Below are 57,671 nucleotides of genomic sequence, written 5' to 3'. Positions count from 1 at the left end.
CGCCGAACACCCCGAAGGCCATGACCGCGGCCAAGGTGCCGAACAGAACGACGAGCACCAGGTGACCGACGACCCCCGGCGTCCGCGAGATCACCACCAACCGATCGTCTGTCACTTCGAATTCCTATCGAGTCGCTGGCAGCTCTAGAGAGAACCTGAGATTCGCTGGCCGCCCTGCTGGTCGAAGATCGGCGCCTCGGCGGCCGCGTCTTCCCGTTCGGCTGAGGTCTGCGGGGCTCCGGTCGCACTGTACGGACCCATGACCCCGGCAGAAGACGGTGCTTTCCTGCTCGGTGGTTCCTCATCCTCACCGAGCACGTCTCCGGTCGTCTCGTCGATCTTCTTCCCGATGAACTTCCGTTTTTCTTTTGTCAAGTTCGACTGGAATTCCTCGCCGTAGCGGTCCTGGAGCCTGCCGGTCAGGTTTTCCTTCGCCTGAGACAGGTTTTCGGTGAGACTCTTGTCCTTGGCCGTGTTCTCCAAGCCGAAGATGTGCTTACGCGACTCGGGCAAGTCCTTCCTCGCCTCAGCGACCTTCGATGCGAAAGTAGTGGTCTCCCCAGCGCCGTCGACCGCGTTCTTCCCGCCACCGGTGAACTTCTTCAGCGCCTTCGGCGTCAAGGCATCCTTGATCTTGTCGAAACCGTCGGTGAGACGTTTGAAGAGGCCCTTCGCCTTGTCGAAGGCCTTGGTAAGCTTCTTGATCCAGTCAAGGCACCGGCGGGCGTAGCTGATGGCCTTCGGGGTTCCTTCCGCGGCGATACCGGCAGGCATCGCCGGCCCGGGATAACGCATCGCGATACTCACGAGCTTCCCGAGGCACTCCGAAATCAAGTCCCGGACGATGGTCCGTACGACCGCGAGGATCATCTTGCAGACACTGACCAAGGTCCCGATGGAGTTCGCGCCCGAGGCTATGCCCGCGTACAGGTCGGCGCGATTCTTCGCGAAGGCTCGGTAGGCATCCGCAGCTTCACCGGTCCAATTCGCACTGTCGCGCTCCGTGGCCTTATTGAGGTCTTCACTGACTGATTCGAGTTCTTTCCCGATGTTCTCCCAAGTCCCGATCATGTTGTCCAGCGCGACCTGATCACCGACTAGCCAGTCCAGTGGTTCACGGAGAAACGGGACGTGCTCGATGATCCAACCGAAGGCCGACGCCGCCAGCGTCCCGAGCGGATCGGCTACGAGATCGGCCAGGCCACTCACGCCGTTGACCAAGTTCGCCAAACCTTCCGCCCAGTCGCCACTCGCGATCTTGGCGCCGGTGTCCCAAAAGTCTTGGAGGATTCCCGCACCTTCGAGCGAGCTCTCATCCTCAGCGGCGTCGGTCTTGATCAAAGGATTGGGGCCCTGTGCCGCGACGGGGGTTTCTGCCATCGGTCAGTCCTCCACCTTGAAGAGGCTCTTGAACTCGTCCTCCTGCATTTGTTTCCTCTGTTGCCAGGTGTGCACACGATCGGCATGGTCCGCCGAGGCTTCGACAGCGGACTCGATCGCGCTCCTCGCCAGGCTCTGGACGGTGGCGCAGATCGCGGCAAGGGGAATTCCGACCAAGCCGAACGCTTCATCACCCATTGCCGCGTCTGCCGCGGACCCGGTTAGCGCGACTCGCTGCCCCAAGTAATCGATTGTGTTGCGATGCGCGGCGAGCTCCGCAGGATCGACCCTGAAGCCCTGATCCCCTTGTGGCTGCCCCATTGTTCCCCTCCCTCAAGTACCCGCTCAGCGCAGGAAGTCGCCGCCGGTGAAGTAGTCGTCCTCGTGGTCCGTCTGCTGCCTGCGCGCGGCGTGAGGCGGGGCGGGAGGCGCAGGCGGCTTGGGGGCGGCAGGGGGAGGCGGGGCGTCGAGTTCGTCTTCGGCGACGAAGCGGTCGTCTTCGTCCACTTCCCGGTGACCGCCCTCGACGAAGCCTGTCGGCTCGGGCTCCGGGTACTCGTTGTGCAGCTGGTTGACCAGTTCGTCCATGGTCTCGGTGCCCGCGATGGACGGGACGCCGGTCTGCACCGCGCTCGCCAGCTTGCTCTGGGCACTTTGGACGACGCGGAGGATCTCCTGCGCGAGCGCCGGGTTGTCCCGCGCCGAGGGGCCGATCTCCAGCCCCACCAGGTTCCCGGCGTGGTTGACCTTGACCGAGATCTGGCCGTCCTTGCTGCGTTCGGACACGGAGACGCTTTCGATCTCGGTCCGCATCTGATTCGCTTTTCGCTGGGCGTCGACCAGCTTGGCCTCGAAATCAGCGAAGAGCTGCTCAGGGTTCGACACGCGAACCTCCCCTGTTCACGTCGTAGCCATTCGGCGACCGAGTGTGGCATATCCGTCTGACATCGGGGAACGTTTCCCGCGCATCCGCACCCCGGTCGTGTGGATCACCACAGCGACCTCCGGTTTTCCCTACTCGGGTCGGCGGCTGACCCGGTGTTCGCGCAGGTCACGGCCCCATAGCGTGCCGGTCATGACGATTTCGGACTGGAAACGCGCGATCTACGCGCTTCTCGCACTTCCGGCGTATCTCGGTGGCGCGAAGGCCCAGCGCGGGCTCGCTCGGCACTGGCTCGGGCAGACGGGCGGGGCGCGGCCGCGATTCGTGGCCGCTTTCGGTCCGAGTGTGGTCGCGTTCCTTCTCGCGTTGCTGCTTTTCTATCTCGTCGGACGTATCGCGACCTACGGTCTGTTCTGGACGGGAAGCGACCCGGAGGGCACGTGGGGCGGTCCGACGCTGGCGGGGGCGTGGATCGTGCACTTCTTCGTCGCGCTCGGGATGGCCGTGCCGATTTTCCTGGCGCTCCGGCCACTCACGAGGCTCCAGGCCCGCCTTCTGGGTTGATCCCCGGTATCGGTGCGCTGGCCACTTAGAATGCCCGGATGAGCAACCCCAACCGCAGGGGTCGCGAGCGGGCCGCGACCGATCAGGACATCCGCCGGACGGCGCGGGCGCTCCTGGTCGAGCAGGGCCCGGAGGCCGTGACGCTGCGGGCGATCGCGCGCGAGCTCGGCATCACGGCGCCGGCGTTGTACCGCTACTACGGCTCACGCGACGATCTGGTCGAGCATCTGCGGGCGGACGTCGTCGCGGATCTCGCGGCCGAACTCGCCGAGGACATCGCGCAGCTGCCGGACGAGGGCGCGTTGCAGCTTTTCGCCATCTGCAAGGGATTTCGGCGGTGGGCGTTGACGCACACCAAAGAATTCACGTTGGTCTTCGCGTCGCCGGCGGGAGACGCGGGCAACAGGCTGGACGAGCCGTTCGGGAAGATCTTCCTCGCCGCGGCGGGGCGGGTCCTCGCGATGCACGATCTGGTGACGCCGTCGAACGACGTCGTTCCCGCCGAACTCCGTGACGACCTCACGTCGTTCCGGGCGGAATTGCTGGCCGTGCTGGAGGAATCCGGCGCGACGTTCCCGTTGGAGAAGCTCGACCTCGGCGTGACGTACCTGATGATCCAGTTCTGGGCCCGGCTCTACGGGCACGTCACGCTCGAGGTCTTCGGCAATTATCCGATCCCGTTCTCGAAACCGGACGTCCTCTTCGACGCCATGCTGGCCGATCTGGCGCGTGAAATCGGCCTGTCGATCAACTAGGCCGCGTGCCCGCCGTCGACCGAAACGGTCGTCGCGGTCACGTACCTGCTTTCCGGCCGTGCCAGGAACGACACGGTGGCGGCGACCTCCGTCGGCGAGCCGTAGCGGTCGAACACCGTAAGGCTCCGCTGGTCGGCGGCGTACGGGCCGTCGGCCGGGTTCATGTCGGTGTCGGTCGGTCCGGGGTGGACGAGGTTCACGGTGATCCCGCGCGGGCCGAGTTCCCTGGCGAGGCCCTTGGTCAGGCCGAGCAGCGCGGTCTTGCTCACCGCGTACAGCGACATCCCGGGACCCGGCACCCGGTCCGAAACGCAGCTGCCGATGGTGATCACGCGCCCGCCGTCGCCGAGGTGCCGAGCCGCGGCCTGCGTGGCCACGTAGACACCGCGGACGTTGACCGTCAGCACGCGGTCGATGTCCTCCAGGCTCGTCTGGTCGAGCGGGCCGACGAAACCGACGCCCGCGTTGTTGACCAGAACGTCGAGCCTGCCGAACTCGGCGATCGCCGTGTCGACCGCGGAAACCAGGGCCGCGGCGTCGGCGCTGTCGGCCTGGATCGCCAGCGCACGACGGCCGAGTGCCTTGATCTCGTCCACGACGCCCGCCGCGAGTTCGGCGTTGTTCTGATAGGTGAGTGCGACGTCGGCGCCGTCCTCGGCGAGCCGGATCGCCGTGGCGGCACCGATCCCGCGGCTGCCGCCGGTCACCAATGCCACCTTGCCGTCGAGGGTCATGGGGTGTTCTCCGTTCGATTTCGTTGTCCTTGAACAACTCCATCGAATCGCCTCACGACCCTCGACGCTGGCGCCTTTCGGTCACGGCACTACAGCACGATGTTGACCAGCCGTCCCGGCACGACGATCACCTTGCGCGGCGTGCCGTCGCCGACCAGTGCGGCGATCTTCTCCTCGGCCAGTGCCGCCGCCTGCACGGCGTCCTTGTCCGCGTCGGCCGCCACGGTGATCCGCGAACGCACCTTGCCGTTGACCTGGATCGGGTACTCCACGGTGTCCTCGACCAGGTACTTCTCGTCGACGACGGGGAACGGCCCGTGCACCAGGGAATCCGCGTGGCCCAGGCGCTTCCACAGCTCCTCGGCCAGGTGCGGGGCCAGCGGCGCCAGCATCAGCACCAGCGGTTCCACCAGCTCGCGCGGCGTCGCTTCGGCCGAACCGTAGGTCTTGGTGACGTAGTTGTTCAGCTCGATCAGCTTCGCGCCCGCGGTGTTGAACCGCAGTTCCGCGTAATCTTCGCGGACACCGGCGATCGTCTTGTGCAGCTGCTTGCGATCCTCGTCCTTCGCGTCCACATTGGACACTCGCAGTTCGCCGGTTTCCTCGTCGACGACCAGCCGCCACAGCCGCTGCAGGAATCGGTGCGCTCCGACGACGTCCTTGGTCGCCCACGGCCGCGAAACGTCCAGCGGGCCCATCGACATCTCGTAGAACCGGAAGGTGTCGGCGCCGTAGTCGGCGGACATCTGGTCAGGCGTGACGACATTCTTCAGGCTCTTGCCCATCTTGCCGTATTCCTGCTTGACCTCTTCGTCCCCGAAGAAGAACTTGCCGTCGCGTTCCTCGACCTGGTCGGCCTGGACGTAGACGCCGCGGCAATCGGTGTAGGCGTAAGCCTGGACGTAGCCCTGGTTGAACAGCTTCCGGTACGGCTCCTTGGACGAGACGTGGCCCAGGTCGAACAGCACCTTGTGCCAGAACCGCGAGTACAGCAGGTGCAGCACCGCGTGTTCCACACCGCCGACGTACAGGTCCGTGCCGCCCGGGTCGTCGACGCCGTGCTCGGCAGGCCGCGGGCCGACCCAGTACTCCTCGTTCTCCGGCGCGACGAACACGTCCGGATTGGTCGGATCCAGGTACCGCAGCTGGTACCAGCAGGAACCCGCCCAGTTCGGCATCGTGTTGATGTCACGGCGATAGGTCTTCTTGCCGTTGCCCAGATCCAGTTCGACCTCGACCCAGTCGGTGGCGCGCGCCAGCGGCGAGGACGGCGTGCTGTCCTTGTCCTCCGGATCGAAGGTCACCGGCGAGTAGTCGGCGACCTCGGGCAGTTCGACCGGCAGCATGCTGTCCGGCAGCGCGTGGACCTGACCGTCCTCGTCGTAGACCACCGGGAACGGCTCGCCCCAGTAGCGCTGGCGCGAGAACAGCCAGTCGCGCAGCTTGTACTGGACGGTGCCGCGGCCGTGGCCGTGCTCCTCCAGCCAGCCGATCATCGTCTTCTTGGCCTCGTCGACGCCCATGCCGTCCAAGCTGAGCCCATTTTCTTGCCGAGAGTTGATCGCGGGGCCGTCGCCGGTGAACGCTTTGCCGTCGAAGCCGTCCGTCGGCTGGACGGTGCGGATGATCTCCAGGCCGAACTTCTCGGCGAACTCCCAGTCTCGGGTGTCCTGACCGGGCACCGCCATGATCGCGCCGGTGCCGTAGCCCATCAGGACGTAGTCGGCGACGAAGATCGGGATTTCCTTGCCGTCGGCGGGATTCACCGCGTAGGAGCCGGTGAAGACGCCGGTCTTCTCCTTGTTCTCCTGACGGTCCAATTCGGACTTCCGCGAAGCGGCGGTCCGGTAGGCGGCGATGGCTTCAGCCGGGGTGGCGGCCTCGCCGGTCCAGCGGGCGTCGACGCTTTCCGGCCACGTGGCGGCGGTCAGCTCGTCGACCAGCGGGTGCTCGGGGGCGACCACCAGGTACGTGGCGCCGAACAGGGTGTCCGGGCGGGTGGTGAAGACCTCGATCTTCTTGTCGCCGGAATCGAACGACACGCGCGCGCCGTGCGAGCGGCCGATCCAGTTGCGCTGCATGGACTTGACCTTTTCCGGCCAGTCCAGCAGGTCCAGATCGTCGACCAGCCGGTCGGCGTAGGCGGTGATGCGCATCATCCACTGCCGCAGACTGCGCCGGAACACCGGGAAGTTGCCGCGCTCACTGCGGCCGTCGGCGGTGACCTCTTCGTTGGACAGCACCGTGCCCAGCCCGGGGCACCAGTTCACCGGCGCCTCGGAGATGTAGACCAGCCGGTGCGAGTCGATGATCTCCAGCTGCTCCGCACGGGTCAGCTCGCACCAGTTGCGGCCGTCGGGCGTACGGCGCTTGTCCCGCGCGTACTCGGTCTCCAGTTCGACGATCGGGCGGGCCTTACCGGCCTTCTCGTCGTACCAGGAGTTGAAGATCTGCAGGAAGATCCACTGTGTCCACTTGTAGTAGTCCGGGTCGATCGTGGAGATCCGGCGACGCTCGTCATGCCCCAAGCCCAGCCGCCGGATCTGGCGCAGGTAGGTCTGCATGTTCTCTTCGGTCGTCTTGCGCGGGTGCTGCCCCGTCTGGACCGCGTACTGCTCCGCGGGCAGGCCGAAGGCGTCGAAGCCCATCGTGTGCAGCACGTTCCGCCCGATCATGCGGTGGTACCGCGCGAAAACGTCGGTCGCGATGAAGCCCAACGGGTGCCCGACGTGCAGCCCCGCACCCGAGGGGTACGGGAACATGTCCTGGACGAACAGCTTGTCCGAGGGGACGGACGAGCCAGTTTCGCTCTCGTCCGCGAGCGGGCCGACCGGGTTCGGGGCCTGGTAGGTGCCGTGGTCGGACCAGTAGTCCTGCCAACGCTGCTCGATCTGGCCCGCCAGCTCCGCGGTGTAGCGGTGCTGAGGGGCCGAGTCGGCGCCTTCGCTCGCCTGGTTCATCGCCGAAATCCTCCGTGCTCATCCACGTCAAGCCACTCCAGAAACAACTCGACCCCTCAGCCCGGAGGGCATGAGGGGTCGCCGCGCTGGTCCCGGCCGATCGGCCGAGTTCAGCGCGGCAGGCTAAGGAGCAGCCGAGCCGTGTCCATGTGCCCAGTCTAACCCGCTGGTCAAAGCCGTTCCGAGGGGACCGCCAGAGCGATGAACTGGGTCACTTGCGTCGCCGAAAAGTTGTTGTCGCTGACCAGCACCAGGCTGCGCTCCCCAGTCGGCAGGCGCGGGCCCCAGGTCATCCCCTCGACGTTGTCCACAGTGGACAACTTGAAGTCGGCTAGGTCGGCGAGCAGGCGCTTCTTGACCGGTTTGATGTTCTTCGCTTCGGCCAGCGAAGGCGTCTTCGCGATGTTCGTGGCACCCTTCGTGTCGATTTCGTAGATACGGATCTTGTTGCCGACACCGGTGACGAAGGCGCGCTCCATCACGAGATAGCGCGTCGGGTCGGCCTGGTCGACGGCCAGCAGCGACGAGACGCCGGTGGTCGCGAACGCGCCTGGCGGGTTCGGCGACGCGAAGACCTTGTCCTGCGGATACGCGTACTGCGCGAGCACCGGGCCGAAACGCGACTGCAGGGTGATGCGGGAAAGGGCGCCCGAGGTGGTGGTCGGCTCCGGACCGTCCTGCACGAGCGGTCCCTCGACCGAACTGGCGACGAGCGAGCCGAAGCCGGCGAAGGTGAGGCCTTCGAGGACGAGGTTCTGCCGCGGCCCGGCGGTCGTGGTCATCTTCTCGTTGCCGGGAATCGGCAGGTCGCGGACGTAGGAGCCATCGCGGTTCGCCTCGCGGATCGACGGATCGATCAGCGCGGCGGTGGAGCGCTCGCCCTCCTGCGACCAGAGGTAGTCGCCGGTCCACGGGTCGACACGGAGTTCTTCGGGGTCGATCGTCCGCATGTTCTGCGGCCGCGTCTGATCGTTCTTCGCGAGCGGCGGGTACGGCGTGCCGTCAGGACGCAGAAGCGGCTTGGTGCCGGTGAAGGTGACCGGGCCGAGTCCCTTCGCGTCGAGGGAGAACTTCGCCGTGTAGAACCGGGCCGGGTTGATCGCGGACCGATCGTCGCAGATCAGCGCGTACTCGCCGGTGCGGTGGTCGTAGTCGATGCTGGACAACCCGCCGACGACGGTGCCCTGATAGAGCAGCGAATTGGGGACGGTCTGTTCACCGATCAACCGCAACGGACGGTGCTCGGCTTGCGCGGCGGGGGCCGCCATCAGGGTGAGGGGAACGGCCCCGATCAGGGCGGCTGCTAGAACTCGGCGTGACATGGCCTGTAGCACAGTCGATCAGGGTATCCGGCAGGTTGCCGGAACGTCACGCTTATCCTCGTGGAGTGTTCGTCATAGCGCTGGTCCCGATCGTGCTGGGTGTCCTCGTCGGCTGGGGTGGTTTCCTCGGTCTGCGTGAGAAGCTGCCGCGTGACCGCGGCGCCGGCGTGCGTACCGCCGCCACCATGCGCAGCGAGGACGCCTTCCGCCTCGGCAACAAGGTCGCCGGGCTCCCGACGCTGGTCGGCGGCGTGATCGCCGTGCTCGCGGGTGCCGCCGCGCTGATCATGCCGACGACGTCCGGGCTGCTGCTGGCCTCGGTCGTGGGCGTGGTCGGGATGATCGCGCTGGTCGCCGCCGGGGGAGTGCTCGGCAACCGCGCGGCCGCGACCGTCCCCGCGCCCGAACCCGCCGCGCCGGAAGCACCGGCAGGGTGCAGTGGCTGCGCCTGCGGGACCTGCGGTGTCTTCAAGAAGGCGGACACCGCCACGGCCTAATTGCGCTGCAGGTCTCCCGGGTGGGTGGCCAGCAACGCCAGCGGGATGCCCTGACGACGCAGCACCTGCCCCCACAGATCGTGGTGCGGCGAGGCGAGGACATCGCTGGGCAGCGCCGGGACGATCACCCAGTCGTCGCGTTCGATCTCACTCGCGAGCTGGCCGGAGTCCCAGCCCGCGTACCCCGCGAACACCCGCACGCCCCGGACCTTCGGGACCAGGACCTCGGGATCGGTGTCGAGATCGACCAAAGCGACCGGACCGCGGACGGCGATCACGCCGGGCACGCTGGACGCCGTCTCGCCGGTCCGCAGCGCGGCCAGGCACAAGGCGGTCTTCTTCTCCACCGGCCCGCCGACGAACACCGACTGCGGCTCGGCGACGTGTCCACCCCAGTTGGGGAGCACGTCGTACACCGGGACGTCACTCGGGCGGTTGAGCACGACGCCGAGCGTTCCCTCGTCCCGGTGATCTATGACGAACACGACGGTCCGCCGGAAATTTGGATCGAACATCGTGGGGGCGGCGACCAGGAGCGTTCCCGGTTCGACCTCGGCGTCCGCTGGCACATCCGCCATGATCCCACTTCGAGTGGAGACAAATCGTCCGGCCAGGGAACAACAGCATCACGAGCATCGTTGGACACACCAGGTCGGTGCGCTTTCCGTGTCCCCCGGGCTCACTGAAGAACCGCCTTTGTGGAATACCGTCCGGCTGGAGCCACACTGCGCATAGCCGCCGAGAGGCGACCTTTGAGCGCACCGACCTCCTTCTTCAAGCGGCCGCGATGTACGAAAACGCCGGATGCGGCCATCTGACTCCTCCGTTGGCATTAGGGTGACGCCTACCGACACCGGGTGGCGTATGCCCGGGTTCAAGTACTTCCGGGGGCTCAAGTGACGACGGCAGGCGACGACAGCGCGCGCCTCGAAGCGCGCAATGCCGCCATGAAGGATCAGGTCGACACGCTGCTCGAACAGTTCGAGCGCCAGACGGCCCAGCTCCGGGACGCGCAGGAAGCCGCTTCGCAGATGTCCGCGACGGTGGTCTCGCAGGACGGTCTCGTCCGCGCCACCATCGACGCGACCGGCACGCTCGCCAAACTCGAGATCCAGCCGAACGCCTTCGAACGCACCAACCCGGCGCAGCTGGCCAACACCGTGCTGACCCTGGTCCGTCAGGGCTCGCTGCAGGTCAAACAGCAGGTCGCCGACCTGATGGCCCCGATCACCGAAGGGCTGCCGGATCTCTCGGACCTCATCGAAGGCGCGCCGTCGCTGCAGGGGTTGATGCCGGCGATCCCGGACTTCCTCGCCGAGGAAGAAGCGCCGTCCGCACCGGCGAAGTCCGACGACGACTTCGAGGATCCGCTGCTGCGCAAGGACGACGCTCCGCCGCCACCTCCTCCGGCCCCACCCGCGCCACCGGCACCGAAACCGGTTCCCAAACGGGTGCGCCAGCAGGACGACGATGAGGAAGAGCCGCCTTCGAGCTGGCTGACCAGGGGAGTCTGATGCCGAACGGTGGGGGCGGTGGCGGATTCACCGCGGATCCGGACGCGGTCAAAACGGCCGCGGCCAAACTGGGGCTAGCCGCGGATCAGCTGGACGACGTCGGCAAGGAACTGCTGGCCGCGATCAACTCGCTCGGCCAGTGCTGGGGGAACGACGACGCCGGCAAGGAGTTCGCGAAGGACTACGAGCCGGGCGCGCAGGGCTCGTCCGAAGGGTTCGCGAACATCGTCGAGGCGCTGCGCGGCATGCAGCACAACGTCGAACGATCGATGACGGCGTTCACGAACGCCGAAGAAGAGATCAAATCGACGCTGGACAAGAAGGCGTAGCGCCATGGGTATGGAGATGCCCGACGCGGTCAAGTGGCTCTTGCCGATCGTCGTCGGGGAAAGCTGGCCCGAAGGCGACGAAGACAAGCTCCGCGAACTGCGCGACGCCTGGCACAACGCGTCGAAGGCCGTCCAGCCGATCGCCGACACCGCGACCAAGGGCGCCACCGAGGTCCTCGGCGGCTGGACCGGCGAGGGCGCGGAGAAGTTCGCCGAGGCGTGGAAGAAGTTCATCGAAGGCGACGAGGCCTACTTCAAGTCGCTGGCCGATTCTTCGAAGGCGCTCGGCGACTCGTGCAACGCGACCGCGCTGGACGTCGAGTACACGAAGTACATGATCATCATCTCGCTGGTGATCCTGGCCGCGCAGATCGTCGCGATGCTCGCGGCCGCGGCGGTGACCTTCGGTGGTTCGACGGCCGGGATCGCGCCCGCGCAGATCGCCACCCGCATGACCGTCCAGATGATCTTCCGGCAGCTGATGCAGAAGCTCGCGCAGGAAGGCTTCAAAAAGGTCGCGAAGGAACTCCTCGAGAAACTTCTCAAAGAGGGCCTGAAGAAGATCGGCAAAGAGGTCCTGCAGAACACGGCGATGAACCTCGCCATGGACGCGGGCATCCAGGGCCTGCAGATGGCCAAGGGCGACCGCGACAGCTGGGATCTCAGCAAGACCAAGGACTCCGCGATCAGCGGCGCGGTCGACGGTGTCGTCGGCGCGGGCAGCAGCAGCATCGGCAAGGGCGCCACCAAGGGACTTTCGGACAGCGTCGGCGGCCAGATCGTCGACAGTGCCGCGCGGGGTGCCGTGCGGGGCGCGGCCGAGGGCGTCGCCAGCACCGTCGGACAGGCCGCCGTCACCGGTGACCTGGACAAGCTTTCGGCCAAGGACCTCCTGATGGGTGCGTCCGGCGGCGCCGTCGGCGGCGGTGTCGACGGGGCGAAGAGCCAGATCGGCGACATCCGTACCGCGAACACGCCCGGCGCCGCGACGGCGGGCGACGGGCCGACGACGCCGGATGTCGACTCGGGGGATTCCGGGACGCCTTCGCGTACTCCGGACACTTCGTCGAGCCGCAATTCGTCCTCTGATGGCGATTCCCCGGAGCGCAATTCGTCCTCTGATGGCGACAGCTCGTCGCGGAGTACGTCCGACTCGCCTCAGCAGACTTCGCAGCGCGCCGGGGACGGTGACCGGGTCAGCCAGTCTTCGACGCAGGCGCCGGACCGACCCGCGGACGCCCGGGCGAACACCGGTTCACCCGCGCAGACCCAGCATGCTCCGGCGGCGGCCGACAACGGCGCCGGTTCCGGACAGCAGCAGGCCGCGCCGGGCAACCAGCAGGCACCCGCGGCCGCGCAAGGACCGGCGCAGACCCCGGCGGCGAGTTCGGCTCAGGGACCGGCTTCGAGCCCGGCCGCGAGTTCCGCGCAGTCCGGCGGGACGCCTTCGAGCGCTTCGTCCGGCACACCCGCCTCGACCGGTAGCCCGGCTTCGACCGGCTCACCGGCTTCGTCAGGGGCGCCCGCATCGGCCGGAGCGCACTCTTCGGCGGGAGCGCCTGCTTCGTCGGGGGCACCTGCTTCGTCGGGGGCGCCTGCTTCGTCCGCGGGTCCGGCTTCGTCGGCACCGGTCAGCTCCGGAGGCTCGTCTTCCGGCGGGTACGGCATGGCGTCGAACTCGGGTTCGGGCACGCCCGGCTCGACCGGCGGATACGGCATGGCGCCCGGCGGCACTCCGCCGGGCAACGGCCCCGCCCCCGGTGGTTTCCCGCCGGGTGGCCACGATCCGGCCCGGCCGAACCGGCCGCAGGACGGCGTCCAGGCCGCCGGGTTCACCGGCGCGGGCGGCCCGCAGCAGCCGCGCTTCGACCAGCCGCCCGGCCAGACGCCGTTCCAAGGCCAGCCGCCGACGCAGCCGCCGCCCGGCGGTTTCGCCCCTCCGCCGCCGCCTCCGCCCGGCGGTGGCCATGGCCCCATGCCCTCTCGCGGACAGCAGGGTCCGATGGGTCCGCGGCCCACCGGACCGCAGCCGCCGCCTCCGCACCCTGGCGGACATCCGCAGCAGCGTCAGGACCGCGGACCGCAGGAACGGCCGCAACAGCGTCCTCAGCAACCCCCGCCGCCTCCGGGCCCGCAGGGTCCCCACGGCCAGCAGCCGCCTCGGCCGCACCAGCCGCCGCAGGGTTATCAGGGCAGGCCGGGGCCCGGTCCCGGACCGAACGGCGGTGTCCCGCCGCGTCCGCACACGCCTCCGCCGGGGCAGCACCCCGGCCACAACCGCGGCCCCGCCGGCTACCCGCCGCCTCCGCCGCGACCGGGCAACGGCCCGTTCCCGGGCAACCGTGGCCCCGTGCCGCCGCCTCCGCCCGGACACCATCCCGGACAGCAGCCTGGCCAACACTCCGGTCCGCAGCCTGGACCGCACCCCGGCCAGCGTCCGCTGCCGCCGGGCGGCGAACCGCCGCGTTTCGGTGGCCAGCAGCCGCAACGTCCGCCGCAGGTCCCGGCACCGCGCCCGGGCCACGACGGGAACGCGGGCCCGCAGGACCGCACGCAGCAACAGCAACGCCCGCAGCAGCCGCAGCAGCAGGCCGGACCCGTGCGGCCGGTGGAGCGCGCCCCCGAACAGGCCGCACCACCGGAGCGCGCGCCCCGACACGAGGAAGCACCCGCGTATCGCGGCAACCTCGAGGACGGCGCCGAGCCGCCCAAGGACAGGGACACGGACGCCCCCACCGAGACCGAGGCGCCCACCGACGTCACGCCCGAGGACAAGACCGCCGACCGAAGCGGTTCCCCGATCGACGAGCCGTACCTGACGGACCCGGACTTCCGCACGGACGACCCCGCGGCCTATCGAGCGCTCGCCGAAACGCAGATCGACAAGCGTGGTTTCGACGCCGAGACCGGGGAAGCGCGGAGTGAACAGGTCCGCCGCGAAGCCCTCGACAAGCGCAACGCGCACGAAGACCCGCGCGTCAAGCAGATGTCGGAGCAGGGCGCGTACGCGGTGCATAGCTATACGCGTACCGACATGGCCGAGAGGATCACTCACGCCCAGCGCCACGGTGGGCCTGAGCTGGACGCGCTCCGCCCGCATATCGAGGCGATCACCTCCGGCCTCAACGAGATGCCCGTCTACGAGGGCGTCGTCTCGCGGCGGGTGAACTTCCACGGCAACGAGAGCGCCATTCAGGGCTTCCTGGCCGCGCACGCCGAGGGCAAGGTCATCGTCGACCCGCAGATGCTGAGCACTTCGCGGGTCACCGACCAGCATCCGCACAGCACCTTCCCCGGTGAAGTCGAGATGCGTATCCAGTCGAAGACCGGACGCCACATCGAGGACCTCGCCTCCAAGAAGGAAGAGCGCGAAGTCCTGATGAAGTCGGCGACGCAGCTGCGCGTCACCGAAATCAAAAAGGGCCCCGGGCACCCCGAGCACCCCGAATACCAGGCACGGCTGGACGACGGCACGGTCAACGACCTTCCGAAGTGGATCGTCGAATGCGAAGAGGTCGTCCCCGGTGAAGACGGCCACCTGACGCCGGAGCAGGTCCAGGAGAAGGTCGCGGAGCGGCGCGAGTACAACAACGCCGAGCAGGAGCGGCTGGCCAAGGAAGAGGCCGACCGCGATGCGCAGCTGCGCCGCGATCACCCTGAACTGTTCGACAAGCAGGGTTTCGCGGGACTGGAAACCAAGATCGCCGACGGCAAGGGCGGCTGGGTCGACGCTTCCGAAGCCCCCGCCAGGGAGGTCCCCAAGCCGAGGGAGCACGTTCCCGACGGCGGATGGTCGGAGCTGGCGAAGCCCCTCGACGACGGCGGGCCGCCCGCCATCCACGCCGGTTCCACCGACACCCCGCACCAGCAGGTCCGCCTGCTCATGGACGAGCTTCCGGCGGTCGGCGAGGTCAACACCCGCAACTACTACGCGCCCGAATCGTGGAAGGACGGCTACCAGACCAACTCGGCCGAGGCGCTGGTCGCGTTCGAGGACCGGATGAACGGTGGCGACGCCGTCGCCGGGCCGTCGACCGGTGGCTCGCCGCTGCAGCACGTCAGCGACCGGCTCGGTGGACAGTGGTCCGATCAGCGCGGTTTCGCCGACATCGTCCGTGACCTCGGTGAACGCCCGGTCGGCGCGCGGACGGCGGTGGCGTTCGAGCACCACGCCCCCGGCGACCCGAACGCCCCGGAAGGCTCCCCGCGGTCCAAGGACCGGGTCGAGACCAGGATCGTCGCCGCGGTGAACACCCCGCACGGCGTGGTCTTCGCCGATCCGATGACCGGGCGGCTCGCGACGCTGCCCGACAATCCGACGTCGATCAAGGCGATGCCGATGGGCGGCGGCGACGCTCCGCACGCTCACACGCCGGAAGCGCCGACGCAGTCACCCGAGCCCGAGACCGCGAAGTCGCCTACCGAGCGGCTGCGCGGTGACGACGAGCCGCCGCCGGCGGACCGGCCCGACGACCAGCAGGCGCCGAAGACCGATTCCGACATCGCCGATCGGCTCAAGGGCACCGAAGAGACGCCCGCGCGGATCGACGAGAGCTACCTCGACGACCCGGCGTTCCGGGGCTCGCCGGAGGACCACAAGAGCCTCCGGGATCGCTACGACAGCACCGATCTCGCCGAGCAGGCCCGCGAAAAGGCACTCAAGCGGCTCGAAGCCAGTCCGCTGAAGGACCGCGTCTCACCCGAGGCCGCGGAAGCGATCTACTCCTACTCGCGTGAACACGCCTACGCGATCAACGAGGCGAACCGCCGTGGCGAGTCGCATCCCGACTTCGAGAACGCGCAGCGCAGCACCCGGGCGATCGTCGGCGCGCTGAACGAGCTGCCGGACTTCCGCGGCGAGGCCATCCGCGGCATCGACACCAAGGGCGACATGCGCGCCGCCGGGATCATCGCCGCGCATTACGAGGTCGGCCAGACCGTCCCCGAACCGACGATGACCAGCTCCACCATCAAAACGTCGGCGGACACGAAGTCGAAATTCGGCGAAGACGTCGAGATCCACATCGTCTCCAAGACCGGCAAGGACGTCTCTTCGCTCGCCGAGAACCCGGGCGAGAACGAAGCGATCAACAAGCCGAAGACACAGCTCTACGTGCACAGCAAGGAGTTCAAGACTCCGCCGCTGGTCGACCGGCCGAAGTGGGTCATCCACGCCGAAGAGGTCGTTCCTCCGGACCCGCGCTACCTCACCGGCGAGACCGGCGAGCAGGCGATGGAGGCGCGGCGGGCCCGGCACGCCGCTGAAGCGCCCGAACTCGCGCGCCTCGCGCAGGAACGGTCGATGTCGCGCCTCGGCGGTCTCGACGAGCCGCAGACGCCGCACATCACCACCGAGAACCCGGCGGACCACGGGGTCGCGGACGCCGACAAGGGCCCGGAGTACGGCGAACAACCCGCTCAGGACCACTCCGCCACCGACGACACGATGGAGTTGCCGGTCCCCGAGCGGGACTACTCGTCGATGGCGGTCGCGACCAACCCGCCGAGCGAACCCGCGATCCACGCCGGTTCGGCGAGCCCCGCGCACCAGGCCGCCTACCTCGCCGACCGGCACCCGCGGCTCGGCGAGGTCAACCCGCATTTCCACGACCCCGACGCATTGGCCAACGGCTTCCGGTCCAACTGCACCCGGACGCCGGGCGCGTACTGGGACCAGCTGCACGGCGTCGATTCGACGGCCGGCCCGCTGCTCATGCACGAGATGGACAGCCGGGGCACGCTGGAGCACGTCGAGGAACGGTTCGGTGGCCAGTTCTCCGACCGTGACGGCTACGACGCCGTCATCCGCGAGATGCGGGACATGCCGACCGACCACCACGCCGTCGTCGCGGTGAAGTACCTCGACGAGAACGGTGTCGAGCGCGGACACATCGCCATGGTGGCGAACACCCGGGACGGCGTCGCGTTCATCGACCCGCAGTCGGGCGCGCTGATGAACCTGCCGCATCCGCCGCTGAGCATGAAGCTGATGCACGTCGGCGTCCCGGAAACCCCGGCCGCACACCACACCGACGGGCACCCCACCCGGACCGAGACCGCTTCGACCAGGTCTGTCGACCCGCGGATCGCCTACGCCAGGGAAGACACGCCGGACGTGCAACCGTCGCGCATCGGGCCGGACGGCCGTCCGATCGTGACGCCGCCGCACGACGCGGGCTACGGCATGGCGCACGATCCCGAGGTCGCGGCCGCGGTGGACGGACTCGACCCGGACAAGAAGCGGGCCGTTCACGAGGACGAAAACGGGGTCAAGCACGACGTCGGCCCGATGCGGGACTTCATCCGCGAACAGCTGCCGTCGCATCCGGAACTCGTCCGGCTGCTGGAGCACCCGGACAACGCGTACCTGCGGGCTTCACTGCTGAACAACCCGATGACCATCGGCAGCCTGCTGCTCCACCCGGAAGCCATCCCGATCCTCGAAGACGCCTTGCGCGACGTCGAGGAACACGGCTTCCAGCTGATCGACGACGTCCACCAGGACGGTCCCGGTGATACGCCGCTGACCCGGGAGCAGCGGGAAATCGCGGACGCGGCGGCGGACATCGCCGCCGACGTGGAGCCCGGCGATCAGTACCACGCCGGCTTCGATCGCGCGGACAAGGGCGACGCCGGGAAGATCCAGGAGTTCCTGGACGCCGAACGGGCGGCATGGCCGCAGAACCAGGGCGAGCTCAACCGGATCGCCGAACGGATCGCCGCGGAGAACAACGGCGACGCGTCGGGCAGGCCCGGTCCGAAGGACGACGACCGCGCGAAGGCGAAGATCGCGGGCTACGACGGAGACGCGTCGAAACTGACCGACCTGGTGGGTGTGAAGATCCAGTTCGACACGCTGGCCGACGTCTACAACGCGCTGAACGCGGTGATGGACGACCCGGATCTCCGGATCGTCAGCTTCGACGACCGGTTCGCGAATCCGCAGGACAGTGGATACCGCGATCTGCAGATGAACGTCCGGCTGCCGAACGGGCACGTCGCCGAACTGCGGCTGCACCTGAAGCACATCGACACCGTGTCGGCCTACGAGCACGCCTTGTACGAGGTCCGCCGCGACTTCCCGACGTACAACCGGACACTGGACGAGGACAACAAGAAGAGGTTGTCGCCGGAACAGGCCCTGCTGGAAGCCGCCTTGATGGACCGGGTCCGGGAGAAGTTCATGGCCGGTCTCCGCAAGGGCCTGCCTGCTGAGGAGAACACGTGATCCAGACGCCGTCGTTCTACACGTACTTCGGGAAGACCTACCGCGTCGAGTCGACCCCCGACGGGGGCCTGACCGGTTTCCTCCTCAACCTGAGCACCGGCGAGTTCGACGAAAAGCCGGAGCATGTGCGTGAGGTCCTGTGGGCGATGGCGAGTTCGGACATCAGCAAGGTGTCCGAAGAGAAGTTCGTCCAGGAGACCGAGCGCGCCCGTGCGTACGAACTCAAGGGCGGCGGACCGATCTTCGCGCTCTACGAGACCATCGACGGCCTGTACGCCCAGGCCAAGCGCGAAAATCGCCGCGTGGAACCGCAGGAATCGGCGCTGATCCAGTCGCTGCGCAAGCGCACCTTCACGATGTGGGAGGACGAGCTCGCCCGCCGCGCCGCCGGGGAGCCACCGTCGTTCCGGGCGGAACCACGTTTCCCGAACCGGGCGCGATGATTCACGTGGAACAACTCACCGCCGAACAACAACGCGAGCTGCTGGTCGGGATCGGCAAGCTCATCCGGGCGGGCGTCGCCGACCCGGCGCACCTCGCCGTCGCCGATTTCCGGCAAGCCGGGGAGCACACCGAACTCGAGGGCCACAACGTCGTGCCCGCGGCCGAGCTGAATGAACTCTTCGGCAAGCTGCGCACGGGGATGTACGGCACGGGACGGGGGACCTGGCTCCAGTCGCGGTTCACGCTCAAGCCCGACGGAACCTTCGATTTCGACTTCACCCTCGATGACGAACCGGCGTGGACCAAGGCGCCGCCGACTTCGGCGTACCCGGACGAGCTGGCCGCCTTCCCGCGCGACGACGAGCACATCCCGGACTGGTGGCGGCTGCGCGCGCAGTTGCCGTTGCGGGTCGCATTCCGGCACGCCCGGATCGTCGACGCCTACACCGAGGGCAAGCCGCCGGTCGTCGACAGACCGGAGCTGGACGAGTCCGAAGCGCCGCTGATCGCGCAGTATCTCGAACGTGAACCGGCGATCCTCTCCGGGAGTGGCCTCGGCAAGGACATCTTCGAGCCCGAAGCCGACGGAGACGTCCCGGAGAGCTACCACACCGACGGCACCTGGATCTGGCACGCGTCCGTGCCGCATTACCTGCGGAAGTACGGGATCCCGCCGGAGCCGGACCTGGTCGAGCACATCCGCGGCCAGCGCTTCCAGCCGCCGTACGTCGAGCACCTCGTCCGGCGGACCGCCGAAGCGGATCTGCTGGGCAAACCGCGGCCGAAACCGGGCCGCTCCGACGTCAAGAAGACCGAAGGCGACATCGCCGCGGAGCTGGAGACGTCGCCGAACCCGGCCTTGACCGACGAAGAGCTCCTGGTCGTACTGGTCAGCAGGCTGGGCGAGCACGCCGTGTGGCCGGAGGCGTACCGCATCGGCGACCGCGCGGACGGTGCTTGGTGCCTCAACTTCACCGAAAAGGGGTGGGAGGTCGCCGCCTACTCGGGTGGCACCCCCGCCTCACCGAAATACTTCGACAACCTCGAAGACGCGGCTCACCAGCTCCTCGGCGCCGTCCTGCTCCATCCGGCGCGGATGACCGCCGGCCATGAAACCCCGCTTGAGACCGCCAAGGAACTGGCCGACTGGCCGGTGCAGGCGGCACCGGGTGAGCCGCCCCTCACACTGCTCCGCAACAAGCGCGTCAGCCGGATGGTCGCCGGTACGGTCGTAGTGCGGTTCGGCGAGGAAACCGGCAATCTGGTGCACCACGGAGGGGTACGGTTCGCCACGACGTCCCTGCCGCTGGAGCGGGAACGTGTCGGTGGGACCTACCGGCTTCGCCGCCCGCTCCACGTGATCACCGGTGTCACCGTCCCGTGGGCGAACATGCCCGGTGGGGCGGTGGCCTACGTGCTCCCGAAGACCATCGCCGAGCATGTGTCCGACGGTAGCCTGGAGAGGATCGAGTAGGTGGAATCGGCGGAAGCGGTAGCCAAGGTCGAAGAGTGGCTGCGCGCGGTCCACGGTCCGGACGTGTCCGCACCTGGCGGCGCCGGCCTGCGCGTGCACCACGAAAAGGTCCTGCGCATCCCCGAGGGCTGGTCAGTCCCCTACAACACGATCGCCTACCTCGACGATGGGCATGCCGAGAAGGAGATCTTCCCGCCGCCGTCGGTGATCGTCCGCGAACCGGACGGCGAACTGCGCCAGGCGCATCCGCAGCCGGGCGGGCTCAGCGTCCCGGTCGCGTTCCCCGGCCAGGAGGCGTGGCGCGAGGTCGTCGACCCCGAATACGCCAAGGCCGGACTCGGTGACCTCGGGGTCCCGCCCGCGGTCGTCGCGGGCTGGGTCCAGGTCAACGCGGACGGCGTGCAAACCGGGCAGGAGCGTGAGAATCCCGAGTACAAGGCCGGGCCGATCCGCCGTGGCTACCCGAAACCGGAGAACCGGCTCGAAACGCTGCTGTCGTTCGCCAGCGTCGGCTGGCTGACCAGGGAACAGCTGCTCATCGGGCTGTTGCGCTGCGAAGTCTTTGTCCCGGTGGACCTGGCGTCGGGCAAGACGGAGCGGTTCTATTTCAACGAAGACCGCGCCGAGCTGCGGGTGTTCAGCTCGACCAGGAACCTCCCGTCCCGTGAGCACGGGTACTGGAAGGTCGACATCGCCACGCTGGCCGGTTACGAGAGCCCGCCGAACCTCGTGATCAACGGCGGGCCCGCGACGTTCGAGGACGTCAGCGGCGCCGAACTCGCCGAGATCGCGGCGAAGTTCCCGCGCCGGGACGCCCACGTCGACGTCAACGAACGCTGCCCGGAAGCGGCTCCGGAGCTGGAGGCCCTGGCGGCCGAGACCGCCGCGAAGATGGGCCTGCCCGAACCGGTGAAACCGCCGCTGGCCGCGGCCGAACGGGCTCGCCGTCGCGGGTTCGAACTGACCGCCGAGGAATGCCAGAAGACCGTCATCGGCCAGTCGTGGATGGCGCGGCTCAAGCTGCCCGAACCGCCGCGCAGCCGCCCGAACGACCTGCGGGCGAACGGTCTGGCGCCGGGATACGACAACGAAGGCCAGCTCCAGCCGCGCCTGGACACCTTCGGCAAATACTTCGAGCGAGACCGCTCCAGTTCTCGTTATGGCTGGCAGCGCGTGACGGGTGCGTACGTGGGCTTCGCGCTCGGCGAGGCACTCGGAGCCGCGGTCGACCGGATGCGCCTCAGCGAGATCCACAGTACCTACGGCCCGGACGGGGTCACCGATCTGCCGGTCGCGTTCGACCTGCCCGGCCGGATCGGACCGCTCACCCAGCGGCTGCTGTTCTACACCGAGGCCGTGATCCGCAGCCCGCATCGCGAGCAGCCGGAGAACCGCGACGCCGAACGGGCGCTCGGGACGGTCGCGCGCAACTCGCTGATGCGCTGGCTGCACACCCAGGGCGCGCCGCTCGACAACGCCGACGGCTGGCTGGTGAAGGTGCCGGAACTGCGCGTCCGCCGCACCCCCGACGACGCCGAACTGAACGCCTACCACGCGCTGGCCACCATCTCGCCGACGGCGATGCCGCTGAGCGGGCCGGAAGCACTGGTCGCGGCGCTGCCGGCGGCGATGACCGCGGCGGGTCCCGGCACGGCGATGAGCGGCGGCGTCCGCCAGGCGGTGCGCGACCTCGTTTCGGTCACCCACCCGGGGGAGATCGACGTCGAGGCGGCGACCTTCCTGACCTGGCTGTTCGAACCCGCGCTGACCTCGGAGGCGTTCAGCTACCCGGTCTGGAACACCTCCCGCGAGATCTTCAACGAGCAGAACCCGCACCAGCGCGGACCGGTGTGGACGGATCTCAAGACGATGGTCGCGGAATCGGTGCCGTTCTTCGGCAAGCACGGCCTGCCCGATCTGCGTGTCCCGGAACTGATCGGCGACGGCAAGGGCACGCTTTCGGTGCTGGGCCGCGCGTTCGCCGCGCTGTCCGGTTTCGAGAACTACCCGGAGCAGGCGCTGCTGCGGGCGGTCAACCACTCGGGCCGCAGCGCGGTCACCGGTGCGATCGCCGGCGCGCTGCTCGGCGCCCGCACCGGCATTCCCGGCCTGCCGCAGAAGTGGGTCGAACAGCTGGAACTGCGCTACCTGGTGGAGAACATCGCCACGGACGCGTTCTGGCATTTCGACCGCCACTCCGCGCTGCACGAGGTCGACGGCTGGGCCCAGCGGTATCCGCGCTGGTGAATCCGGCCGGTGGTGAATCTGAAATGGGGACGATGAACGAAGAGGAAGCCGTCAGCCGCGTCGAAGAGTGGCTGGCGGGCCAAGGCGCGGAGGGGACCGGCGCGTTGCGGGTCCGCCGCGACTACGTCGTGCGCGCGACCGACGGCTGGAACGTCACCTACAACACCGTCGGCTGGCTCGACGGGACCGATCCCGGCAAGGGCCTGTTCCCGAGCCCGGTCGCCTTCGTCCCGGACGACGGCGGTGAGATCCGGCTCGATCTGGAGCTGATGGCGGTTTCGGCGGCGGGCGGCGGCGACGCCGACGCGTTCACGCGCTGGGTCGAGGTCGTCGATCCCGAGTTCGATCCCTCGGTGGCCCCCGGTCTGCCCGTCCCGAAGGCGGCGATCGTGCGCTGGGAGCAGCACACGCTGTTCGGTGAGCCGACCGGCGCGGTCCGCGCGAATCCGGAGCACCGGCCGGGGCCGCGGTTCGCCGGACGTCCGAAGCCGGAAAGTGCCGTCGAGACGCTCCTCGGCTACCTCCGCGTCGAGTGGATCACGCCGGAGGAGTTCGTCCACTGGATGCTCGATCTCGACGTGCTGGCCCCGGCGAAGGACGGCCACCTGCAGGTCCGCGACTTCGGTGACGCCGGTGCGCGCTTCGTCGTCTACACCTCCGAAGCGCAGATCCCGGCCGAGTACACGATGTGGCAGCGAGTCCAGCCTCGCGTGCTCCTGCGCCGGGCCAAGGACACCCCCGGGGTCGGCCTGCTGGTCAACCCGGGACGGCCGGAGACCTTCAACGTCTACCCGGAAACCCTGCGGCAGGTCGCCGACCTCGAACTTCCGGCGGGAACCGAGCGGCCCGAGTCCGTCGGGCGTCCCGCTTACTTCGACGAGGACTACGCGGAGGCGTTCAAAGCCCTTCACAAGGAGTACGGCCAGGATCTCGGCGCGGCCACCTCGAACCTGCGGAGTCTCGTCGACCAGGCCAGGGACAACGGCTACCCGCTGAGCACCGACGAACTCGTCCGTTACGTCCGAGGCGTGACGCTGGCGTTCAAGCGGAGCCGGGCGAAGTACGACGGCCGTCCGCTGCCGGAACTGCCCGAAGATCTGTTCGCCAACGGGCTGGTGACGCACTACTACGACAACGGTGAACCGCGTCCGAGTGCCTGGACGTTCGGGAAGTTCTACAACCCGACGATCCCCGTCGGCAGCTTCGCGTACCCGCGGCTTGTCGGCGCGTACGTGGGCTTCGCGCTCGGGGACGCGCTCGGCTCGGGCGCGGATCCGGCCGAGGGCCTGCCGCTCGGCGGGCTCACCCGGCAGTTGCTGTTCCACACCGAGTCGGTGATCCGCGGACTGGACGCGACGCCCGACAAGGCCGAGATCCCGGCGTCGCTGCCCGCGGGCGGACGTCCCGACGGCTGGGTCGCCAAGGCCACCGAAGGCGCGGGCCCGGCACCCGCGGAATTCTCGGCCATGCTGGTGACGGCGTTGGCCGCGACGGTGACCGGTGGTGTCGAAGGCCCGGCCGACGATGCCTTCTACGCGATGAAGGTGGTCCGTGAGCTGGTCGGTTCCGCGGCCGGACACGAGGTAGTCCACGGTGCCGAACTGCTGGTGAACGTGTTCCGCGCCCAGCTCGCGGCCCGTAACGGCGAACCGGCGGTGGCGAACTTCCTCGAAGGCTTCGACGAGTACAGCGGCGAGGTCGGCGACCTCGTCAAAACCGTGCTCGACCTCAGGAACGACGTCGACGGTGATGACGTCGAGCAGTTCGACAGCATCGGTGACGGCCGGACGCCCCTTTCGGTGCTGGGCAAAGCGTTGTTCGCCGCCGCGAAACGGGGACACGATCCCGAAGCGGCACTGACGCTGGCCGCGCGCGGCGGCGCGGTGACCGGGGCGCTGACCGGGGCGATGGTGGGTGCCAGGCTCACCGTGCCCGGGCTTCCAGAGACCTGGCTCGCCGCGTTCGTCGACCTCGGTGTCGTCGACAACATGGCGGGCGACGCCTACTACTACTTCAACCGTTTCGGCCTGCCCCGTGAGCCCGAGGAGCGGCGCCGCTGGGACGCGAAACGGTACCCGCGAGGAGATCAGTAAAGACATGCGCGAGTGGCTTCAAGATCCGGCGACCAGGTCGCGGCTGCGAGGTAGCCTGTTCGCCGGAGCGCTCGGCGACGCGCTCGGCGCGAAGACCGAGTTCGATTCGATCGACCGCATCCGGGAGATCGCCGGGCCCGCCGGGATCACCGGCCTCATCCCCGCGTACGGCGGGCTCGGGCGGATCACCGACGACACCCAGATGACGCTGTTCACCCTGGAAGGCCTGATCAGGGCCCATGCGGGGGTGCGCCGGGAGCAAGGGACCTTTACTACCGCTACTACCGGCCGGAGGCAGCAGGGGACCTTTGCTACCGCAGCCATCGCCGTCGAGCAGTCCCTCCAGCTGGCGTATCAGCGCTGGCTGCACACCCAGGGTGTCTCGTGGGAGCGGGCGCGCGGGCCGGAGAACACGAGCGTCGAACCGGACGGCTGGCTGATCACGAACCGCGAGCTGTTCAGCCGTCGCGCGCCCGGCCTCACCTGCTTCAGCGAGCTGGAGGCGTACGGCAAGACCGGCGTACGCGCCGGCATGGACAAGCCGGTGAACAACTCGAAGGGCTGCGGCGGGGTCATGCGCGCGGCACCGGTCGCGCTGTGGTCGGACGACCTCGCCGAGGTCTTCCGGCTCGGCGCCGAGAGCGCGGCCCTGACCCACGGTCACCCGAGCGGGTATCTCTCGTCGGGTGCGTTCGCGGTGATCGTGCACGAACTGCTGCGTGGCCGGCCCCTGCTCGACGCCGTCGCGACCGCCCGTGTCGAACTGGAGAAATACCAGGGGCACGAGGAGCAAAGCGTCGCGCTGGACCAAGCACTCGCCCTGGCCGAGCACGGGGCCCCGACGCCGGAGAAGCTCGAGACACTCGGGCAGGGGAACGTCGGCGAAACCGCGCTCTCCATGTCGGTTTACGTCGCGCTGACCACCACGGACCCGAACTCCGCGCTGCTCGCGTCGGTGAACCACAGCGGCGACAGCGACTCGACGGGCTCGGTCTGCGGGAATCTCGTCGGCGCGATGTACGGCGAGGAAGAACTCGAGACGGACTGGCTCGTGGAGCTGGAACTGAGCCAGGTGATCGGACAGCTGGCGGACGACGCGCTCGCGGAGTTCGGCGGAAACGCCCCGGGTGACGACCGGTGGTACGCCCGCTACCCGGCCTACTAGATTTACCTCCGGTTTGGGGAACTTGGGGAGGGGACGACACGTGCGTTACCGGGTTCAAGCGGCGGATCGGCCGGATGGCCTGTACGCCGTATGGGGGGACACCGTTTTCGCGGCCCAGCGGTCGACCGAAGACGGCACGCTGCTGCTCATCGCGCCGCCGGGGGAAGCGGCGCCCGAAGGGTTCGACCGCGAGTGGGACGGACGTGCCGCCCGGGTGGTGCTGAACGGTGAGGTCGGTGCGACCTTCAGCCTGCAGACCTACGGCCGGTTCGACGACGAGCACTTCCAGATCGCGCCGCACACCGGCGGCGGCGAGCTGACCTTGCGCTGGGCCGGCGAGGACGCGGCCCGCGCGGCCGAACTGGGACTGACGGACTTCTCGACCACGGCCGCGCCGTCGCGGCTGACGGCGTTGTGGCAGACCAGGCACGACTTCGTCGAGGCGCCGGACGCCCGGCCGGTGAACGGCACCGGTGACCAGCCCGCGCTGCTGCGCGCCATCGGCCGGACGCTGCTCGGCGTGCTGCCGCCGGGCTGGCAACGGGTCGGCGCCCAGTTCCGGCAGGTAGGCGACTACGCCGAACTCGAAGTCCGCTCGGTCGGCGACGAGGGCAACGGTCCGGTGTCGGTGTCGATCCCGGCTCCGCCGCGGCTCGGCACGCTGTTCGCCCGGCTGCGCGCGGCGATGCACGACGCCGAGACCGGCACCTGGTTCCAGGGCACCTTCACGCTCGACTCGGAATCGCATTTCGACTTCGACTTCGACTCCGAACAGGAACCGACCTGGCGAATCCCGCCGAACGAGGGCGGGAAGCCGTCTCCGCGCGCGTACGCGGCCGAGCTCGCGATCTTCCCTCGCGGCAAGAAGCACGTCCCGGCCTGGCTGTCGGCCAAGGCGGGTCTGCCGCTGGACATCGTGTTCCGGCACGCGAAGGTCGTCGACGCGCACAACGAGGGCGAACGCCCGGTCGTCAACCGGCCGCCGGTACCGCCGGACCAGCTGCGCGGCGTGCTCGACTACCTCTTCCGCTCACCGGTGGCGCTGACCCTGCCGGGTCCGCAGCCCGACATCTTCACCCCGAACATCCCGCCGGACGTGCCGAACGCCTTCCACACCGACGGCGTCTGGATCTGGCCCGCAGCCGTCCCGCACTACCTCCGGAAGTACGGGGTGCCCCCGGAGCCGGAGCTGGTCGAGCACATCCGGGCCGCCGGGTTCCGGCCGCCGCTGGTCGGCGAGCTGGTGCGAGCGACCGCCGAAGCGGAGATCGTCGGCAAACCGCGGCCGCCGCAGACCGACGCGGATCTGCCGGACGAGAGCGTCCGCACCCGCGTCGAGCGCGACGGTGAGCCGGTCCGCGACATCCGGGCCGGTGAAATCCTGGACGTGCTGCACCAGCGGCTCGCCGAGCACGGGGTGGCGCCGACGGCCTACCGGATCGGCGCGAACGCGGTGCCTGAGCCGGGAATCTGGACACTGCGCCGCGCCGAGAACGGCTGGGAGGTGTCGCGTCCGCCGACGGACGAGCCGGTGGCGTTCGCCAAGCTCGAAGAGGCGTCGCGGTTCTTCCTCGGCACCCTGCTGCTGTATCCGGCACGGGCGTCGGTCGGCGTAGGCGAGGAGGCCGACAACCCGGGCGACTGGCCGATCCTGCCGCTGCGGGGCGAGCCGCCGCTGAACTTCTTCCGCCGCAAGCGGATCATCGTGCTGCCCGCGGGCGCCACCGTGCAGCGGTTCGGGAACGAGACCGGCAACCTCGTGCACGCCGAGTCTGCGCGGTTCGTCGAGACGTCGCTGGCCGGGGACCGCGAGCGGGATCGGCGCCTGTACCGCGTCCAGCGTCCGCTGCGCGTGGTCACCGGGATCACCGCGCCGTGGAACGGGACGCCAGGCGGGGCCGTGGCCTACGTCCTGCCCCGGCCGATCGCCCAGCATCTCGAAACCGGCGCCCTCAGCCGCGTCCAGTAGCCCCGCATTTCGTCCTCTGAACGCGGTACTTGCGGTGCGCAAAGACCGCATTCAGAGGACTAAATGCGGTCTTGGCGCGCGCGCTCAGGACGCGGTGATGAGCACGGCGGGAGACCACCAGTAGTCGGCCAGCGGTTCGATCCGGATGCCGGTGAAGCCCGCTTCCTTGAGCTGCGAGGCCCAATCGGTGGCGGGCTGCTCCCAGTTCGTCCGGTCGGCCCCGGGTTTGACCAGCCCCAGCAGGATCGGCAGCAGGAACCCCTGCGCCACCAGCGACGCCTTCTTGCCGTACTCCGAGATCCCGCGTTCGTAGCGGGTGACCAGGGAAAACAGGTATTCGTCGGAGTCTTCGTCGTACTCGGGCACGTCGAACTCGGCGAGCACCAGGCAGCCAGTGCGAGGCCGGAGCGCCCGCAGGACCTCGGTGCGCTCGCCGGTCGGGATCGACTGGAGCGCGAAGGTCGACTGCGTCAGCTGCCACTTCCGGTCGTCGTCGCGGGCGAGGAATTCCTGTGCGGTGGCGTCCCAGGTGTGCAGCCCATGGGTGCCGCCGAGCTGTTCACGCGTTTCCGCGAGCAGCGCGCGCGACGGCTCGACCAGATCGATCCGGCCCGGCTGCCGGTTGGCCTGTTCGAGTGCGGGGACGACGGCGAGCCCGTCGCCGCAGCCGAGGTCCAGCAGGGAACCGACGCCGTCGTATCGCGTGGCGAGCCTCGTGCTGAGCTTGCGATAGAGCTGGACGTTCCCGCCTCCGCGGATGAAGGCGGCGAACGCGGCGGGCTGGTCGTAGACCGGGCCGCCACCGCCTTCGCTCAGGTACCGCCGCAGTTCGTTGCCGAGCGTGGATCCGGCACGCCCGGCGAGGTCCGCTGCCGTGGCCCGGTCACCGTCGCGATACGCGGTGAGCGCTTCGGCCAGGACATCCGTTTTCGTCATGTTCTCCTGTTTACCGTCAGAACGGCACCCACAGGGTGACTCTGGTGCCATTGCCCGGAGCCGACTCCACCCTGGCCGTCCCACCGACCTCGCGCAGCCGGGCGGTGATGGACTCGCTGATCCCGAAACCGGCGGGCCGCGAGTCGAGGCTGAACCCGGCGCCGTGGTCACGGGTGATCACCGCGACCCCGCCTTCCTGTTCCTCGACCCGCACGACGACCTTGTCCGTCCCGGCGTGCTTGAGCGTGTTGCGCAGCGATTCGCGGACGGCGTCGCGGATGGCGATCTGCCGGACCTCCGAGAGGGTGTCGTCGTCGAGTTCGGCGATCACGAGCTGCGCGCGCAGACCGTCCCGCGCCATCTCCGCCGCCAGCGACGCGAGCTTCTCGCCCAACGGCCGCGACCCCGCCTCCGAACGCTCCGAAGCCTCGCTTTCGATCGTCCGCCGCAGGTCCATCGACTGTGCCCGCGCCAGCCGCTGGACCTCGGCGAGCCGCTCGGCCGGATCACCCTTGTCGGCGAGCGCGATCACTTCGAGCGTCTGCAACACGGAGTCGTGCAGGATCCGGTGCTGGCGGGCGCGTTCGGCGATCCGGCCGTTGCGGATGCCGTAGGCGAGGGCGAGCCGGGTGCCGAGCCCGATCAGGACGAGCGCCCCGGTCGCGGTGAAGAGCACACCGAGGATCGACGGGAAGGTGGCCAGCGCGTCGGACGGTGAGCCGTGGCCGGTGCTGAACAGCGACGCGAGCATCCGGACCGGGAAGCTGACGACGGCCAGTGCCGCGGCGGCGGGCATGCCCAGCGCCAAGGCCAGCAGCGCGACCTCGCCGAGCAGATGTTTGCCGGGCACCGCCATCGCCTCGGTGAACACCGAACCCGGCACGAGCGCGCCGACGGCCAGCGGCGCGAGCAGTGTGAACGCGAGATCGATGGCCAGCAGCCTCGCCGCGTACTGCGGCTGGAACGGCGCCGACCGCAGCATCCACCGGATCCCGTAGGCGCTCAGCGCGACCGACCCCAGCGTCACCAGCCCGACCGGGCCGATCCCGGTCATCCCGTGCGCGGAGACGTAGACCGCGAACGCGCCGGATACCGCGAAGAGCCGGTAGACCAGAGGCACGAGTGCGACATAGCGGGCGGCTCTGAGCAGGAGATTGTCGCGATAGGCCGTGTCGACGGGGCCGGACATCCGCTGGATCCGCCGGAGCGCCCGCATCGGCGTCGGATCACCGACCTCGTCGGACAGCTCACTCGTCGCCGTGGCCAGCGCGGGCGCGCCGCGACGCAGCAACGTCACCAGAAAACCGGCCGGCCGCTTCGCCATGGAATCTCCCCCTGCCCGGAGCACCGGCAGGAGTATCTCCGGTTACGCCGGATGGATCCAGAGACCAACGGGGTTCATCTGGAGCCGATGCCGTTCTCGGCGGCCCATTTCCTCAACTCGGCCACGGCGTCGTCGTGCGCCAGCGGACCGCGGTCGAGCCGCAGTTCCTTCAGGTACTTCCAGGCCTTGCCGACGTCCGGCCCGGGCTTGAGGCCGAGGATCCGCATGATCTCTTCGCCGTTGAGGTCCGGCCGGACCCGGTCGAGGTCCTCCTGCGCCTGGATCGCTTCGATCCGCCGCTCGAGGTCGTCGTAGGTCGCCTGCAGCGCCGCCGCCTTCTTCCGGTTGCGCGTGGTGCAGTCGGCGCGCACCAGTTTGTGCAGCCGGGGCAGCAGGTCACCGGCGTCGGTGACGTAGCGGCGCACCGCCGAATCCGTCCATTCGCCCTTGCCGTACCCGTGGAACCGCAGGTGCAGGAACACGAGCTGGCTGACGTCCTGGACGATCTCCTTCGAGAACTTCAGGGCACGCAAACGCTTGCGGGCCATCTTCGCGCCGACGACCTCGTGGTGGTGGAAGCTCACGCCGCCGCCGGGCTGGAACTCGCGCGTCGCCGGCTTGCCGATGTCGTGCAGGAGCGCCGCGAGCCGCAGGATGAGATCGGGTTCCGACGTCGGTTCGTGCGATTTCTCCAGGTCGATCGCCTGTTCGAGCACGGTCAGGGAGTGCTGGTAGACGTCCTTGTGCTGGTGGTGCTCGTCGATCGCCAGCCGCATGCCGGACACCTCGGGCACCACGCGGTCGGCGAGGCCGGTGTCGACCAGCAACTCGATCCCGGGCCGGGGGTCGGCGGCGAGCAGCAGCTTCGACAGCTCTGCCTGCACACGCTCGGCGGTGATCCGGTCGATCTCCTCGGCCATCGACGTCATCGCGTCGACGACCCGCGGCGCCGCGGTGAACCCGAGCTGCGCGGAGAAACGCGCGGCACGCAGCATGCGCAGTGGGTCGTCGGCGAAGGACTCCTGCGGGGTCGCGGGCGTGTCGAGCACCCTGTCCTGCAGCGCCTGGAGCCCGTTGTGCGGGTCGACGAAGGTCTGGTTCGCCAGGTCGATCGCCATCGCGTTGACCGTGAAGTCGCGGCGGAGCAGGTCGCCCTCGATGCTGTCGCCGAAGGTGACCTCGGGGTTCCGGCCGACGCGGTCGTAGCTGTCGGCGCGGAACGTCGTGATCTCCAGGGTCATGCCCTGTTTGGTCACGCCGACCGTGCCGAACGCGATGCCGACGTCCCACACCGCGTCACCCCAGGCGCCGACGATCTTGAGCACCTGGTCCGGGCGTGCGTCGGTGGTGAAGTCGAGGTCGCTCGACAGCCTGTCGAGCATCATGTCGCGGACGCTCCCGCCGACCAGGTACAGGCGGTAACCGGCCTTGGCGAAGAGCTTCGCGAGCTCGTCCGCCAATGGGGAAATTCGCATCAGCTCCGCCACGGCGTTCCGCATCGCAGCGCTCTTCCCCGCGACGACCACCTTGTTCACGACAATCCCACCACGATTTGGATGTACTTACTACGACCCCGCCCAACACGGGCACGGAGAGCCAGCGTACCCGTACCGCCGTTTGCTCTAGCATCGCAGCATGTCTGGATCAGCCGGTCGCTCCGGCGCTTCGAAGCCGGGCCGCCGGCGGAGGCGCAGGCGGGGCAGGCGGCTGACCACGGTCGACGAAACCTCGGCCGGTGGACTCGTCGTCGACGCCGAACGGGCCAACGCCGCGCTGATCGGGCGGCTCGACCGGCACGGCAGACTGCTGTGGTCCCTGCCGAAGGGCCACATCGAGGACGGGGAGACGGTGGAACAGACCGCGGTGCGAGAGGTGAAGGAGGAGACCGGCATCTCCGCACAGGTCCTCGAGCCGCTCGGCACCATCGACTACTGGTTCGTGGCCGAGCGACGGCGGGTGCACAAGACGGTGCACCATTTCATCCTGGAATCCACCGGCGGCGAACTTTCGGACGAGGATGTCGAGGTGACCGAGGTCGCCTGGGTACCGCTCGCCGAGCTGGAGACCAAGCTCGCCTACTCCGACGAGCGCAAGCTGGTCCGCAAGGCCAAAGAACTCTTCGCGCAGCAACGCACAGACCGCCGAGGGAGCACCTGAGTGAAGCGGCTTGCCGCCACTGTCCTGTCGATCCTGTTCCTGGCCCTGCCCGCGTTGTTCGGCGCGGTCGCACAGGCCCAGGAACAGCCCCGGCTGCGCGTGGACCTCGACCAGCTGAACCCCCGTGTGGTCACCACGACCTCGACCTCGCTCACCATCACCGGCCGCGTCACCAATATCGGCGACCGGCGGATCAGCAACCTCGGCGTGCGGCTGCAGCTGGGCACCCGGCTCCAGACCGAGCAGCAGATCAGCGACGTGCTCGGTGGCGGCAAGTTCAAGGACCTTTCGGCCACGGACTTCGTCGACCTCGCGCCGGACGCCTTGGAGCCGGGGCAGAGCGCCGCGCTGAACCTGGCCGTCCCGCTGGGCCAGTCCTCGAAGCTGCAGTTCCCGCGGTCCGGGGTGTATCCGCTGCTGGTCAACATCAACGGCACCCCGGACTTCGGTGGCCCGGAGCGGCTCGCGGCGGTCAGCCTGCTGATGCCGGTGCTCGGGGTCCCCGGCAAACCGCCCGCGGCGCGGCCGCCGTCCGCGCCGTCGACCAGCCTGCTGTGGCCGATCGCGAACAGCACCGTGCACGTCGTCTCGTCTCCCCTCGGTGGTCCGCTGACCCTGTCCGACGAGCGGCTGGCCGGTGAGCTGGGCACCGGCGGACGGCTGGACTCGCTGGTCGCGGCCGCGCGCGCGGCCGAGGCCGACACGAAGGTCTCGTCGTCGTTGTGCCTGGCCATCGACCCCGATCTGGTCGCGACCGTGGACGCGATGACCCGCGGCTACCAGGTGGCCACCGGGGGCGGACCCGTTCCCGGCAAGGGCGTCGAGACCGCGAAGAACTGGCTAGGCCAGCTGAAGGCCTTGGTCGCCGGCCGTTGCGTGGTCACCCTGCCGTTCGCCGACGCCGACCTCACCGCGTTGACGAAGGTCCGCGCCGGGGACGCCACCGACACCGCGCTGCTGGCCAGTGCGATCGGCGGCGCGGCGACGATCAAGAACCTGCTCGGCATCCAGCCGCAGGACGGCGTGCTCTGGCCCGGCGGTGCCCTCGACGGGCAGACCGTCGAGGCGCTCGGCAAGGCCGGCGTCAAAACCGTGCTGACCGACTCGGGCAAGCTCCAGTCCGATTCACCGCCTTCGGGTGCGGTCTCGATCGAGGGAACGGACCTGCGCGCGCAGCCGATCGACGCGCTGATCGCCTCCGCGCTGGACGGTTCGGTGTCCACTCAGAACGGACTCGGCGCCATCGCGTTCCGGGCCGGCCTCGGCGGGCAGGCCGCGGGGCAGGAGCGTTCCCGGCTGCTGATCGCACCGCCGCGGCAGTGGACCCAGACCACCCCCGAACTCACCACGTTCCTGGAACGGATGGGCGACTTCTACGCCGCCGGTCTCGCCAAGTCGACGCCGCTGCCCGATCTGCTCGGCGAGAGCCCGTCCGGGACCGCGACGGTCAACTACGACCCGCAGGACCTCACGGCCGCGACCAGCGGTGACGTCACCGCGAAGATGTCCCAGATCGACAACGAGACGCTGGGCCTGTCGTCGGCGATGACGATGGATGCCACCAAACGGGTGAACCCGGCCGACGTGATCGCCCCGGTCCGGCTCGCCCTGATCCGGGCCGCGTCGCTGTCGTGGGATGGCGCGGACGCCGGGGTCGTCACCGGCAACGCCCGCGGGGATCTCGAGGCGATCCGCAGCCAGGTCACCGTGGAGCGGCCGAAGCAGACGATCGCGCTGGCCTCCGGCGCGTCACCGCTGCCGGCGTACATCACCAACGGCCTGCCGGTCGGCGTCAACGTCCGCACCGTGCTGAAGAACAACGTAGGCCTGCGCCCGACCGAAGCGGTCCCGGAGCGGACAGTCCCGGCCTACGGCGCCGTCAATCAGCTGATCCCCGTCGAGGCGCTGCGAGCGGGCCGGTTCAGCGTCGACGTCACCTTGACCACGCCCGACGGGACCAAGCTCGGCTCCGACGCGCGCTTCGAGCTGACCTCGACGGAGTACGGCGCGATCACCATCATCATCACGCTGACCGCGGCGGGCGCGCTGCTGCTGCTCTCGTCCCGTCGGATCTACCGCAGGATCAAGGACGCGCGGGCCGATCGGACGAATGAAACCACCCCACGTGTGACCGAGGACGCACAGGTTTAAGTGTTTCGGGCCGTTGCCGATTACCCTGGGTCGAACGATGCCACCGGGCATCAGGTAGTCGAGCACCGAGGATTGGGCGCACGTTGGAACGAGAGCCGGGTGTACCGCCCGAGCGTGCAGGCCGTCCCCGGCGCGAAGGTACGCCGCACCCATCCCACTCCGCCGAGCCCACGCCCCGCCGCACCGATGGCCCGGTACGCCGTCCGGAGCGGCCAGCACGCCCCGAGCGCGGGGAACGCCGTCAGCCGCCACCGCAGCTCCCGCCGGAACGCGGTGAGCGCCCGCGCCGTGCGGTGCCCCCGCCTACCGGACCGCCGCCGTCCGTGCCGCCGCCTCCTCAGCAGCCGGTGGACGGCCGCCGTCCGCGGGTCGTCGGCCGACCCGACGACGAGACACGGCGGCTGAGGCCGCCCCAGAAACCACCTCAGAATCCGCCGGCACCGAACCAGGCGCCGCCCAAGAAGCCGCCGCGGAAGGTGCCTCCGCCCGCGACACCGCCGTCGCAGTCGACGCCGCCTCCGCCGACCCGCCGTCAGCCGGTTCCGCCGCCTCCGGTGCCGCAGCCGTCCCAGAATCCACCCCAGCGCCGTCCGCCGACGGCGCCGCAGGCGCTCAACCAGACACCGCCTCCGCCGCATCGAGGGCGCCGTCAGCCGCCACCGGTCCGCCCGTGGCAGGTCGAGCGGCGCGACGAACCCGACGCGACGCGGTTCATCCCGCGCACCCCCGGTGTCCCGATGGGATCGCGCTGGCCGGTCGCCGACCCCGACGTCCTCCGCCCGTACGACCAGCTCGCCACGCAGGTCATGCCGGCGATCAAGGACGCGCCGCTGGTCAAACCGCGGCCGGGGGAGACCGGTGAGCAGGACGCCGCCCCGGCGAAGGCGCCGTCGATCGCGAAGTCCAGCGGCCGGATGGCGATCGCCTCGCTGATCAGCCGCATCACCGGCTTCGCGTGGAAGCTGCTGCTGGTGGCGGCCATCGGCGCCCAGGTGGAGAACGACTCGTTCAACGTCGCCAACACGATGCCGAACATCATCTTCGAACTGCTGATGGGCGGTGTGCTCTCCAGTCTCGTGGTCCCGCTGCTCGTGCGGTCGCAGGACGACAAGGACGGCGGCGAGGCCTACACGCAGCGGCTGGTCACGGTGGCGGGCACGCTGCTCGTCGTCGGGACGGCCATCGCCGTCCTCGCGGCGCCGCTGATCACCAAGCTCTACGTCGACGACAAGGGCCAGGCGAATCCGGAACTGGTCACCGCGTTCGCGTACCTGCTGCTGCCGCAGATCTTCTTCTACGGCGTGTTCGCGCTGCTCTCGGCGATCTTGAACGCGAAGCACGTCTTCGGCCCGACAGCCTGGGCGCCGGTGATCAACAACCTGGTCGTCATCTTCACGATCCTCGTGGTCTGGATCATGCCGGGGAACATCTCGACCGACCCGGTGTCGATCACCGACCCGAAGCTGATGACGCTCGGCCTCGGCGTGACCGCGGGCATCGTGGCGCAGTCGGTGCTGCTGATCCCGCCGCTGCTGCGGTCCGGGTTCAAGTTCAAATGGCGCTGGGGCATCGACAAGCGCATGAAGGAGTTCGGCGGGCTCGCCCTGTGGACCGTCGGCTACGTCGCGGTCAGCCAGGTGGGTTACACGATCACCACCCGGGTGCTGACCAGCGGTTCGGAAGGCGGGGTGACCGCCTACAGCAACGCGTGGCTGCTCTTCCAGCTGCCGTACGGCGTCATCGGTGTCTCGCTGCTGACCGCGATCATGCCGAGGATGAGCCGCGCGGCCGCCGACGGCGACCACAAGAAGCTGATCGGCGACCTCTCCTACGCGTCGCGCCTCTCGACGGTGACCCTCCTGCCGATCTCCGCGGTCATGACCGTCGTCGGCGGTTCGGTCGGCATCGCGCTGTTCACCTTGGGCAAGGGCACGGTCGAGAACGCGTCACGGATGGGCGAGGCGCTGGCCATCTCCGCGTTCGCGCTGCTGCCGTACGCGCTGGTCATGCTGCAGATGCGGGTCTTCTACTCGATGAAGGACGCGCGGACGCCGGTGCTGATCATGATCGTGATGACCGTGGTGAAGGTGCCGCTGCTGTACCTGTGCCCCGTCCTGCTGTCGCCGGACAACATCGTGCTCGGCGTGATGATGGTCAACGGCCTCACGTTCGTCGTCGGCGCGATCCTCGGCCAGGTTTGGCTGTGGGTGACCCTCGGAAACCTCCGGAGCAAGCGGGTTCTCGGGGTGATCCTGTTCACGGTCGTCGCGAGTGTGCTCGGGGTCGGCGCGGCGTGGCTCGCCGGGCGGATCGTCCCTGACTCGTTCGGGCCTACTTTCCATGCCTGGGTGAAACTTCTCCTGCAGACGGCGGTCGGGATCGTCGTGTCGTTCGGCGTGCTCATGGCCCTCAAGGTCGAGGAATTGAAACCCGCCACGACCAGGATCACCCGGTTGATCAAGCGCGGATAACGATTCACGCACGGATGGCGCGCGTTCACGCGTCGTATTCTGGGTACTCTCGGGTGGGAGCTACGCGGGAGAGTGCGGTGGATACGAGACGGAGCGAACAGGCAGGGGAGGCGAGCCAGGTGGGCATCCGGGCCCAAAGCGGGTCGCTGGCCCCTGGCCGGGTCGTCGGTGACGGCCGGTATCGCCTGCTCGCACAGTTCGGGGTGGACGAACGAGCCGCCGCGCATCTTTGGCGTGCCCGCGATGGGCAGCTGAAGCGGGATGTCGCGCTGACGCTGCTGGTCGGCGACCCGGCGGACGCGGAAGCCGCGAGGCTCGCGCGCCGGACGCTGGAGCGCGCCGCGCACGCGTCGAAGTTCGGCCACGGCGGCGTCGCCCGCGTCCTCGACGTGCTCAGTCTCGGCAGCGGCGTCACCTCGAGCGAAGGTCTGCTCGGTGTCGTCGTGGCGGAATGGACCAAGGGCAGCGACCTGGTCGACCTGGTGGCGCAACGTCCGGTGGCGCCCGCCGCGGCGGCCCGGATGGTGCAGGCGCTGGCGGAAGCCGTCGACCACGCCCATCAGAACGGTCTCGTCCTCGGCCTCGACCACCCGCAGCGACTGCGGCTCACCCCGGACGGCGCGCTGAAGCTCGCCTTCCCCGGCCCGCTTCCCGAAGCGACCCTTCGCGACGACGTCAAGGCGCTCGGCGCGGTCCTGTACCTGCTCCTGACCGGTCCCTGGGCCTTGCCCGGTGGTCCCGCCGCGATCCCGGCCGCGCCACTCTCGCCGAACGGACGGGTCATCCCGCCGCGCTCGCTGGTCCCGACGGTCCCGGTCGAGCTGTCCTCACTCGCCGTCCGCACCATCGAGGACGGCGGCCACGGCGGCATCCGCACCAGCGCCGCCATCCTGCGCGTGCTGGACCAGGTCGCCGAAGCCGAGGAACGCACCCAGCTGATCAAAGCCGTCGGCGAAGACGAAGCGGTCGCCGAACCGGATGGCACGGTCTGGACGACGAAGAAGCCGGTCAAGGACGTCGCGCGGCGCAAGAAGCTCGCGTTCGGCGTGACCGTGCTGGTCGTCGCGACCGTGGTGATCCTCGCCTGGGGCGGGATGATGCTGATCAACCTGTTCCAAGGCGATTCGAAATCGAGCGGTCCGCAGATCAACGTCGCCGCGTCGCCGTCTTCGCAGGCCGCGCCGCCCCCAGGCGAGCAACCGCCGGCTCAGCAAACGACACCCGCGCCTCCCGGCGTGGGCGCGGCGGTGAAGCCCTCCGCTGTCGCCGTGTTCAACCCGGGCAGCAGGGGCGACAGTCCCAACCGCGCCAAGAACACCACCGACGGCGACGCGGGCACCGCGTGGAAGACCGACGAGTACGACAAGCAGTTCCCGGTGCTCAAGGACGGCGTCGGGCTGATCATGACCTTCAAGGATCCGGTCAACCTCAGCCAGCTCAAGATCGACGCGGGAAGCCCCGGCTCGAAGGTCGAGATCCGGTCTGCCGACAAGAAGAACCCCAAGCTCGACGAAACGAAGGTCGTCGGCAGCGGAGAACTCGCGGCGGGCGAATCGACCATCGCGTTGCAGCAGCCCCAGCAGGGTCAGTACTTCATCATCTGGATCACTCAGCTAGGCGAAAATGACGAAGGCAAGTTCGTCACCGAAATCAAAGAGCTGACGTTCCTGCCTGCGGGGTGACGCAGATCAAGGGGTCAGTAGGCTCTCACGAGTGACAGCTGCAGCTCCCACGGACGCGGATCTCATTGCGGCGCATGCCGCCGGGGACCCGCACGCGTTCAGTGAACTGGTCCAGCGACATCGAGACCGCATGTGGGCGGTGGCCCTGCGCACCGTGCGGGATCCGGAAGAAGCCGCGGACGCCCTGCAGGACGCGTTCATCTCCGCGTTCCGCGCAGCGGGCAATTTCCGAGCGGAATCGCAGGTCACGACGTGGTTGCACCGCATCGTCGTGAACGCGTGCCTCGACCGCATCCGGCGGGGCAAGGCCAGACCGACCGTCCCGCTGCCCGAGACAGGGCAGTACAACGAGCCCGCCTCGCCCCGCGACTCGATGTCCGAGCGCGAGACCAGCCTCGTGGTGAAGGAAGCCCTCGACCAGCTTCCCGAAGAGCAACGTGCCCCGATCGTGTTGGTCGACGTCGAGGGATACTCCGTCGCTGAGACGGCGAAGATGCTCGGCATCGCGGAGGGCACGGTCAAGAGCAGGTGTGCCCGAGGTCGCGGGAAGCTCGCGAAGGTTCTAGGACATCTGCGGAACCCCGATGCGATTGCGAACGTCCCAACTCACGAAAGCAAACGAGAGCGCGCTACCCCGCAACGGGGTGCCAGGCGTCCTCAGGGCACGCCGGGTGACGGGGAGGGACGATGACAGACGAGAGCAGGGGGATCGGTGGGACCGTCGGTCCGCCGTGGTCTGTCGATGTGCTCGCCGACCTGCACGCAGGTGTGCTGGACGAGCGGGAGGCGGCCGAGCTGTGGCCGCTGGTGAACGCCGACCCCGAAGCACTGGCGATCATCGAAGCACTTGAAGCGACCACGGCCGACCTCGCGGGACTCGCGAACGAGCCGGTCGCGCCCATGCCCGCGGAATTCGCGGCCCGGCTCGACGCGGCGCTGGCCGCCGAGATGCGGGCGTCGCCTGCGTTTCAAGGCGCACCTCAAGGGCAGCAGGCGCAGGTCGCCCCGGTGGTGGACCTCGCGGCCGCACGGCGGAAGCGGAACAAGCGGATCGGCTGGGGTGCCGGGATAGCGACCGTGGCCGCGGCGGCCATCGCCGCCGTCGCGATCGTCGTGCCCACCACGCAGCAGACGACACCGGGCGGCGTCGCGCAGCCTCCGCCCGCACCCATCGGCCCTTCGGTCGGCGGAGACGGCGGCGGAGCGGAAGCCCTCGTCGGCAAGGCGATCGGCGTCCGCGACTTCGGCTCACTGAAGACCGAAGAACGGCTCGACGCCTGTGTCGCCGCAGCCGGACTGGACCCCGACGTACGCCCGGAAGGCATCCGGCCGGTGAACGTCGCGGGCAAGGATGGCGTGATGGTGATCTACACCACAGGTAAACTCGCCCAGTTCCGCATCGTCGCGTTCGGCGCCGACTGCGGCCCGGGCAACCCGGCGATCCTCTTCGACAAGATCATCGGACAGAAGTAGCGGTTCAGGCGATAGCAGCGGTAGTAAAGGTCCCTTGCTCCCCCGGCGGGGGAGCAAGGGACCTTTGCTGTCGCCGACGCAAGGCAGGAGAAGTAGCGCCGGTCACCCTGGGAACACCGGCCCCTACGATCGTGTTGAGCCTGGTGAACAGGTCACTACGAGCGGAGGTCACGGGTGGCTGCCGAGGAGATCAGGAACCTGATCGTCATTGGATCTGGTCCTGCGGGGTACACCGCCGCTGTCTACGCGGCACGAGCGCAACTCGAACCGTTGGTGTTCGAGGGCACTCAGTTCGGCGGTGCGTTGATGACGACGACGGAGGTCGAGAATTTCCCCGGCTTCCGCGAAGGCATCCAGGGCCCCGACCTCATGGAAGAGATGCGTGAGCAGGCCAAGCGTTTCGGCGCCGACCTGCGGCAGGAGGACGTCGAGTCCGTCGAGCTGACCGGGGACGTCAAGTACGTCTTCGCGAACGGCAAGCGCTACGCGGCCCGCGCGGTCGTGCTCTCGATGGGCGCCGCGGCCCGCTATCTGAACGTCCCGGGTGAGCAGGAACTGCTCGGCCGCGGTGTTTCGGCCTGTGCCACCTGCGACGGTTTCTTCTTCCGCGACCACGACATCGTGGTCGCCGGCGGCGGCGACTCCGCGATGGAGGAGGCGACCTTCCTGACGAAGTTCGCCAAGTCCGTCACGATTGTCCACCGCCGCGAGGAGTTCCGTGCCTCCAAGATCATGCTGGAGCGCGCCCGCGAGAACGAGAAGATCAAGTGGGCGCTCAACAAGCAGATCACCGAGGTCGAGGGGGACGGCAAGGTCGAGGGCCTGAAGCTCAAGGACACAGTGACCGGCGAGGAGTCGAAGCTGGACGTGACCGGCTTCTTCGTCGCGATCGGCCACGATCCGCGCAGCGGACTGGTGCGCGGCCAGGTGGACCTCGACGAGGACGGGTACGTGCTCACCAAGGGCCGGACCTCCTACACGAACCTGCCCGGCGTTTTCGCGGCCGGGGACTTGGTGGACCGCACCTACCGGCAGGCGATCACCGCCGCGGGTTCGGGCTGCGCCGCCGCGATCGACGCGGAACGATGGCTGGCGGAACACGCCGGTGTCGAGGCCGCGCAGGAAACCCCCGAGCTGGTCGGCGGCGGCTACGGCGCCTCCGCCAACTGACTTCACAGCACCCCGTTCACCACCCCAGAGGAGACACCATGAGCAACACCGTGAAGGTGACCGACAAGTCGTTCGTCGACGACGTGCTGACGAGTGAGAAGCCCGTCCTGGTCGACTTCTGGGCGACGTGGTGCGGTCCGTGCAAGATGGTCGCCCCGGTGCTCGACGAGATCGCGGCGGAGCACGGCGAAAAGCTGACCATCGCGAAGCTCGACATCGACGCCAACCCGAACACTGCGCGTGACTACCAGGTGATGTCGATCCCGACGCTGATCCTGTTCCAGGGCGGCAAGCCGGTGAAGCAGATCGTCGGCGCCAAGCCGAAGGCGGCGCTGCTCTCTGACCTCGCCGACGTCCTCTGATCTGGCGTTTCACCTGCCGAAACCCGGGGCCTGCCCAGGCTCCGGGTTTCGTCGTTCCGCAGAGCGGGTATTCCGGGTCGTCACGGCAACATCATCATGGTGTTCGAACGGGTTCCCCGAACGGGGAGCTGACGCACCGACCGGGCCTCCGCGCTCACCGAGAGTTCACAGGGCACAATAGAGCACCGGGGTTCGCCCCGCAGAGTTTTCACGTCGTGCATCGAGCTCGATTCGGTGCCCCAAGGGAAGAGCGAGGAGTGCATGCGGGTACTCCGCCGCGGTGACGCCGGGCCGGACGTCGCCGAGATCAGGTCCACGCTTGCGGCGATGGATCTGCTCCCGCCGGTGACCGAATCCGGGGAGTACGAGGTCTTCGACACGCCTATGGAACACGCTGTGCGGGCGTTCCAGCAGCGTCGTGGGCTGATCACCGACGGACTGGTGGGCCCGGCGACCTACCAAGCACTCCGTGGCGCCAGCTTCCATCTGGGGAGCAGGCCGCTGGCCTACATGTTCGCGGCGCCGGTACACGGCGATGACGTTTTCGCCCTCCAGGAGCGGCTGACCGAGCTCGGCTTCGACGCCGGCCGCCCGGACGGGCACTTCGGTGCGCAGACCGAACGCGCGCTCAAGACCTTCCAGCGCGACATGCGACTGGTCGCCGACGGCATCTGCGGTCCGGCCACCATCCGCGAACTGCACCGTCTTTCCTCGCCGCGGGCCCGCGGCGGCCGCCCGGTCTTCCTGCGTGAGCAGGAGCAGGTGCGCCAGGCAGGCCCCCGGCTGCGCGGCAAGCGCATCGTGATCGACCCGGGCCACGGTGGCGAAGACCTCGGCGTCGTCGCCGGCGGTCTGCGTGAAGCGGACCTCGCCTGGGACCTGGCGCGACGGCTCGAAGGCCGGATGAAGGCCACGGGTATGGAGGCGCTGATCTCGCGCGGCCCGAATCAGAGCCCCAGCGAGGGTGAACGCGCGAAGTTCGCCAACGAGGCGGGCGCCGACCTGTTCCTTTCGCTGCACAACGACCAGAACCCCTCGCCCAAGGCACAGGGGGTGGCGAGCTTCCACTTCGGCACCGGCAACGGCACCACCTCGACCGTCGGTGAGCTGCTCGCGGGCTTCATCCAGCGCGAGCTGGCCGTCCGGACTGGCATGCGCGACTGCCGCACGCACTACAAGACCTGGGAGATCTTCACCCGTACCCGCTGCCCGGCGGTGCGGATCGAGATCGGTTACCTGACCAACCCGGAGGACAGCCGCAAACTCGCCGACCCGGCTTTCCGCGACGTCGTCGCCGAAGGCATCCTGGTCGCCGTGAAGCGCCTCTACCTCCTCGGCGAAGGGGACCAGCCGACCGGCACATTCACCTTCGCCGACGTCCTGGCCCACGAACTCGCCAAAGCGGAGTAGCCAGTCCTCCACACCCGCACGCGGGCGCACATTCCCCTGCCGACGCTCTCGGCACAACCCGTTGTGTGCCCTCTCCCCGGACGACGCCACCCCTAGCCCCACGCGGTGCGCAGCCCCCGCCCTTCCCGGGGGGCGTCCCCAGGTCCAGCCTACCCATCCACAGAGTTTCCACGGCTCCTATCAGGGATCTGTGGATAACTCGGCGGGTTACCCACAGCTGTCCCCAGGGTGGGGGATGGCCGCTGCGCGTACCCGAAAACTCTGCTAAAGCCGCGCAATGAAGGGACCTTTCATAGCAAATTCCGCAATGAAGGACGCTTTCGTTGCAACCGGAGTCGAGCCTCCGGGAGTGGCGAAGCTCAGGCGCGACCCATGCTCGGCTCGGCGGTGGTGATGGAGACCTGGCCGAGCAGCCGTTCGAGAGCCGCCTCCACGTCTTCCTTCCACGAGATCGCCGACCGGAGTTCCAGTCGCAGCCGCGGCCACCGCGGATGCGGCCGCACGGTTTTGAACCCGACGCTCTGCAGGAACGCGGCAGGCAGCACGCAACTGTGCCCGCCGTCCGGATCGGTCTCGTCGGGTTTGGCGTCGCCGAAGGCCTCGATCGCGCGGACACCGCGTTTGGTCAGGTCCTTCGCGACGGCCTGCACCAGCATGCGGCCGAGTCCGCCGCCCTGGAATTCGGGGAGGACCTGGAAAGCGGTCAGCAGGACAGCGTCCGGTCCGGGCGGGGAAGTCGGGAAGGCCAGCGAACGCGGCACGGCGTTCGGCGGCGCGTAGAGCACGAAGCCGACGGGCAAGGTGTCGCTGTAGACGATCCGGCCACAGGAGCCCCATTCCAGCAGCACGCTGGAGACCCAAGCTTCCTTTTCGACCTCTGTCGCGCCGTATTCCTCGGCCTGCGCCTTCAGATGCGGAGCCAGCTCCCAGTACACGCAGCGGCGGCAGCTCTTGGGCAGGTGTTCGAGGTTGTCCAGGGTTACGCCCACGACGCGACGCGACACCGACAAACCTCCCTGAACGACGACACCCGACTCAGCCCTGTCCCGAGCACGGCTCGCTGAAGGGGTCCAGACCGAGGATAGGCCGATGTGATGAACACCGGAAGGCCAGGGCCCCACAAGGGAGGGTGGTTACACTCGATGGAACTACCAGTCGGTAGCGACTATGTCCACTTCGAAGCACGGGTGAAGCGCCTGATGACCGAGAACCGCCCTGTCCGGCCACAGGCCGGCCGACACAACCTCGACCCGCATCTCGACCGCTACGCCGCGCGTACGGCCGGGATGACTGCTTCCGAGATCAGGGCTTTGTTCGCGGTCGCCAGTCGCCCCGAGGTGGTATCACTCGCCGGCGGGATGCCGAACCTCGCCGCTCTCCCGCTGGACACCTTGTCCACGCAGGTCGGCGAACTCATCGCCGAAGAAGGCTTGGTCGCGCTCCAGTACGGCTCCGCGCACGGCGTCCCGGCGCTGCGCGAACAGATCTGCGAGGTCATGGCCGTCGAGGGCATCAAGGCCCACCCGGACGACGTCGTCGTGACCGTCGGCTCGCAGATGGGCCTCGACATGGTCACCCGGCTGTTCTGCGACCCGGGCGATGTCGTCATCGCCGAAGGGCCGTCGTACGTCGGCGCGCTCGGCTCGTTCGCCGCGTACCAGGCGAACGTCGTCCACGTCGCGATGGACGACCACGGGCTGGTCCCCGAAGGGCTGCGCGCCGCGCTCGCCGAGACGAAGAAGGCGGGCCAGCGGGTCAAATTCCTCTACACGATCCCGAATTTCCACAACCCCGGCGGTGTCACGCTGGCCGTGGAACGCCGCGCCGAGATCGTGGAGATCTGCCGCGAGCACGACATCCTCATCGTCGAAGACAACCCGTACGGCCTGCTCGGCTTCAGCGGCCAGACGTACCCGTCGCTCCGCTCGATCGACCCCGACAACGTCGTGTACCTGGGCTCGTTCTCGAAGACCTTCGCCTCCGGCCTGCGGGTCGGCTGGGTGCTCGCACCGCACGCCGTCCGGGAGAAACTGGTGCTCGCGGCCGAGTCCGCGACGCTTTGTCCGCCGACGCTTAACCAGTTGATCGTGTCGCGATACCTCTCGACCCACGACTGGATGGGTCAGATCAAGACCTTCCGCGAGAACTACCGGGAGCGCCGGGACGCGATCCTGTCCGCGCTCGATCAGCATATGCCGGACGGCTGCACCTGGACCAAACCCGACGGCGGTTTCTACGTCTGGATGACCGTCCCCGAAGGCGTCGACACGAAGGCGATGCTGCCGAGGGCCGTCACCGCCCGGGTCGCCTATGCCTCGGGGACCGGTTTCTACGCCGACGGTTTCGGCAGCAGACAGCTCCGTCTTTCCTATTGCTACCCGACGCCCGAGCGGATCCGCGAAGGCGTCCGGCGGCTCGCCGCGGTGCTCGAGTCCGAAATGGACCTCGCGCGTACCTTCGGTAACGTGAGCCCACGCTCGATTTCGGGGCCGCAGAACCCCTCTCCGGACACGGTCTGATCGACCGGGCGTCCCCATAGACACAAAGGAGTCCTCGGTGGTCGACCGCACCGTTGCCGTGCTCGCAGGCGGACTTTCCCACGAACGCGATGTCTCTCTCCGCTCCGGACGCCGGCTCTCCGCCGCACTGCGGGAGGAGGGTCTCCTCGTCGAAGAGTGGGACACCGACGCAAGCCTGCTCGAACGTCTTCGCACCCAGCGCCCCGACGCGGCCGTCGTCGCCCTTCACGGTGGTGAGGGGGAGAACGGTTCGGTGCAGACGGTGCTGGAGATGCTGGACGTGCCGTACGTCGGCACCAGTTCGCAGGGCTGCCGCCGCGCGTGGGACAAGCCGACGGCCAAGGCACTGGTCGCCAATTCGGGCTTCACCACGCCGGACTGGGTCGTGCTGCCGCACAGCATCTTCCGCGAACTCGGCGCGCAAGCCGTACTGGACGCGATGGTCGAAAAACTGGGCCTGCCCCTGATCCTCAAGCCCCACCAGGGCGGTTCGGCACTGGGCACCCAGGTCGTGAAGGAGGCCGCAGACCTGCCCGCCGCGATGGTCGGCTGCTTCGCTTACGGCGACACCGTTCTCGCCGAAAAGTACATAGACGGCGTTGAGGTGGCCGTGACGGTCATCGAAGGCGAAGGCGGTGCTGAGACCCTGCCCGCGGTCGAGATCGTGCCGGAGAGCGGCGTGTACGACTACACCGCTCGCTACACCGCCGGCCTGACTGATTTCTTCACCCCCGCGCGGATCTCCGACGACGCCGCCAAGGCGGTCAGCGAGTTGGCCGTCGCCGCGCACCGGCAACTCGGGCTTCGCGACATCTCGCGGACCGACGCGATGGTCGCCGAAGACGGCACGGTCTACTTCCTCGCGGTGAACCTGTCGCCGGGCCTCACCGAGACGTCGACGGTGCCGATGGCGATCGAGGCCGGCGGCGCCACCCTCGGCTCGGTCTTCGCCGACCTCGTCGGACGAGCGGTTTCCCGCAAGAGCTGAATCGGATTGGACGAAGGGGACTTGCCCAGGACGGGCGAGTCCCCTTTTTCATTCCCGAGCGACCGCCACGACCTGATAGTCATCCTCGTAGATGACCACCCCGGGATCCGCCGACCGGACGGTCTCACACGGAACATCGTGCGCCTTCAGGATCGCGAGGTAGCCGTCGACCCGCTCGATGAAGACACGGGCCGTCACCTTGAACCACGCTGCGGCGCCGGGGTTCACCGCCGCGTCATAAACGCTCGGATCGCTGTGGGCCGGGTTGATGAAGTTCGCGTCATACCAGTCGTTGGTCGCCCGGCGAAAAGCTTCTTGCTCGACGGTCAGGCGACCGACTCGGGCGAGCCCGTTCACGAGACCGAAGACGCCGGTGAAGTTGCCTCGCTTGTCGCGAGTCGGGCTCTGAAAGCGAACGAAGGGAAGGTCGCTCGCCAACTCCTCATCGATCCGTTTCACGGGAAACATCCCAGCACTCAGCGTGACAACGTCCTCATCGCTCCGCAATCGTCACCGTGACAAAACGGCCCGGGGTGATCCCTAATCGGTTTTCGATGTCTGATTTGCCTGATTTTGATCCATGAGGGCGACAATGCGTTCAAGATCGTCAACCGACCCGAATTCGAGGGTGATCCGGCCCTTTCGGCGGCCGAGGTCGACCTTCACCCGGGTGTCGAACCGGTCCGAAAGCCGGTTCGCCAGTTCCTGGAGACCCGGCGCCTGGATCGGCTTGCGGGGAGCGGGCTTCGGCTTGGCAGGCTTCTCGCTCTTCTTGAGCGTGACGGCTTCCTCGGTCGCCCGGACCGACATGCCCTCCGCGACGATCCGCGTGGCGAGCTCTTCCTGACTTTCGGCATCCTCGAGAGAGAGCAGCGCCCGCGCGTGTCCGGCCGAAAGCACCCCGGCTGCGACCCGTCGCTGGACCGCGAGGGGGAGTTTGAGCAAGCGGATCGTGTTCGTGATTACCGGGCGGCTACGTCCGATCCGGCCCGCCAGCTCCTCATGCGTGACCGCGAACTCGTCTAGCAGCTGCTGATACGCGGCCGCCTCTTCGAGCGGGTTCAGCTGAACGCGGTGGATGTTCTCGAGTAGAGCGTCGCGCAGCATCGCCTCGTCGGCGGTCTGGCGGACGATCGCCGGGATCGCCTCCAGCTCCGCCAGCTGAGAGGCGCGCAGCCGCCGCTCGCCCATGACGAGCTCGTACTCGTCGGGTCCGAGCTCCCGGACCACGATGGGCTGCATGAGCCCGAACGCGCGGATCGAATGCTCGAGTTCGTTGAGCGCCTCTTCGTCGAAGACCTGCCGCGGCTGCTTCGGGTTCGGCTTGATCTGGCTGACCGGCACCTCGCGGTAGACCGCTCCGGCCACCGCGCCACCGTGCGAACCGGCCGCGCCGTTGGCCGCGAACCAGCCCTTGTCGTCCGGCCCGGTCGGACCGGACGGAGGAGCGGGGACCGCGGTGGAACCGTTCTCGGCCGGGGCCGCAGAGCCCGGTGGCGGACCGGTGGGGATCAGGGCGGCGAGCCCTCGCCCGAGCCCCCCTCTGCGCTCGCTCATGCCGTACCGCTCCTTTCTTTCATCTCCGCCCCACGCTGGGCGATCTCCTTCGCCGCGTCCACGTAGCTCATCGCGCCCCGTGAACCCGGGTCGTACGCGAGGACCGTCTGCCCGTACCCGGGCGCCTCGGACACCTTCACACTGCGCGGGATCACCGTCTTGAGGACAGTGTCCCCGAAGTGATTCCGGACCTCGTTCGTCACCTGATCGGCCAGCTTCGTCCGGCCGTCGTACATGGTGAGCAGGATCGTGGAGACGCTGAGTTCGCGGTTCAGGTGCTTCTGGACGAGCTCGATGTTGCTCAACAGCTGCCCTAGACCTTCGAGCGCGTAGTACTCGCACTGGATCGGGATCAGTACCTCCTGCGCGGCGACCATCGCGTTGACGGTCAACAGACCGAGCGAGGGCGGGCAGTCGATGAAGACGTAGTCGACGCCGATCTCGTCGAGGATCTCGGCCGAGAGCGCCTCCTTGAGCCGCATCTCGCGGGACGCCATGGAGACGAGTTCGATCTCGGCGCCGGCGAGGTCGATGGTCGCGGGCACGCAGTAGAGGTTCGAAGACTGCTCGCTTTGCGCTGCCGCTTCGGCGAGCGACACCTCACCGATCAGCACCTCGTAGATCGACGGCGTGCCGGAACGGTGCTCGATGTCCAGCGCGGTGCTCGCGTTGCCCTGCGGGTCGAGGTCGATCACGAGCGTCTTGAGTCCGTGGACGGCCAGTGCGGCGGCGAGGTTCACCGTGCTCGTCGTCTTACCGACCCCGCCCTTCTGGTTGGCGACCGTCAGCACGCGCCGACGGGCGGGCCGGGGGAGTGCGCCCTCCTTGGGGTGCAGCACGCTGGCGGCTCGGACGGCTTCCTCGGCGATGGGCGTCCAGCCGAGTTCGCGGCCAGTGCTCGCGGGGTCGGACGGTGGGGGAGTCACCGGTCTTGAACCTCCTCTGTAGTGGACGTGGGAGTCGTTCTGCCTTGTTTCACGTGGAACCGGACTAGCTACGCCTGCCGCGCGGCCGAGACAGTTTCGGAGGCAGGCGGTGAATCACGACGACCGTGCTGGGAACCTCGAGCACCTTGGTGCCACACTCGAAGACCTCCGGCTCGCCGCCGCCGGCCTTCCGGACAGCGGCGCGATCGCGCTCGATTTCCTCTCCAGCGCTCGCTCCTTTGAGGGCGACCAGAGCACCGTGGGAACGCACCAGCGGAAGGCACCAGCTCGCGAGCCGGGCCAAGGGGGCGACCGCTCGGGCGGTGACGACATCCGCGTCACCGAGCTCCTCGCGCACCTGCCGCTCTTCCGCGCGCCCGCGGACAACGGTGATGGGGAGTTCCAGCTTCTCGGCAACCTCAGCCAGCCAGTCGACCCGGCGAGCCATCGGTTCGAGCAGAACGATATCGAGGTCCGGTCGGCTGATCGCGAGCGGTACACCCGGAAGCCCCGCGCCCGACCCGACGTCGACCACGCGGGCGCCGTCGGGGATTCGTTCGCCGATCACGGCGGAGTTCAGAACGTGTCGCTCCCAGAGCCGGTCGACCTCCCGGGGACCGATGAGCCCGCGCTCGACGCCGTAGCGCTCCAGAAGTTCGACATAGCCGACAGCTTGCTCGACGCGGTCTCCGAACACCTCCGTCGCCGCACTCCGTACCGATGCGGCGACCCCGTCCAAGCCCACTCTTGCTCCTCAACCTCAACGCCGTTTCACGTGAAACGCGCTCCACTGATTGTCCATGACGCCGACAGCAAAACGGGGAGACAGACCGCAACTGTGGACAACTCCACTCGTCCCGGAGACGGCGTGCGCGTTTCACGTGAAACGCCATGCGTGTGATTCGCACCGCGACGGTACCCGGCGACCGTCCCTAGATATAAGGAAGCGGCCCGCCGGATGACCGGCGGGCCGCTTCGCTCAGAGAAATCGTCAGGCGGGGAAGATGACGACCCGGCGCTTCGGGTCCTCTCCTTCGCTCTCGCTCTTGACCCCGTCGACTGCGGCGACCGCGTCGTGCACGACCTTCCGCTCGAACGGGCTCATCGGCTGCAGCCGGACACGCTCGCCGGAGGAGAGCACCGTCTCGGCAGTGGAGCGGCCGAGCTCGCGAAGCTCCTCGCGACGATCCGCGCGCCAGCCCGCGACGTCCAGCATCAGGCGGCTCCGCGAGCCGGTCTCCTGCTGGACCGCCAGCCGCGTCAGCTCCTGCAGCGCTTCGAGCACGGTGCCGCGCGGGCCGACCAGCTTCTCCAGATCCTCGCCACCGTCGATGCTGACGATCGCGCGGCCCGCCTCGACATCGAGGTCGATGTCGCCGTCATAGTCCAGAAGGTCGAGCAGCCGCTCCAGGTAGTCGCCGGCGATGTCGCCCTCTTTCACGAGGACGTCGTCGTCGACACCTCCCTTGCGAGCGGTCTCGTCAGCGACGTCCTCGGTCTCGGCCGCGCTGTTCTCCTCGGCGTCGATCGTGTCGATCGTCTCCGCCATTCTTAGTCTCCTCTCCAGCCCAGATCGGCGTCAGCGACGCTTCCGGCCTGATTTCTTAGTCGAGTCCGAGATGAGACCGGGCACGTCGGCGCCGTTCTCCTTCGAGCCGTTCGTCGACGGCTCGGCCGCTGTGTCCTTGGCGTCCGTCTTCTCCGCGGCGGGTGCGGTCTGGGCGAAGCCGTGAGGCGAGCCCGCCTTCTTGACCTGACCGCCGGAGGACTGCTTGTTCCGCTTCTGCTGGACCGGCTTCTGGCCGGGGCGCGGCGCGGTCGGCCTCTGGCCGGGCTTCGGGCCGAGGTTCGCGCGCTTCTCCTTCTCGGCCTGCTTGCGGGCCTCTTCTTCCTTGTCGATCTTCGTGTAGACGAGCCGCTGCTGCATCAGGGTCCAGCCGTTGTTCGCGAGCCAGTAGATGAGCAGACCGATCGGGAAGAGCGCACCGAAGACGAGCACACCGATCGGGAACACGTACATCGTCAGCTTGTTCATCATCGCGGTCTGCGGAGTCGCCGACTCGGGGTTCTGACGCTGGACCGAGTGGCGCGCGGTGAGGTGCGTGGCGATGCTCGCGATGATCATCAGCGGGATGGCGACCGGGGCGACGCCCCAGTGGAACCCAGCGGCCGTGTTACCGCCACTGACCATGTCGACGCCGGTGTAGATGGCATCGCCGAGGTTGACCCCGAACAGCTTCGCGTGAACGTAGGACTCGACGCCGGCCTGGTCGAAGAAGTAGTTCTCGGTCTTCGGTCCGCCGTACGGGTTGATGGTGAACATCCGCAGGACGTGGTTCAAACCGATGAAGACCGGGATCTGGAGCAGCATCGGCAGGCAGCTGCCCAGCGGGTTGACGCCATGCTCCTTCTGGAGCTTCTGCATCTCCATCGCCTGGCGCTGCCGGTCGCTGGAGTACTTCTTCTGGATCTTCTTCATCTCCGGCGCGAAGTCCTGCATCTTCTTCATCGACCGGACCTGGTTCACGAACGGCTTGAACATGATGCCGCGGACGGTGACCGTCAAGAAGATGATCGCAAGGACCCAGGAGATCGCGTTCGCCTCACCGAACACGAGCCCGAAGACCTTGTGCCAACACCACAAGATGAAGGACACGGGGTAGTAGATGAAGTCGAGCACTGAGCTACTCCTCGATCGGTGTTTCGGGTCGGCGGCGGCGCCACGAGAAAACCTCGGGTACCGGGTCGCGGCCGGGCGGAGTCCACGGGCCGCAGCGCAGCAGTCGCCGGGCCGCGAGATAGCTACCGCGGCCGGCGCCGTGCCGGGTCAGTGCCTCGACGGCGTACGCGCTACAGCTCGGGTAGAACCGGCACGCCGGAGGAAGGAAAGGAGAGATCGCCTTGCGGTAGAGCTTGATGGGCAGCAGCAGTACCCATGCCACCGGACCCGGCCGGGCCGCTTCGGTGGTCTCGTTCTCGGTGGCTCGCATGCCGTTACACCGCAGCTCCGTTGTCGGGGGGTCGCGCCTGGCGGGACTTCCCGGTGACGACGGAATGCCCGGACAGCCCGAGGCGCCGCAACGACGCGTCGAGGTCCGAACCGAGTTCCGCGCTGGACGCGTCCGCGGCCGGTGGTAGTGCCCGTATCACCAACGAGCTGCCCGGCGGCAGTGTTCCGATCCTGGCGGAAATGAGATGCCGCAACCGGCGGGTGACCCGGTGGCGGACCACCGAGTTGCCCACGGCCTTGCTCACCACAAAACCCGCCCGCGCCGCTTCGGCGGCGTCGGGCGGGTCCGTGGTCAACGCATGGACGACGAGGCGGCGCCTGCCTGCCTTGGCCCCACGCCGCATCACGGCACGGAAATCCTCACTGCGCCGCAAACGCGCGGCGGCCGGCAGCACGACGTCCCTCGACGACGGCAGGATCAGGCGGACAGCGCGCCGCGGCCCTTGCGACGGCGAGCCGCCAGGATCGCCCGGCCCGCGCGGGTCCGCATCCGCAGCCGGAACCCGTGGACCCGGGCGCGTCGGCGGTTGTTCGGCTGGAAGGTGCGCTTACCCTTGCTCACGACTTACTTCTCCTGTTTCTCGGCCGCCGGGAACGGTTCGACCCGTTCCTGGCGTGTCGTGCTGACGCACGGCAGTCTCTGGTGTCTCCTACCAACGTGTGGCCTCGTCACGTCGAGCGACGACAACGTGGGCACGCGAAACGCCCCCGCTGTATACGGGAGACCTTACGAGGGTACGCACTCACCGGCGGGGCTCGGCAGGCACCCCCTCGACCACGGACCGCGACCTGGCGTGGGGAGTGATCATCCGCGACGCGCGGGTACCGAATGGCCACACGCCGTACACCGTGAAATGCTTGCTCACGAGGGTGCCTTGTGGCAACTGGCGGGGCTTGTTAGCGTGCCCCTCCCGGGTTTTCGCCGAGGTGGAGCGGTGCAGGCGCCCGGGCGTCCTGGGGATGTGGAGGCATCCCATCGGCATACGTCGAGCCCGCAGGTGACGTCGCCGCGGACCGCCGTACATTAGTGCACAGCTGTGGACAACTATGTGGATATTTGCTGTGCGCATGAACTGATCGGGCCAAGATGACGCTCGAAGGAGTTCTTCCGGGCGTTCGTTGAGTGCTCTCGCCGCACGCACCGATGAGGGGAGGGGAGTCAGGCAGGTGTCCGATCACCAGCACAATCTTGGCGTCATCTGGGAACAGGTCGTGCGTGAACTGTCCGATGGCACCCTCTCCCCGCAGCAGCGCGCCTGGATGCGGGTCACCCGGCCGATCGGCCTCCTCGACGGCACCGCCTTGCTCGCCGCGCCCAGTGACTTCGCCAAAGAAGCGATCGAACGTGCCCTTCGCGGCGCGATCACCGAAGCCCTTTCGCGACGGCTCGGCCGCGCGGTCTCTCTCGCGGTGAAGGTCGACAGCACCGAGACACACACCTCGATGCCTCCCCCCGCGCCCGGTCCTCGCTACGACCCGTCACCCGGCCGGGTGGAAAACGGCACCGGTCCCTCGCATGGCACCCCACCGTTGCCCGAGGGCGACGGCATGCTGTCCCCGAACCGGCCCCGGCCCGAGCCGCCGAAACCGCGGCCGCCGATGCAGCCGAGGCACCCGGTCGACAACAGCCTCAACGACGGCGACGACAGTGATGAAGAAGTCGACGAAGAGGGCGAGGCCCTCGCCGCCGTGACCGAGATCTGGCCGACCTTCTCCGGCCAGCCGATCGCGGGCCAGCCCTACACCGCGCCGGCGCAGCCGCAGACGTCGAAGACGAAGCTGAACGAGAAGTACACCTTCGACACCTTCGTCATCGGCGCGTCGAACCGTTTCGCCCACGCCGCCGCGGTCGCGGTCGCCGAAGCACCGGCGCGCGCGTACAACCCCTTGTTCATCTGGGGAGAGTCCGGACTCGGGAAGACCCACCTGCTGCACGCCGTCGGGCACTACGCCCAGCGGCTGTTCCCCGGCATGCGCGTGCGGTACGTGTCGACCGAAGAGTTCACGAACGACTTCATCAACTCGCTGCGAGACGACCGCAAGGTCGCGTTCCAGCGCCGCTACCGCGACGTCGACATCCTGCTCGTCGACGACATCCAGTTCCTGGAAGGCAAAGAAGGTACGCAGGAAGAGTTCTTCCACACCTTCAACACCCTCCACAACACGAACAAGCAGATCGTCGTCTCCTCCGACCGCCCGCCGAAGCGCCTCGAAACGCTGGAAGACCGGCTGCGCACGCGGTTCGAGTGGGGCCTCATCACCGACATCCAGCCGCCCGAACTCGAAACGCGTATCGCGATCCTTCGCAAGAAGGCCGCACAGGACAGGCTCGCGGTACCCAACGAGGTACTGGAGTTCATCGCTTCGCGCGTCGAGGCGAACATCCGGGAACTCGAAGGCGCGCTCATCCGCGTCACCGCCTTCGCGTCGCTGAACCAGCAGCCGGTCGACGTCGGACTCGCCGAGATCGTGCTCCGGGACCTCATCCCGGATTCGCACGCGCCGGAGATCACCGCGCCGACCATCATGGGCGTCACGTCGGAGTTCTTCGACGTAAGCCTCGACGACCTCTGCGGTCCCGGCAAGACGAAGGCGCTCGCGACCGCGCGCCAGATCGCGATGTACCTCTGCCGCGAACTGACCGACATGTCACTGCCGAAGATCGGGCAGACCTTCGGCGGCCGCGACCACACGACGGTCATGCACGCGGACAAGAAGATCCGCAAGGAGATGGCCGAACGCCGCCGCATCTACGACCAGGTGCAGGAGCTGACCTCCCGCATAAAACAACGCGCGAGGCAGTAATCCCTTAGCACACAAGGACTTCAGGGGCTCTCACCGTCCAGGTGGGAGCCCCTTCTTCATGCCGTCTCGCAGCTCAGGCGGCCGTCCACATAGGTCCGGACCGCGTGTAGAGCCGCGAAGAGCGGGTATCTGACCGACATGACGTACGCGCGCGAAGCAGCCGAAGAGCGCCTACGCACGCTTCGCGTTTTCCCTTGTGCACAAAGGAAATCCACATGCTGTGGGTACTTTGTGCACAACTCACGCAGGCTCGGGGCCAGCGACGACGGGGTTTTCATCCACATCGCGCTCACAGGAAATCCACAGCATTTCCACACCATGATCCACAAGCTGTCCCCAGGTTGTCCCCATTCTGTGCACAAGGATTACCCGTGCTGCCCGCATCACTCTCCCGAGCGATTCCGGTCACGAACCGGACCCACAGCCCCTGGGTACAAATCGCCGCACAACTGGGGATAACTGTGGGGACAACTGTGGATGACTGTGGACAGATCGAGCGCCGCCCGAAACCATCCACCGACGGGCCGAGCTGTCCACCGTCCGTACACACCCTGGGTCCACAGGGTCCGAGGCATCCGGACCTGCGCGAACGAGGCTTGTCCACACAATCCACAACGCCTATTACTACTGCTGTTCTTAGTTCTTCTTAAGAAGGGAATAAAACAAAAACAGGCGAAGGACGAATCTGGGGACAGCTTCGAGCCGTGTCGTCTTGTCGACAAAACCAAGGGGAGGCCGAGGTGACGCGGACCCCGGGGACGGCCTAACGTGGGTCCCTGCACCTGGTCTGCGTGTCGACGTGCGTTCGCGTCCTCGCCGGACCGGACAACACCTGCGAGGCACCTGGCCATCGCGCTCTCCGGCCGCGGTGACCCGTTGAGCTTTCGAGCCGTCAGGGGCTCGGCTGTCGAAAGGAAGCGCGCATGAAGATCCGCGTCGAGCGTGACGGGCTGGCCGACGCCGTCGCGTGGGTGGCGAGAAGCCTCCCGTCGCGGCCTCCGGTCCCGGTTCTGGGCGGTGTCCTGCTCGATGCGGGATCCGACGGGACGAGTGACGCACTCACCGTCTCCGGATTCGACTACGAGGTCTCCGCCACGGTCGGCGTCCCGGCCACCATCGCCGACGGCGGCCGCCTGCTGGTCTCCGGCCGTCTGCTGGCCGACATCACCAAGTCGCTGCCCGCGCAGCCGGTCGAGATCTCCGTCGACGGCGCTCGCGCGACCATCACCTGCGGCTCCGCGCGCTTCTCCCTGCCGACCATGCCGGTCGAGGACTACCCGCAGCTGCCGTCCCAGCCCGCCTTCGCCGGTGAACTGACCGGTGACGCCTTCGGTCAGGCGGTCACCCAGGTCGTCGTCGCCGCGGGCAAGGACGACACGCTCCCGATGCTGACCGGGATGCGGCTGGAGATCTCCGGCTCCTCGCTGACCCTGGTCGCCACCGACCGCTTCCGGCTCGCCATGCGCGAGTTCACCTGGGAGCCCGCCGAGGGCCTGTCCGACGCCGCGGTGCTCGTCCCGGCGCGCACGCTCGCCGAGGCCGCGAAGACGCTCGGTGCCAGCGGCGCCAAGATCCGCCTCGCGCTCGCCAGCGGTGAGGGCCTCCTCGGCCTCTCCGGCTCCGGTCGCTACACCACGACCCGTCTCCTCGACGCCGAGTTCCCGCCGTACCGGCAGCTGCTGCCCGCGCAGCACACGTCACGCGCGGTCATCGAGGTCTCCGCGCTCGCCGAGTCGATCAAGCGTGTTTCGCTGGTCGCCGAACGTGGCACCCAGGTGCGGCTGGAGTTCAACGACGGTTCGCTGCGGCTCTCGGCCGGTGGCGACGACGAGGGTTCGGCCGAAGAAGAACTTCAGGTCGATTACGAAGGTGAGCCGGTGACCATCGCGTTCAACCCGGGTTACCTCGTCGACGGGCTCGGCGCGCTGAACGCGAACCGGGCGGAACTGACGTTCACCACGCCGAACAGGCCGGCGCTGATCAAGCCCGCCGACGAAGAGGGCAACGTCGTCCCCGGCTACCTGTACCTGCTGATGCCGGTCCGGCTCCCGGGCTGACCGGCCTTCGTTTTCGTTCGCACCAAAGGGGATCTTCATGGTTCAGCTGGGACTCATCGGCCTCGGCAAAATGGGGTTCAACATGCGCGACCGGCTGCGCGGCGCCGGTCACGAGGTGATCGGTTACGACCGCAACCCGGACGTCACCGACTCCACGTCGCTCGAGGACATGGTGTCCAAACTGGACGGTCCGCGGATCGTCTGGATCATGGTGCCCGCCGGTGAACCCACCCGGCAGACCGTCGCCGAGCTCGGCAACCTGTTGTCCGAGGGCGACCTCGTGATCGACGGCGGCAACTCGAAGTACACCGACGACCGCATCAACGCCGACCTGCTCGCGACGAAGAACATCGGCTACCTCGATTGCGGGGTCTCCGGTGGCGTGTGGGGCAAGGACAACGGCTACGGCCTGATGGTCGGCGGCGCCGCTTCGGACGTCGAAAAGGCCATGCCGATCTTCGACGCGCTTCGTCCCGAGGGTCCGCGCGAAGAGGGCTTCTCGCACGCCGGTGCCGTCGGCTCCGGGCACTACGCGAAGATGATTCACAACGGCATCGAGTACGGCATGATGCAGGCCTTCGCCGAGGGCTTCGAGCTGCTCGAAGCCGCGAAGGTCGTCGAGAACGTGCCCGCGGTCATCAAGGGCTGGCAGCGGGGGACCGTCGTCCGCTCGTGGCTGCTCGACCTGCTCGTCCGCGCGCTCGACGAGGACCCGGAGCTGGACGACCTCGAGGGTTACGTCGAGGATTCCGGCGAAGGCCGGTGGACGCTCGAAGAGGCGATCAACAACGCGGTGCCGGCGCCGGTCATCTCGGCCGCGCTCTTCGCGCGGTTCGCCTCCCGCCAGGAGGACTCCGCCGCCATGCGTGCCGTCGCCGCGCTGCGCAACCAGTTCGGCGGGCACGCTGTGAAAAAGGTCCAGTGACGACGGCCGGCCACTAGGCAGACGGGTTGTACCTAAGACATCTCCAGGTCACCGATTTCCGGTCCTGGCCACTGGCCGATCTCGCGCTCGAACCCGGACCGACCGTCCTCGTCGGACAGAACGGCCGCGGCAAGACGAACCTCCTGGAGGCGATCGGCTACATCGCGACCCTGGGTTCGCATCGCGTCGC

The 57,671-nt window shown here is 68.3% G+C and carries 49 protein-coding genes (2 of these 49 cut by a window edge); 28 read left to right on the top strand and 21 right to left on the bottom strand.

Going from position 1 to position 57,671, the window contains the following annotated elements; all coding sequences use genetic code 11:
- The 4 genes in view from ACZ54P_RS01930 to ACZ54P_RS01915 are tightly spaced (at most 42 nt apart) and all read right to left on the bottom strand, a layout consistent with a single transcriptional unit that may run on beyond the window.
- Positions 1 to 115: the 5' portion of a hypothetical protein gene (locus tag ACZ54P_RS01930; RefSeq protein ID WP_465459684.1), read on the bottom strand. Its footprint begins 1,037 nt before the window's first position; only the first 115 of its 1,152 coding nucleotides appear in the window; the start codon lies at positions 113 to 115; its stop codon lies beyond the left edge, outside the window.
- Positions 116 to 144: 29 nt separating this feature from the next.
- On the bottom strand, positions 145 to 1,341 hold the full coding sequence (locus tag ACZ54P_RS01925; RefSeq protein WP_465459683.1) for a WXG100 family type VII secretion target: 1,197 nt from the start codon (positions 1,339 to 1,341) through the stop codon (positions 145 to 147).
- Positions 1,342 to 1,383: 42 nt separating this feature from the next.
- Entirely contained in the window at positions 1,384 to 1,701 is a 318-nt protein-coding gene (locus ACZ54P_RS01920; protein WP_465459682.1) for a hypothetical protein, read from the bottom strand.
- A 24-nt stretch (positions 1,702 to 1,725) separates the two neighbouring features.
- Positions 1,726 to 2,265, bottom strand: a complete 540-nt coding sequence (locus tag ACZ54P_RS01915; protein ID WP_465459681.1) for a YbaB/EbfC family nucleoid-associated protein — start codon at positions 2,263 to 2,265, stop codon at positions 1,726 to 1,728.
- Between the two features lie 190 nt (positions 2,266 to 2,455).
- Here ACZ54P_RS01915 and ACZ54P_RS01910 point away from each other — a divergent pair, with 190 nt between their 5' ends.
- A complete protein-coding gene (locus tag ACZ54P_RS01910) occupies positions 2,456 to 2,827 on the top strand; it encodes a hypothetical protein (RefSeq protein WP_465459680.1) in 372 nt (123 codons plus the stop codon).
- Between the two features lie 38 nt (positions 2,828 to 2,865).
- Positions 2,866 to 3,582, top strand: coding sequence for a TetR/AcrR family transcriptional regulator (locus ACZ54P_RS01905; protein ID WP_465459679.1), 717 nt, complete (start codon positions 2,866 to 2,868; stop codon positions 3,580 to 3,582).
- Here the strand turns inward: ACZ54P_RS01905 and ACZ54P_RS01900 are convergent.
- The 3 genes from ACZ54P_RS01900 to ACZ54P_RS01890 form a co-directional block, all read right to left on the bottom strand.
- Positions 3,579 to 4,316 carry a 3-oxoacyl-ACP reductase family protein gene (locus ACZ54P_RS01900; protein WP_465459678.1) on the bottom strand — a complete coding sequence of 246 codons (738 nt, stop codon included), beginning with the start codon at positions 4,314 to 4,316 and terminating at the stop codon, positions 3,579 to 3,581. The two genes, ACZ54P_RS01905 and ACZ54P_RS01900, sit on opposite strands and share 4 nt — an antisense overlap.
- An 89-nt stretch (positions 4,317 to 4,405) precedes the next feature.
- Positions 4,406 to 7,276 (bottom strand): leucine--tRNA ligase, encoded by a 2,871-nt coding sequence (gene leuS, locus ACZ54P_RS01895; RefSeq protein ID WP_465459677.1) that lies wholly within the window; start codon positions 7,274 to 7,276, stop codon positions 4,406 to 4,408.
- A 170-nt stretch (positions 7,277 to 7,446) separates the two neighbouring features.
- The gene (locus tag ACZ54P_RS01890; RefSeq protein WP_465459676.1) at positions 7,447 to 8,598 is read right to left on the bottom strand and encodes an esterase-like activity of phytase family protein; all 1,152 of its coding nucleotides are present in this window, start codon (positions 8,596 to 8,598) and stop codon (positions 7,447 to 7,449) included.
- A gap of 65 nt (positions 8,599 to 8,663) precedes the next feature.
- Between ACZ54P_RS01890 and ACZ54P_RS01885 the strand changes: the two genes are divergently transcribed.
- Positions 8,664 to 9,095 carry an SdpI family protein gene (locus ACZ54P_RS01885; protein ID WP_465459675.1) on the top strand — a complete coding sequence of 144 codons (432 nt, stop codon included), beginning with the start codon at positions 8,664 to 8,666 and terminating at the stop codon, positions 9,093 to 9,095.
- On the opposite strand, the gene ACZ54P_RS01880 is transcribed toward ACZ54P_RS01885, so the two are convergent.
- Positions 9,092 to 9,673: a YqgE/AlgH family protein gene (locus tag ACZ54P_RS01880; RefSeq protein ID WP_465459674.1), complete on the bottom strand. Its 582-nt coding sequence runs from the start codon at positions 9,671 to 9,673 to the stop codon at positions 9,092 to 9,094. The genes ACZ54P_RS01885 and ACZ54P_RS01880 overlap by 4 nt on opposite strands.
- A 318-nt stretch (positions 9,674 to 9,991) precedes the next feature.
- On the opposite strand from ACZ54P_RS01880, the gene ACZ54P_RS01875 reads away from it, so the two are divergent.
- Genes ACZ54P_RS01875 through ACZ54P_RS01835 form a run of 9 tightly spaced genes read left to right on the top strand, consistent with a single transcriptional unit; the run spans position 9,992 to position 27,558 of the window.
- The gene (locus ACZ54P_RS01875; protein ID WP_465459673.1) at positions 9,992 to 10,609 is read left to right on the top strand and encodes a YbaB/EbfC family nucleoid-associated protein; all 618 of its coding nucleotides are present in this window, start codon (positions 9,992 to 9,994) and stop codon (positions 10,607 to 10,609) included.
- Positions 10,609 to 10,938 (top strand): WXG100 family type VII secretion target, encoded by a 330-nt coding sequence (locus tag ACZ54P_RS01870; RefSeq protein WP_465459672.1) that lies wholly within the window; start codon positions 10,609 to 10,611, stop codon positions 10,936 to 10,938. Before ACZ54P_RS01875 ends, ACZ54P_RS01870 begins: the two co-directional genes overlap by 1 nt.
- A 10-nt stretch (positions 10,939 to 10,948) precedes the next feature.
- A complete protein-coding gene (locus ACZ54P_RS01865; RefSeq protein WP_465460211.1) occupies positions 10,949 to 18,166 on the top strand; it encodes a WXG100-like domain-containing protein in 7,218 nt (2,405 codons plus the stop codon).
- A complete protein-coding gene (locus tag ACZ54P_RS01860; protein ID WP_465459671.1) occupies positions 18,163 to 18,609 on the top strand; it encodes a hypothetical protein in 447 nt (148 codons plus the stop codon). Before ACZ54P_RS01865 ends, ACZ54P_RS01860 begins: the two co-directional genes overlap by 4 nt.
- 5 nt (positions 18,610 to 18,614) lie before the next feature.
- On the top strand, positions 18,615 to 20,084 hold the full coding sequence (locus ACZ54P_RS01855; RefSeq protein ID WP_465459670.1) for a TNT domain-containing protein: 1,470 nt from the start codon (positions 18,615 to 18,617) through the stop codon (positions 20,082 to 20,084).
- Entirely contained in the window at positions 20,085 to 22,331 is a 2,247-nt protein-coding gene (locus ACZ54P_RS01850; protein WP_465459669.1) for an ADP-ribosylglycohydrolase family protein, read from the top strand.
- Between the two features lie 32 nt (positions 22,332 to 22,363).
- The gene (locus ACZ54P_RS01845) at positions 22,364 to 24,424 is read left to right on the top strand and encodes a YrhB domain-containing protein (RefSeq protein ID WP_465459668.1); all 2,061 of its coding nucleotides are present in this window, start codon (positions 22,364 to 22,366) and stop codon (positions 24,422 to 24,424) included.
- A 4-nt stretch (positions 24,425 to 24,428) separates the two neighbouring features.
- The gene (locus ACZ54P_RS01840) at positions 24,429 to 25,589 is read left to right on the top strand and encodes an ADP-ribosylglycohydrolase family protein (protein WP_465459667.1); all 1,161 of its coding nucleotides are present in this window, start codon (positions 24,429 to 24,431) and stop codon (positions 25,587 to 25,589) included.
- Positions 25,590 to 25,629: 40 nt separating this feature from the next.
- Positions 25,630 to 27,558 (top strand): TNT domain-containing protein, encoded by a 1,929-nt coding sequence (locus tag ACZ54P_RS01835; RefSeq protein ID WP_465459666.1) that lies wholly within the window; start codon positions 25,630 to 25,632, stop codon positions 27,556 to 27,558.
- Positions 27,559 to 27,642: 84 nt separating this feature from the next.
- Here ACZ54P_RS01835 and ACZ54P_RS01830 read toward each other — a convergent pair whose 3' ends face one another.
- The 3 genes from ACZ54P_RS01830 to ACZ54P_RS01820 form a co-directional block, all read right to left on the bottom strand.
- The gene (locus ACZ54P_RS01830; RefSeq protein WP_465459665.1) at positions 27,643 to 28,494 is read right to left on the bottom strand and encodes a class I SAM-dependent methyltransferase; all 852 of its coding nucleotides are present in this window, start codon (positions 28,492 to 28,494) and stop codon (positions 27,643 to 27,645) included.
- A gap of 16 nt (positions 28,495 to 28,510) precedes the next feature.
- Positions 28,511 to 29,818 (bottom strand): sensor histidine kinase, encoded by a 1,308-nt coding sequence (locus tag ACZ54P_RS01825; protein ID WP_465459664.1) that lies wholly within the window; start codon positions 29,816 to 29,818, stop codon positions 28,511 to 28,513.
- Positions 29,819 to 29,892: 74 nt separating this feature from the next.
- The gene (locus ACZ54P_RS01820; protein WP_465460210.1) at positions 29,893 to 31,317 is read right to left on the bottom strand and encodes a CCA tRNA nucleotidyltransferase; all 1,425 of its coding nucleotides are present in this window, start codon (positions 31,315 to 31,317) and stop codon (positions 29,893 to 29,895) included.
- A 136-nt stretch (positions 31,318 to 31,453) separates the two neighbouring features.
- Between ACZ54P_RS01820 and ACZ54P_RS01815 the strand changes: the two genes are divergently transcribed.
- The 10 genes from ACZ54P_RS01815 (at position 31,454) to ACZ54P_RS01770 (ending at position 42,694) form a co-directional block, all read left to right on the top strand.
- Positions 31,454 to 31,975, top strand: a complete 522-nt coding sequence (locus ACZ54P_RS01815; protein WP_465459663.1) for an NUDIX hydrolase — start codon at positions 31,454 to 31,456, stop codon at positions 31,973 to 31,975.
- Positions 31,976 to 34,126: a DUF6049 family protein gene (locus ACZ54P_RS01810; RefSeq protein ID WP_465459662.1), complete on the top strand. Its 2,151-nt coding sequence runs from the start codon at positions 31,976 to 31,978 to the stop codon at positions 34,124 to 34,126.
- A 99-nt stretch (positions 34,127 to 34,225) separates the two neighbouring features.
- Entirely contained in the window at positions 34,226 to 34,531 is a 306-nt protein-coding gene (locus ACZ54P_RS01805) for a hypothetical protein (RefSeq protein WP_465459661.1), read from the top strand.
- Positions 34,474 to 36,597 carry a murein biosynthesis integral membrane protein MurJ gene (murJ, locus tag ACZ54P_RS01800; RefSeq protein ID WP_465460209.1) on the top strand — a complete coding sequence of 708 codons (2,124 nt, stop codon included), beginning with the start codon at positions 34,474 to 34,476 and terminating at the stop codon, positions 36,595 to 36,597. Before ACZ54P_RS01805 ends, murJ begins: the two co-directional genes overlap by 58 nt.
- A 119-nt stretch (positions 36,598 to 36,716) precedes the next feature.
- Positions 36,717 to 38,279, top strand: a complete 1,563-nt coding sequence (locus ACZ54P_RS01795) for a protein kinase family protein (protein WP_465460208.1) — start codon at positions 36,717 to 36,719, stop codon at positions 38,277 to 38,279.
- Between the two features lie 31 nt (positions 38,280 to 38,310).
- Positions 38,311 to 38,970: an RNA polymerase sigma factor SigM gene (gene sigM / locus ACZ54P_RS01790; RefSeq protein WP_465459660.1), complete on the top strand. Its 660-nt coding sequence runs from the start codon at positions 38,311 to 38,313 to the stop codon at positions 38,968 to 38,970.
- Positions 38,967 to 39,752: a hypothetical protein gene (locus ACZ54P_RS01785; protein WP_465459659.1), complete on the top strand. Its 786-nt coding sequence runs from the start codon at positions 38,967 to 38,969 to the stop codon at positions 39,750 to 39,752. The genes sigM and ACZ54P_RS01785 overlap by 4 nt, the downstream gene beginning before the upstream one ends.
- Before the next feature lie 174 nt (positions 39,753 to 39,926).
- On the top strand, positions 39,927 to 40,922 hold the full coding sequence (gene trxB, locus ACZ54P_RS01780; protein WP_465459658.1) for a thioredoxin-disulfide reductase: 996 nt from the start codon (positions 39,927 to 39,929) through the stop codon (positions 40,920 to 40,922).
- Positions 40,923 to 40,960: 38 nt separating this feature from the next.
- Entirely contained in the window at positions 40,961 to 41,284 is a 324-nt protein-coding gene (gene trxA, locus ACZ54P_RS01775; protein ID WP_061981640.1) for a thioredoxin, read from the top strand.
- Positions 41,285 to 41,545: 261 nt separating this feature from the next.
- Entirely contained in the window at positions 41,546 to 42,694 is a 1,149-nt protein-coding gene (locus ACZ54P_RS01770; RefSeq protein WP_465459657.1) for an N-acetylmuramoyl-L-alanine amidase, read from the top strand.
- 359 nt (positions 42,695 to 43,053) lie between these two features.
- Here ACZ54P_RS01770 and ACZ54P_RS01765 read toward each other — a convergent pair whose 3' ends face one another.
- Positions 43,054 to 43,698 (bottom strand): GNAT family N-acetyltransferase, encoded by a 645-nt coding sequence (locus ACZ54P_RS01765; protein WP_465459656.1) that lies wholly within the window; start codon positions 43,696 to 43,698, stop codon positions 43,054 to 43,056.
- Between the two features lie 195 nt (positions 43,699 to 43,893).
- On the opposite strand from ACZ54P_RS01765, the gene ACZ54P_RS01760 reads away from it, so the two are divergent.
- Complete coding sequence (locus ACZ54P_RS01760; protein ID WP_465460207.1) at positions 43,894 to 45,213, top strand: aminotransferase-like domain-containing protein; 1,320 nt, start codon at positions 43,894 to 43,896, stop codon at positions 45,211 to 45,213.
- 37 nt (positions 45,214 to 45,250) lie between these two features.
- Entirely contained in the window at positions 45,251 to 46,201 is a 951-nt protein-coding gene (locus tag ACZ54P_RS01755; RefSeq protein ID WP_465459655.1) for a D-alanine--D-alanine ligase family protein, read from the top strand.
- Between the two features lie 48 nt (positions 46,202 to 46,249).
- On the opposite strand, the gene ACZ54P_RS01750 is transcribed toward ACZ54P_RS01755, so the two are convergent.
- From ACZ54P_RS01750 to rpmH, 9 genes are all read right to left on the bottom strand, one after another.
- Entirely contained in the window at positions 46,250 to 46,708 is a 459-nt protein-coding gene (locus tag ACZ54P_RS01750) for a hypothetical protein (protein WP_465459654.1), read from the bottom strand.
- A gap of 33 nt (positions 46,709 to 46,741) precedes the next feature.
- Complete coding sequence (locus ACZ54P_RS01745; protein WP_465459653.1) at positions 46,742 to 47,758, bottom strand: ParB/RepB/Spo0J family partition protein; 1,017 nt, start codon at positions 47,756 to 47,758, stop codon at positions 46,742 to 46,744.
- Positions 47,755 to 48,684, bottom strand: coding sequence for a ParA family protein (locus ACZ54P_RS01740; protein ID WP_465459652.1), 930 nt, complete (start codon positions 48,682 to 48,684; stop codon positions 47,755 to 47,757). The genes ACZ54P_RS01745 and ACZ54P_RS01740 overlap by 4 nt, the downstream gene beginning before the upstream one ends.
- A gap of 64 nt (positions 48,685 to 48,748) precedes the next feature.
- Positions 48,749 to 49,429, bottom strand: coding sequence for a 16S rRNA (guanine(527)-N(7))-methyltransferase RsmG (rsmG, locus tag ACZ54P_RS01735; protein WP_465459651.1), 681 nt, complete (start codon positions 49,427 to 49,429; stop codon positions 48,749 to 48,751).
- 246 nt (positions 49,430 to 49,675) lie between these two features.
- Complete coding sequence (locus ACZ54P_RS01730) at positions 49,676 to 50,233, bottom strand: Jag family protein (RefSeq protein WP_465459650.1); 558 nt, start codon at positions 50,231 to 50,233, stop codon at positions 49,676 to 49,678.
- Between the two features lie 30 nt (positions 50,234 to 50,263).
- Positions 50,264 to 51,364 carry a membrane protein insertase YidC gene (gene yidC, locus ACZ54P_RS01725; protein WP_465459649.1) on the bottom strand — a complete coding sequence of 367 codons (1,101 nt, stop codon included), beginning with the start codon at positions 51,362 to 51,364 and terminating at the stop codon, positions 50,264 to 50,266.
- A gap of 4 nt (positions 51,365 to 51,368) precedes the next feature.
- Positions 51,369 to 51,674 carry a membrane protein insertion efficiency factor YidD gene (yidD, locus tag ACZ54P_RS01720; protein ID WP_465459648.1) on the bottom strand — a complete coding sequence of 102 codons (306 nt, stop codon included), beginning with the start codon at positions 51,672 to 51,674 and terminating at the stop codon, positions 51,369 to 51,371.
- 4 nt (positions 51,675 to 51,678) lie between these two features.
- Entirely contained in the window at positions 51,679 to 52,089 is a 411-nt protein-coding gene (gene rnpA / locus ACZ54P_RS01715; RefSeq protein ID WP_465459647.1) for a ribonuclease P protein component, read from the bottom strand.
- A gap of 23 nt (positions 52,090 to 52,112) precedes the next feature.
- Positions 52,113 to 52,256, bottom strand: coding sequence for a 50S ribosomal protein L34 (rpmH, locus tag ACZ54P_RS01710; RefSeq protein ID WP_005154511.1), 144 nt, complete (start codon positions 52,254 to 52,256; stop codon positions 52,113 to 52,115).
- 605 nt (positions 52,257 to 52,861) lie between these two features.
- Here rpmH and dnaA point away from each other — a divergent pair.
- From dnaA to recF, 4 genes are all read left to right on the top strand, one after another.
- Positions 52,862 to 54,499 carry a chromosomal replication initiator protein DnaA gene (gene dnaA / locus ACZ54P_RS01705; RefSeq protein ID WP_465459646.1) on the top strand — a complete coding sequence of 546 codons (1,638 nt, stop codon included), beginning with the start codon at positions 52,862 to 52,864 and terminating at the stop codon, positions 54,497 to 54,499.
- 923 nt (positions 54,500 to 55,422) lie between these two features.
- Positions 55,423 to 56,556: a DNA polymerase III subunit beta gene (gene dnaN, locus ACZ54P_RS01700; RefSeq protein WP_020632653.1), complete on the top strand. Its 1,134-nt coding sequence runs from the start codon at positions 55,423 to 55,425 to the stop codon at positions 56,554 to 56,556.
- 37 nt (positions 56,557 to 56,593) lie between these two features.
- Positions 56,594 to 57,481 carry a phosphogluconate dehydrogenase (NAD(+)-dependent, decarboxylating) gene (gnd, locus tag ACZ54P_RS01695; protein WP_465459645.1) on the top strand — a complete coding sequence of 296 codons (888 nt, stop codon included), beginning with the start codon at positions 56,594 to 56,596 and terminating at the stop codon, positions 57,479 to 57,481.
- 26 nt (positions 57,482 to 57,507) lie between these two features.
- A protein-coding gene (gene recF, locus ACZ54P_RS01690; RefSeq protein WP_465459644.1) for a DNA replication/repair protein RecF crosses the window boundary here: on the top strand, positions 57,508 to 57,671 show its beginning. It continues 991 nt past the right edge of the window; only the first 164 of its 1,155 coding nucleotides appear in the window; the start codon lies at positions 57,508 to 57,510; the stop codon falls past the right edge of the window.

The organism is Amycolatopsis sp. NPDC034160, assembly GCF_055575355.1.
This window is presented reverse-complemented; position numbering and strand designations above follow the sequence as displayed.

What these genes read in the sequence shown, in the direction of transcription:
- ACZ54P_RS01760 (WP_465460207.1), top strand. Translation starts at nt 43,894, where the DNA reads ATGACCGAGAACCGCCCTGTCCGGCCACAGGCCGGCCGACACAACCTC.
- leuS (WP_465459677.1), bottom strand. Translation starts at nt 7,276, where the DNA reads ATGAACCAGGCGAGCGAAGGCGCCGACTCGGCCCCTCAGCACCGCTAC.
- yidD (WP_465459648.1), bottom strand. Translation starts at nt 51,674, where the DNA reads ATGCGAGCCACCGAGAACGAGACCACCGAAGCGGCCCGGCCGGGTCCG.
- ACZ54P_RS01890 (WP_465459676.1), bottom strand. Translation starts at nt 8,598, where the DNA reads ATGTCACGCCGAGTTCTAGCAGCCGCCCTGATCGGGGCCGTTCCCCTC.
- ACZ54P_RS01730 (WP_465459650.1), bottom strand. Translation starts at nt 50,233, where the DNA reads ATGGCGGAGACGATCGACACGATCGACGCCGAGGAGAACAGCGCGGCC.
- ACZ54P_RS01825 (WP_465459664.1), bottom strand. Translation starts at nt 29,818, where the DNA reads ATGGCGAAGCGGCCGGCCGGTTTTCTGGTGACGTTGCTGCGTCGCGGC.
- ACZ54P_RS01920 (WP_465459682.1), bottom strand. Translation starts at nt 1,701, where the DNA reads ATGGGGCAGCCACAAGGGGATCAGGGCTTCAGGGTCGATCCTGCGGAG.
- ACZ54P_RS01745 (WP_465459653.1), bottom strand. Translation starts at nt 47,758, where the DNA reads ATGAGCGAGCGCAGAGGGGGGCTCGGGCGAGGGCTCGCCGCCCTGATC.
- ACZ54P_RS01905 (WP_465459679.1), top strand. Translation starts at nt 2,866, where the DNA reads ATGAGCAACCCCAACCGCAGGGGTCGCGAGCGGGCCGCGACCGATCAG.
- ACZ54P_RS01865 (WP_465460211.1), top strand. Translation starts at nt 10,949, where the DNA reads ATGGAGATGCCCGACGCGGTCAAGTGGCTCTTGCCGATCGTCGTCGGG.
- ACZ54P_RS01870 (WP_465459672.1), top strand. Translation starts at nt 10,609, where the DNA reads ATGCCGAACGGTGGGGGCGGTGGCGGATTCACCGCGGATCCGGACGCG.
- gnd (WP_465459645.1), top strand. Translation starts at nt 56,594, where the DNA reads ATGGTTCAGCTGGGACTCATCGGCCTCGGCAAAATGGGGTTCAACATG.
- ACZ54P_RS01880 (WP_465459674.1), bottom strand. Translation starts at nt 9,673, where the DNA reads ATGGCGGATGTGCCAGCGGACGCCGAGGTCGAACCGGGAACGCTCCTG.
- ACZ54P_RS01785 (WP_465459659.1), top strand. Translation starts at nt 38,967, where the DNA reads ATGACAGACGAGAGCAGGGGGATCGGTGGGACCGTCGGTCCGCCGTGG.
- dnaN (WP_020632653.1), top strand. Translation starts at nt 55,423, where the DNA reads ATGAAGATCCGCGTCGAGCGTGACGGGCTGGCCGACGCCGTCGCGTGG.
- ACZ54P_RS01910 (WP_465459680.1), top strand. Translation starts at nt 2,456, where the DNA reads ATGACGATTTCGGACTGGAAACGCGCGATCTACGCGCTTCTCGCACTT.
- ACZ54P_RS01845 (WP_465459668.1), top strand. Translation starts at nt 22,364, where the DNA reads ATGAACGAAGAGGAAGCCGTCAGCCGCGTCGAAGAGTGGCTGGCGGGC.
- ACZ54P_RS01815 (WP_465459663.1), top strand. Translation starts at nt 31,454, where the DNA reads ATGTCTGGATCAGCCGGTCGCTCCGGCGCTTCGAAGCCGGGCCGCCGG.
- ACZ54P_RS01830 (WP_465459665.1), bottom strand. Translation starts at nt 28,494, where the DNA reads ATGACGAAAACGGATGTCCTGGCCGAAGCGCTCACCGCGTATCGCGAC.
- ACZ54P_RS01900 (WP_465459678.1), bottom strand. Translation starts at nt 4,316, where the DNA reads ATGACCCTCGACGGCAAGGTGGCATTGGTGACCGGCGGCAGCCGCGGG.
- ACZ54P_RS01840 (WP_465459667.1), top strand. Translation starts at nt 24,429, where the DNA reads ATGCGCGAGTGGCTTCAAGATCCGGCGACCAGGTCGCGGCTGCGAGGT.
- ACZ54P_RS01820 (WP_465460210.1), bottom strand. Translation starts at nt 31,317, where the DNA reads ATGCGGAACGCCGTGGCGGAGCTGATGCGAATTTCCCCATTGGCGGAC.
- ACZ54P_RS01770 (WP_465459657.1), top strand. Translation starts at nt 41,546, where the DNA reads ATGCGGGTACTCCGCCGCGGTGACGCCGGGCCGGACGTCGCCGAGATC.
- trxA (WP_061981640.1), top strand. Translation starts at nt 40,961, where the DNA reads ATGAGCAACACCGTGAAGGTGACCGACAAGTCGTTCGTCGACGACGTG.